Source organism: Embleya sp. NPDC059213, from assembly GCF_042754445.1.
Lineage (GTDB): Bacteria > Actinomycetota > Actinomycetes > Streptomycetales > Streptomycetaceae > Embleya.
The window spans coordinates 125,723-180,372 of record NZ_JBHZAV010000002.1; the positions used below are offsets into that span (position 1 = coordinate 125,723).

General features: G+C 71.6%; 58 protein-coding genes (1 of these 58 cut by a window edge). 35 read left to right on the forward strand and 23 right to left on the reverse strand.

Features of this window, described 5'->3' with window-relative positions; translation table 11 throughout:
* Positions 1-163: 163 nt before the first annotated feature.
* The 3 genes from ACFXMF_RS01385 to ACFXMF_RS01395 all read right to left on the reverse strand — a co-directional run bounded on the left by ACFXMF_RS01385 (position 164) and on the right by ACFXMF_RS01395 (position 2,927).
* Positions 164-1,120, reverse strand: coding sequence for a COX15/CtaA family protein (locus ACFXMF_RS01385; protein ID WP_360305265.1), 957 nt, complete (start codon positions 1,118-1,120; stop codon positions 164-166).
* A 92-nt stretch (positions 1,121-1,212) separates the two neighbouring features.
* Complete coding sequence (locus ACFXMF_RS01390) at positions 1,213-1,929, reverse strand: ABC transporter permease (protein ID WP_379991036.1); 717 nt, start codon at positions 1,927-1,929, stop codon at positions 1,213-1,215.
* Between the two features lie 68 nt (positions 1,930-1,997).
* Positions 1,998-2,927 carry an ABC transporter ATP-binding protein gene (locus ACFXMF_RS01395; RefSeq protein ID WP_360305267.1) on the reverse strand — a complete coding sequence of 310 codons (930 nt, stop codon included), beginning with the start codon at positions 2,925-2,927 and terminating at the stop codon, positions 1,998-2,000.
* Between the two features lie 201 nt (positions 2,928-3,128).
* Between ACFXMF_RS01395 and ACFXMF_RS01400 the strand changes: the two genes are divergently transcribed.
* The 8 genes from ACFXMF_RS01400 to ACFXMF_RS01435 are packed head-to-tail and all read left to right on the forward strand — an operon-like array spanning position 3,129 to position 9,851.
* Positions 3,129-4,004 carry a metalloregulator ArsR/SmtB family transcription factor gene (locus ACFXMF_RS01400; protein ID WP_360305489.1) on the forward strand — a complete coding sequence of 292 codons (876 nt, stop codon included), beginning with the start codon at positions 3,129-3,131 and terminating at the stop codon, positions 4,002-4,004.
* A complete protein-coding gene (gene sufB / locus ACFXMF_RS01405) occupies positions 4,001-5,413 on the forward strand; it encodes a Fe-S cluster assembly protein SufB (protein ID WP_360305269.1) in 1,413 nt (470 codons plus the stop codon). The genes ACFXMF_RS01400 and sufB overlap by 4 nt, the downstream gene beginning before the upstream one ends.
* Before the next feature lie 3 nt (positions 5,414-5,416).
* Positions 5,417-6,649, forward strand: coding sequence for a Fe-S cluster assembly protein SufD (sufD, locus tag ACFXMF_RS01410; RefSeq protein WP_360305271.1), 1,233 nt, complete (start codon positions 5,417-5,419; stop codon positions 6,647-6,649).
* Positions 6,646-6,963, forward strand: a complete 318-nt coding sequence (locus ACFXMF_RS01415; RefSeq protein WP_360305273.1) for a non-heme iron oxygenase ferredoxin subunit — start codon at positions 6,646-6,648, stop codon at positions 6,961-6,963. The genes sufD and ACFXMF_RS01415 overlap by 4 nt, the downstream gene beginning before the upstream one ends.
* Positions 6,964-6,970: 7 nt before the next feature.
* Positions 6,971-7,735: a Fe-S cluster assembly ATPase SufC gene (gene sufC / locus ACFXMF_RS01420; protein ID WP_360305275.1), complete on the forward strand. Its 765-nt coding sequence runs from the start codon at positions 6,971-6,973 to the stop codon at positions 7,733-7,735.
* The gene (locus ACFXMF_RS01425) at positions 7,732-8,991 is read left to right on the forward strand and encodes a cysteine desulfurase (RefSeq protein ID WP_360305277.1); all 1,260 of its coding nucleotides are present in this window, start codon (positions 7,732-7,734) and stop codon (positions 8,989-8,991) included. The genes sufC and ACFXMF_RS01425 overlap by 4 nt, the downstream gene beginning before the upstream one ends.
* Positions 8,992-9,027: 36 nt before the next feature.
* Complete coding sequence (gene sufU / locus ACFXMF_RS01430) at positions 9,028-9,522, forward strand: Fe-S cluster assembly sulfur transfer protein SufU (protein WP_360305279.1); 495 nt, start codon at positions 9,028-9,030, stop codon at positions 9,520-9,522.
* Complete coding sequence (locus tag ACFXMF_RS01435) at positions 9,519-9,851, forward strand: metal-sulfur cluster assembly factor (protein ID WP_020553543.1); 333 nt, start codon at positions 9,519-9,521, stop codon at positions 9,849-9,851. The genes sufU and ACFXMF_RS01435 overlap by 4 nt, the downstream gene beginning before the upstream one ends.
* Before the next feature lie 175 nt (positions 9,852-10,026).
* Here the strand turns inward: ACFXMF_RS01435 and ACFXMF_RS01440 are convergent, their stop codons facing one another.
* The gene (locus tag ACFXMF_RS01440) at positions 10,027-12,861 is read right to left on the reverse strand and encodes a hypothetical protein (RefSeq protein WP_379991035.1); all 2,835 of its coding nucleotides are present in this window, start codon (positions 12,859-12,861) and stop codon (positions 10,027-10,029) included.
* A 435-nt stretch (positions 12,862-13,296) separates the two neighbouring features.
* Here ACFXMF_RS01440 and ACFXMF_RS01445 point away from each other — a divergent pair, with 435 nt between their 5' ends.
* Positions 13,297-13,728 carry an ATP-binding protein gene (locus ACFXMF_RS01445; protein ID WP_360305283.1) on the forward strand — a complete coding sequence of 144 codons (432 nt, stop codon included), beginning with the start codon at positions 13,297-13,299 and terminating at the stop codon, positions 13,726-13,728.
* Positions 13,729-14,098: 370 nt separating this feature from the next.
* Here the strand turns inward: ACFXMF_RS01445 and ACFXMF_RS01450 are convergent, their stop codons facing one another.
* Positions 14,099-15,001: a neutral zinc metallopeptidase gene (locus ACFXMF_RS01450; protein WP_379991033.1), complete on the reverse strand. Its 903-nt coding sequence runs from the start codon at positions 14,999-15,001 to the stop codon at positions 14,099-14,101.
* Positions 15,002-15,254: 253 nt separating this feature from the next.
* On the opposite strand from ACFXMF_RS01450, the gene ACFXMF_RS01455 reads away from it, so the two are divergent.
* The 5 genes from ACFXMF_RS01455 to ACFXMF_RS01475 all read left to right on the forward strand — a co-directional run bounded on the left by ACFXMF_RS01455 (position 15,255) and on the right by ACFXMF_RS01475 (position 21,848).
* A complete protein-coding gene (locus ACFXMF_RS01455; protein ID WP_360305287.1) occupies positions 15,255-16,853 on the forward strand; it encodes an ABC-F family ATP-binding cassette domain-containing protein in 1,599 nt (532 codons plus the stop codon).
* A gap of 410 nt (positions 16,854-17,263) precedes the next feature.
* Positions 17,264-17,497 (forward strand): helix-turn-helix domain-containing protein, encoded by a 234-nt coding sequence (locus ACFXMF_RS01460; protein WP_020553538.1) that lies wholly within the window; start codon positions 17,264-17,266, stop codon positions 17,495-17,497.
* A gap of 226 nt (positions 17,498-17,723) precedes the next feature.
* Positions 17,724-18,473, forward strand: coding sequence for an enoyl-CoA hydratase/isomerase family protein (locus tag ACFXMF_RS01465; RefSeq protein WP_360305491.1), 750 nt, complete (start codon positions 17,724-17,726; stop codon positions 18,471-18,473).
* 165 nt (positions 18,474-18,638) lie between these two features.
* A complete protein-coding gene (locus ACFXMF_RS01470; RefSeq protein WP_379992290.1) occupies positions 18,639-20,540 on the forward strand; it encodes an ABC transporter ATP-binding protein in 1,902 nt (633 codons plus the stop codon).
* Between the two features lie 78 nt (positions 20,541-20,618).
* Entirely contained in the window at positions 20,619-21,848 is a 1,230-nt protein-coding gene (locus ACFXMF_RS01475; RefSeq protein ID WP_379992289.1) for an FAD-dependent monooxygenase, read from the forward strand.
* A gap of 36 nt (positions 21,849-21,884) precedes the next feature.
* On the opposite strand, the gene ACFXMF_RS01480 is transcribed toward ACFXMF_RS01475, so the two are convergent.
* From ACFXMF_RS01480 to ACFXMF_RS01490, 3 genes are read right to left on the reverse strand one after another with little or no spacing between them, the layout of a single operon-like run.
* Positions 21,885-22,229, reverse strand: coding sequence for an Asp23/Gls24 family envelope stress response protein (locus ACFXMF_RS01480; RefSeq protein WP_379992288.1), 345 nt, complete (start codon positions 22,227-22,229; stop codon positions 21,885-21,887).
* A complete protein-coding gene (locus ACFXMF_RS01485; RefSeq protein ID WP_360305295.1) occupies positions 22,226-22,915 on the reverse strand; it encodes an Asp23/Gls24 family envelope stress response protein in 690 nt (229 codons plus the stop codon). Before ACFXMF_RS01485 ends, ACFXMF_RS01480 begins: the two co-directional genes overlap by 4 nt.
* Complete coding sequence (locus tag ACFXMF_RS01490; protein WP_360305297.1) at positions 22,906-23,460, reverse strand: sigma-70 family RNA polymerase sigma factor; 555 nt, start codon at positions 23,458-23,460, stop codon at positions 22,906-22,908. Before ACFXMF_RS01490 ends, ACFXMF_RS01485 begins: the two co-directional genes overlap by 10 nt.
* A gap of 278 nt (positions 23,461-23,738) precedes the next feature.
* Here ACFXMF_RS01490 and ACFXMF_RS01495 point away from each other — a divergent pair, with 278 nt between their 5' ends.
* The 6 genes from ACFXMF_RS01495 (at position 23,739) to ACFXMF_RS01520 (ending at position 26,427) form a co-directional block, all read left to right on the forward strand.
* Positions 23,739-24,230, forward strand: coding sequence for an Asp23/Gls24 family envelope stress response protein (locus ACFXMF_RS01495; protein ID WP_360305299.1), 492 nt, complete (start codon positions 23,739-23,741; stop codon positions 24,228-24,230).
* Positions 24,227-24,505, forward strand: a complete 279-nt coding sequence (locus tag ACFXMF_RS01500) for a hypothetical protein (protein WP_379992287.1) — start codon at positions 24,227-24,229, stop codon at positions 24,503-24,505. Before ACFXMF_RS01495 ends, ACFXMF_RS01500 begins: the two co-directional genes overlap by 4 nt.
* Positions 24,506-24,625: 120 nt before the next feature.
* Positions 24,626-24,808, forward strand: coding sequence for a hypothetical protein (locus ACFXMF_RS01505; RefSeq protein WP_078977717.1), 183 nt, complete (start codon positions 24,626-24,628; stop codon positions 24,806-24,808).
* Positions 24,808-25,164 (forward strand): Asp23/Gls24 family envelope stress response protein, encoded by a 357-nt coding sequence (locus tag ACFXMF_RS01510; protein ID WP_360305303.1) that lies wholly within the window; start codon positions 24,808-24,810, stop codon positions 25,162-25,164. The genes ACFXMF_RS01505 and ACFXMF_RS01510 overlap by 1 nt, the downstream gene beginning before the upstream one ends.
* A complete protein-coding gene (locus ACFXMF_RS01515; RefSeq protein WP_360305305.1) occupies positions 25,161-25,787 on the forward strand; it encodes a DUF6286 domain-containing protein in 627 nt (208 codons plus the stop codon). The genes ACFXMF_RS01510 and ACFXMF_RS01515 overlap by 4 nt, the downstream gene beginning before the upstream one ends.
* 7 nt (positions 25,788-25,794) lie before the next feature.
* Complete coding sequence (locus tag ACFXMF_RS01520; RefSeq protein ID WP_360305307.1) at positions 25,795-26,427, forward strand: hypothetical protein; 633 nt, start codon at positions 25,795-25,797, stop codon at positions 26,425-26,427.
* A gap of 68 nt (positions 26,428-26,495) precedes the next feature.
* On the opposite strand, the gene ACFXMF_RS01525 is transcribed toward ACFXMF_RS01520, so the two are convergent.
* Complete coding sequence (locus tag ACFXMF_RS01525; protein ID WP_360305309.1) at positions 26,496-27,257, reverse strand: SDR family oxidoreductase; 762 nt, start codon at positions 27,255-27,257, stop codon at positions 26,496-26,498.
* Positions 27,258-27,337: 80 nt separating this feature from the next.
* On the opposite strand from ACFXMF_RS01525, the gene ACFXMF_RS01530 reads away from it, so the two are divergent.
* Positions 27,338-28,096 (forward strand): NAD-dependent deacetylase, encoded by a 759-nt coding sequence (locus ACFXMF_RS01530; protein WP_379987969.1) that lies wholly within the window; start codon positions 27,338-27,340, stop codon positions 28,094-28,096.
* 28 nt (positions 28,097-28,124) lie between these two features.
* On the opposite strand, the gene ACFXMF_RS01535 is transcribed toward ACFXMF_RS01530, so the two are convergent.
* Positions 28,125-28,931 carry an SURF1 family protein gene (locus tag ACFXMF_RS01535; RefSeq protein ID WP_360305313.1) on the reverse strand — a complete coding sequence of 269 codons (807 nt, stop codon included), beginning with the start codon at positions 28,929-28,931 and terminating at the stop codon, positions 28,125-28,127.
* Between the two features lie 318 nt (positions 28,932-29,249).
* Between ACFXMF_RS01535 and ACFXMF_RS01540 the strand changes: the two genes are divergently transcribed.
* The 5 genes from ACFXMF_RS01540 to ACFXMF_RS01560 all read left to right on the forward strand — a co-directional run bounded on the left by ACFXMF_RS01540 (position 29,250) and on the right by ACFXMF_RS01560 (position 34,333).
* Entirely contained in the window at positions 29,250-29,933 is a 684-nt protein-coding gene (locus ACFXMF_RS01540; RefSeq protein ID WP_360305315.1) for a hypothetical protein, read from the forward strand.
* Positions 29,930-31,555 (forward strand): protein kinase, encoded by a 1,626-nt coding sequence (locus tag ACFXMF_RS01545; RefSeq protein WP_360305317.1) that lies wholly within the window; start codon positions 29,930-29,932, stop codon positions 31,553-31,555. The genes ACFXMF_RS01540 and ACFXMF_RS01545 overlap by 4 nt, the downstream gene beginning before the upstream one ends.
* 177 nt (positions 31,556-31,732) lie before the next feature.
* Positions 31,733-32,467: a hypothetical protein gene (locus tag ACFXMF_RS01550; RefSeq protein ID WP_360305319.1), complete on the forward strand. Its 735-nt coding sequence runs from the start codon at positions 31,733-31,735 to the stop codon at positions 32,465-32,467.
* Positions 32,468-32,530: 63 nt separating this feature from the next.
* Positions 32,531-33,808 carry an MFS transporter gene (locus ACFXMF_RS01555; RefSeq protein WP_379987970.1) on the forward strand — a complete coding sequence of 426 codons (1,278 nt, stop codon included), beginning with the start codon at positions 32,531-32,533 and terminating at the stop codon, positions 33,806-33,808.
* Between the two features lie 96 nt (positions 33,809-33,904).
* Positions 33,905-34,333: a nuclear transport factor 2 family protein gene (locus ACFXMF_RS01560; RefSeq protein ID WP_360305323.1), complete on the forward strand. Its 429-nt coding sequence runs from the start codon at positions 33,905-33,907 to the stop codon at positions 34,331-34,333.
* On the opposite strand, the gene ACFXMF_RS01565 is transcribed toward ACFXMF_RS01560, so the two are convergent.
* From ACFXMF_RS01565 to ACFXMF_RS01585, 5 genes are all read right to left on the reverse strand, one after another.
* Positions 34,282-35,106, reverse strand: coding sequence for an SAM-dependent methyltransferase (locus tag ACFXMF_RS01565; protein WP_360305325.1), 825 nt, complete (start codon positions 35,104-35,106; stop codon positions 34,282-34,284). The two genes, ACFXMF_RS01560 and ACFXMF_RS01565, sit on opposite strands and share 52 nt — an antisense overlap.
* Before the next feature lie 192 nt (positions 35,107-35,298).
* On the reverse strand, positions 35,299-36,585 hold the full coding sequence (locus ACFXMF_RS01570; protein WP_379987971.1) for an amidohydrolase family protein: 1,287 nt from the start codon (positions 36,583-36,585) through the stop codon (positions 35,299-35,301).
* A gap of 6 nt (positions 36,586-36,591) precedes the next feature.
* Complete coding sequence (locus tag ACFXMF_RS01575; protein WP_360305329.1) at positions 36,592-37,941, reverse strand: amidohydrolase family protein; 1,350 nt, start codon at positions 37,939-37,941, stop codon at positions 36,592-36,594.
* A 6-nt stretch (positions 37,942-37,947) separates the two neighbouring features.
* Positions 37,948-38,838 (reverse strand): SDR family NAD(P)-dependent oxidoreductase, encoded by an 891-nt coding sequence (locus ACFXMF_RS01580; RefSeq protein WP_379987972.1) that lies wholly within the window; start codon positions 38,836-38,838, stop codon positions 37,948-37,950.
* Between the two features lie 97 nt (positions 38,839-38,935).
* Entirely contained in the window at positions 38,936-39,733 is a 798-nt protein-coding gene (locus ACFXMF_RS01585; protein WP_360305331.1) for an acetoacetate decarboxylase family protein, read from the reverse strand.
* 188 nt (positions 39,734-39,921) lie between these two features.
* Between ACFXMF_RS01585 and ACFXMF_RS01590 the strand changes: the two genes are divergently transcribed.
* Positions 39,922-40,527 (forward strand): TetR family transcriptional regulator, encoded by a 606-nt coding sequence (locus ACFXMF_RS01590; protein WP_360305333.1) that lies wholly within the window; start codon positions 39,922-39,924, stop codon positions 40,525-40,527.
* Between the two features lie 46 nt (positions 40,528-40,573).
* On the opposite strand, the gene ACFXMF_RS01595 is transcribed toward ACFXMF_RS01590, so the two are convergent.
* Positions 40,574-41,779: a hypothetical protein gene (locus ACFXMF_RS01595; protein ID WP_379987973.1), complete on the reverse strand. Its 1,206-nt coding sequence runs from the start codon at positions 41,777-41,779 to the stop codon at positions 40,574-40,576.
* Positions 41,780-42,004: 225 nt separating this feature from the next.
* On the opposite strand from ACFXMF_RS01595, the gene ACFXMF_RS01600 reads away from it, so the two are divergent.
* From ACFXMF_RS01600 to ACFXMF_RS01610, 3 genes are all read left to right on the forward strand, one after another.
* On the forward strand, positions 42,005-42,301 hold the full coding sequence (locus tag ACFXMF_RS01600; RefSeq protein ID WP_360305337.1) for a DUF6412 domain-containing protein: 297 nt from the start codon (positions 42,005-42,007) through the stop codon (positions 42,299-42,301).
* A 195-nt stretch (positions 42,302-42,496) separates the two neighbouring features.
* Positions 42,497-43,180 (forward strand): YidC/Oxa1 family membrane protein insertase, encoded by a 684-nt coding sequence (locus tag ACFXMF_RS01605; protein ID WP_379987974.1) that lies wholly within the window; start codon positions 42,497-42,499, stop codon positions 43,178-43,180.
* A gap of 53 nt (positions 43,181-43,233) precedes the next feature.
* The gene (locus ACFXMF_RS01610; protein WP_379987975.1) at positions 43,234-44,214 is read left to right on the forward strand and encodes an exonuclease domain-containing protein; all 981 of its coding nucleotides are present in this window, start codon (positions 43,234-43,236) and stop codon (positions 44,212-44,214) included.
* A gap of 70 nt (positions 44,215-44,284) precedes the next feature.
* On the opposite strand, the gene ACFXMF_RS01615 is transcribed toward ACFXMF_RS01610, so the two are convergent.
* From ACFXMF_RS01615 to ACFXMF_RS01625, 3 genes are all read right to left on the reverse strand, one after another.
* Positions 44,285-45,004, reverse strand: a complete 720-nt coding sequence (locus tag ACFXMF_RS01615; RefSeq protein ID WP_360305343.1) for an ABC transporter ATP-binding protein — start codon at positions 45,002-45,004, stop codon at positions 44,285-44,287.
* Between the two features lie 68 nt (positions 45,005-45,072).
* Positions 45,073-46,149, reverse strand: coding sequence for an ABC transporter permease (locus ACFXMF_RS01620; protein WP_379987976.1), 1,077 nt, complete (start codon positions 46,147-46,149; stop codon positions 45,073-45,075).
* A 232-nt stretch (positions 46,150-46,381) separates the two neighbouring features.
* Complete coding sequence (locus ACFXMF_RS01625) at positions 46,382-46,582, reverse strand: hypothetical protein (RefSeq protein ID WP_379987977.1); 201 nt, start codon at positions 46,580-46,582, stop codon at positions 46,382-46,384.
* Between ACFXMF_RS01625 and ACFXMF_RS01630 the strand changes: the two genes are divergently transcribed.
* From ACFXMF_RS01630 to ACFXMF_RS01640, 3 genes are all read left to right on the forward strand, one after another.
* Complete coding sequence (locus ACFXMF_RS01630; RefSeq protein WP_379987992.1) at positions 46,497-47,687, forward strand: sensor histidine kinase; 1,191 nt, start codon at positions 46,497-46,499, stop codon at positions 47,685-47,687. The genes ACFXMF_RS01625 and ACFXMF_RS01630 overlap by 86 nt on opposite strands.
* Positions 47,687-48,313, forward strand: coding sequence for a response regulator (locus tag ACFXMF_RS01635; RefSeq protein ID WP_379987993.1), 627 nt, complete (start codon positions 47,687-47,689; stop codon positions 48,311-48,313). The genes ACFXMF_RS01630 and ACFXMF_RS01635 overlap by 1 nt, the downstream gene beginning before the upstream one ends.
* 121 nt (positions 48,314-48,434) lie before the next feature.
* Positions 48,435-49,520, forward strand: a complete 1,086-nt coding sequence (locus ACFXMF_RS01640) for an amidohydrolase family protein (protein WP_379987978.1) — start codon at positions 48,435-48,437, stop codon at positions 49,518-49,520.
* Positions 49,521-49,533: 13 nt separating this feature from the next.
* Here the strand turns inward: ACFXMF_RS01640 and ACFXMF_RS01645 are convergent, their stop codons facing one another.
* Genes ACFXMF_RS01645 through ACFXMF_RS01660 form a run of 4 tightly spaced genes read right to left on the reverse strand, consistent with a single transcriptional unit; the run spans position 49,534 to position 53,406 of the window.
* Positions 49,534-50,214, reverse strand: a complete 681-nt coding sequence (locus ACFXMF_RS01645) for an ABC transporter ATP-binding protein (protein ID WP_379987979.1) — start codon at positions 50,212-50,214, stop codon at positions 49,534-49,536.
* Positions 50,214-50,987 (reverse strand): ABC transporter ATP-binding protein, encoded by a 774-nt coding sequence (locus ACFXMF_RS01650; RefSeq protein WP_379987980.1) that lies wholly within the window; start codon positions 50,985-50,987, stop codon positions 50,214-50,216. The genes ACFXMF_RS01645 and ACFXMF_RS01650 overlap by 1 nt, the downstream gene beginning before the upstream one ends.
* Positions 50,984-52,879: an ABC transporter permease gene (locus ACFXMF_RS01655; protein WP_379987981.1), complete on the reverse strand. Its 1,896-nt coding sequence runs from the start codon at positions 52,877-52,879 to the stop codon at positions 50,984-50,986. The genes ACFXMF_RS01650 and ACFXMF_RS01655 overlap by 4 nt, the downstream gene beginning before the upstream one ends.
* Positions 52,880-52,884: 5 nt before the next feature.
* Positions 52,885-53,406: a hypothetical protein gene (locus tag ACFXMF_RS01660; protein ID WP_360305359.1), complete on the reverse strand. Its 522-nt coding sequence runs from the start codon at positions 53,404-53,406 to the stop codon at positions 52,885-52,887.
* Positions 53,407-53,708: 302 nt separating this feature from the next.
* Here ACFXMF_RS01660 and ACFXMF_RS01665 point away from each other — a divergent pair, with 302 nt between their 5' ends.
* Complete coding sequence (locus ACFXMF_RS01665; RefSeq protein ID WP_360305361.1) at positions 53,709-54,344, forward strand: hypothetical protein; 636 nt, start codon at positions 53,709-53,711, stop codon at positions 54,342-54,344.
* A gap of 55 nt (positions 54,345-54,399) precedes the next feature.
* Positions 54,400-54,650: the 5' portion of an ABC transporter substrate-binding protein gene (locus tag ACFXMF_RS01670; RefSeq protein WP_360305363.1), read on the forward strand. It continues 1,114 nt past the right edge of the window; only the first 251 of its 1,365 coding nucleotides appear in the window; the start codon lies at positions 54,400-54,402; its stop codon lies beyond the right edge, outside the window.

Genomic DNA, 54,650 nt, shown 5'->3' on the forward strand with positions numbered 1-54,650 from the left:
TATACCCCCCCGCGCCCGCCCCCCCGGCGCCCCCCCCCCCCGCCCCCGCGGCCCGGCCGCGGGCCCCACGCCCGCCGGCGCGTGAACCCCGCGGCCCGAACCCACCCGTGACGGACTCCGCGTCCCGCCGACGACGGCGCTGCGCCGAGCGGTCGGCGGCGGGTCAGTAGCTGGTGGCGACCGGTTCGCGCAGTTCGGCGTCGAGGTCGTCCGCCCCGGCCTCGGGCGGGGTGTCGCCGCGCATGCGCAGGCCGAAGAGGGCCCGAACGGCGGTGACCACGGTGAGGGCGGCGCCGAACATGTGGGTGAGCACCATCCACTCGGGCAGCCCGTTGAAGTACTGGACGTAGCCGATCAGACCCTGTGGGATCAGCACGGCCAGCAGCCACCACACGCGGCGTTGGCCGGCCTCGGGGGCGTCGGTGACGCGCATGGCCAGGGCCAGTGCGACGGCCGCGCCCAGGAGCAGGAAGGCCAGGTCGGCGTGCAGCCAGGCCATCTGGTCGATGTCCACGTCGAAGCGCTTGGCCTTGAGGTCGCCGGCGTGCGGTCCGGAGCCGGTGACCACGGTGCCGATCACGATCAGCGCGCCGGCCACCGCCAACGTGCCGTAGCCGAACCAGCGGATCTCCGGGCGGACCAGCAGCCGGGCCGGCGCGTCGCCCTCGCCGGCGCGTTCGTACAGCGCGACCGCCGACGCGATCAGCAACATGGACAGGAGCAGGTGACTGGCCACCGCCATCGGGTGCAGGTCGGTGAGCACGGTGATGCCGCCCAGCACGGCCTGGCCGACCACGGTGCCGATCTGGATCCAGGCCAGCGTGGTGATGTCCTTGCGGCGCACGGTCAGCCGGTACGCGGCCACCACGCAGGCCACCGCGATCGCGCCGACCACGTAGGTCAGCATGCGGTTGCCGAACTCGATGTACGCGTGGTGGCTCACCGCCTCGTGCGGCGTCCAGTTGCTGGTGTCGCTGTCGCACCGGGGCCAGGTGTCGCAGCCCAGGCCCGAGTCGGTGAGTCGGACGAGACCGCCCGTGACGACGATGCCGATCTGCGCCACCAGGTTCGCGAGGAACACGCGGCGCGCGACGAGTGGGGAGACGGCCTGCAGACTCATGCGCGACATGCTACGTCGTGAATGAATTCACAAGCGCACCAGGGGTGTCCGTCGACGCCGATCCCGCAGCCCCCCGGCCCCGCTCGCGGGCCCTACTCCCAGCGGAAGAAGCGCGCCGCCGCGCCCAGCCCCAAAACCGCCCAGACCGCCAGAATCGCCAAGTCGCCCAACGGCAACCCCGATCCGTCCCGGAGCACGTCCCGCAGCCCGTCCGACAACGCCGAGATCGGCAGCAGCGCGAGCGTGTGCTCGACCCCGGAGGGGAATTTGTCCAGCGGCACGATCACCCCGCCGCCCAGCAGCAGCAGGACGAACACCAGGTTGGCGGCGGCCAGGGTGGCCTCGGCCCGCAGCGTCCCGGCCATCAGCAGGCCCAGCCCGGAGAACGCCGCCGTGCCCAGGACCAGGAGCAGGACCACCCACACGGGATTCCCGTGCGGCGACCAACCCAGCGCCAGCGCGATCACCACGAGCAGCGCCACCTGGAGGATCTCCACCAACAACACGCAGGCCGTCTTGGCGACCATCAACCCCCAGCGCGGCAGCGGCGTCGAGCCGAGCAGTTTGAGCACGCCGTAGCGCCGCTCGAACCCGGTCGCGATCGCCTGCCCGGTGAACGCGGTCGACAACACCGCCAGCGCGAGCACTCCCGGCGTCAGGAAGTCCGCCCGCTCGCCGTCCCCGGTGTCCACGATGTCCGCCGAGGAGAAGACCACCAGCAGCAGCGTGGGGATGATGATCGTCAGCAACAGTTGTTCGCCGTTGCGCAGCAACATCCGGGTTTCCAGGGCGCTCTGCGCCAGGATCATCCGGCGCAGCGGCGCCGCCCCCGGCGCGGGCACGAACGTACCGCGCGTCTGCTCCTTCGCCACCGCGCTCAACTCCGCAGCTCCCGTCCGGTCAGCTCCATGAACACGTCCTCCAGGCTGCGTCGTTCCACGGTCAGCCGCTCCGGCATCACCCCGTGCTGCGCGCACCACGAGGTGACCGTGGCCAGCAGTTGCGGGTCGATGTCGCCTTCGATCCGGTACGCGCCGCGGGAGACCTCGATCGCCTTGGCGCCCTCCGGGAGCGCGTTCAGCAGCGAGCCCAGGTCCAGGCCGGGCGGCCCGGCGAAGCGCAGCGAATTCTCCGCGCCGTCGTGGCACAGCGCCTCGGGCGAGCCGGACGCGATCACCCGACCCCGATCCACGATCGCCACCTCGTCGGCGAGCTTTTCCGCCTCGTCCATCAGGTGGGTGGTCAGCACCACGCTCACCCCGTCGGTGCGCAGCTCGCGCACCAGGTCCCAGGTGGCGTGCCGGGCGTGCGGGTCGAGGCCGGCGGTCGGCTCGTCCAGGAAGACCAGCTCGGGGCGGCCGACCACGGCGAGCGCGAGCGCGAGGCGCTGCTGCTGTCCGCCGGACAACCGCCGGTAGGTGGTGCGCCCGCACGAGTCCAGGCCCAGTCGCTCGATCAGCATCGGCACGTCCAGGGGGTTCGCGTGCAGCTTCGCGACGTGGCGCAACATCTCCTCGGCGCGGGCTCCCGAGTACACGCCGCCCGCCTGCAACATCACCCCGATCCGGGGCCGCAGCGCGGCGGCGTCGCGCACCGGGTCCAGGTCGAGCACCCGTACCCGTCCCGCGTCGGCCCGCCGGTAGCCCTCGCAGATCTCGATCGTGCTGGTCTTGCCGGCTCCGTTGGGGCCGAGCACCGCGGTCACCAGGCCGCGTTCGACGGTGAGCGAGAGCCCGTCCACGGCGGTCTTGTCGCCGTAGCGCTTGACCAGGCCGGTGATCGCGACTGCCGGCGGCGAGGAGTCCATGACGAGTCAGTCTAGAAAGGTCCGGGTGCCCCTCGTGTGGGGGTCTTCCGGATCGGCACACCTGACGGTGTGTCAGGAAAATCCGCAGGTCGGAGGGGTCGTCCGCGCGAGTGTGTTGTTAGGCACACCTAAGTGACGGACCGCACGTGATCACCGTTTGGTCTGGCGAACGATTAACGCAACAATGGTGTTGTGGAATACATGCGGACGAGCGAAGAGGCACCGAGGCGGACCCCCGCCGCGGCTGTCGGCACGCCCGAGCATGACGGTCACGAGGGCACCCGGCACCGGGTCACCCGTTCGATCGTCGACCACGGCCCGTCCACCGCGGCGGATCTGGCCGAACGATTGGAGCTGACCCCGGCGGGCGTGCGTCGCCATCTGGACGCACTGGTCGCCGAGGGTGTGGTCGAGGCCACCGAACAGCGCGTCCACGGGCGCCGAGGCCGGGGCCGTCCGGCCAAGGTGTTCGCGCTCACCGACGTCGGCCGCTCCGGGTTCCACCAGGAGTACGACGAGCTGGCGGCCGAGGCGCTGAGCTTCGTGGCCGAGCATCTCGGCAACGAGGCGGTGGCGAAATTCGCCCGCGAGCGGCTTGCCGCCCGCGAGGAGAGGTATCGTCCCTCGGTCGAGTCCGCGCCTCCCGGGGAGCGGGCCCGAGCGCTGGCCGAGGCGCTGTCCGCCGACGGGTATGCCGCGAGTGCGCGGCCCGCACCCGGCGGAGAGCAGCTTTGCCAGCACCACTGTCCGGTGGCTCATGTCGCCGAGCGGTTCCCGCAGCTCTGCGAGGCCGAGGCCGAGGTGTTCGCACGCCTTCTCGGCACGCACGTGCAACGGCTGGCGACGATCGCCCACGGCGACGGCGTCTGCACCACGCACGTTCCCGCTGTGCAGGTTGAATCGGCCGGTGCGACCGGTCGCGGGGTCGGCTCGTCCGGCCCGAAGGTCGGCTCGTCCGGCCTGGCCGGCTCGTCCGGCCGCAAACGCAGCGAAGACAAGAATCCGCCGCGCCGGGGCCCTTCCCGTTCGCGGGAATCGACCGACGCCACCCCGGCTTCCGGGAGGACTACTTCATGACCACCGACGCTCGCCCCGAGCTCGAGGGCCTGGGCACCTACGAGTACGGCTGGGCCGACTCGGACACCGCCGGCGCCTCGGCGCGACGAGGCATCTCCGAAGAGGTCGTCGCGGATATCTCGGCGAAGAAGTCCGAGCCCGAGTGGATGTTGAAGCAGCGCATGAAGGGCCTTCGGCTCTTCGGCAAGAAGCCGATGCCGACATGGGGCTCCGACCTCTCCGGGATCGACTTCGACAACATCAAGTACTTCGTGCGCTCGACCGAGAAGCAGGCCGCCTCGTGGGAGGACCTGCCCGAGGACATCAAGAACACCTACGACCGTCTCGGCATCCCGGAGGCGGAGAAGCAGCGCCTGGTCGCGGGCGTCGCCGCGCAGTACGAGTCCGAGGTCGTCTACCACCAGATCCGCGAGGACCTGGAGGAGCAGGGCGTCATCTTCCTGGACACCGACACCGGGCTGCGCGAGCACCCGGAGCTGTTCAAGGAATACTTCGGCTCGGTCATCCCGACCGGCGACAACAAGTTCTCCGCGCTGAACACCGCGGTGTGGTCCGGTGGCTCGTTCATCTACGTCCCGCCGGGCGTGCACGTGGAGATCCCCCTCCAGGCCTACTTCCGGATCAACACCGAGAACATGGGCCAGTTCGAGCGCACGCTGATCATCGCCGACGAGGGCTCGCACGTGCACTACGTCGAGGGCTGCACGGCGCCGATCTACAAGTCGGACTCGCTGCACTCGGCCGTGGTCGAGATCATCGTCAAGAAGAACGCCCGGGTGCGGTACACGACCATCCAGAACTGGTCGAACAACGTGTACAACCTGGTGACCAAGCGCGCGGTGGCCCACGAGGGCGCCACGATGGAGTGGATCGACGGCAACATCGGTTCCAAGGTCACCATGAAGTACCCGGCCGTGTGGCTGCTCGGCGAGCACGCCAAGGGCGAGACTTTGTCGATCGCCTTCGCGGGCGAGGGCCAGCACCAGGACGCCGGTTCGAAGATGGTGCACTGCGCCCCGAACACGTCGTCCAACATCGTGTCCAAGTCGGTCGCGCGTGGCGGTGGCCGCACCTCCTACCGCGGTCTGGTCCAGATCGAGGAGGGTGCGCACGGCTCGACCTCGTCGGTCAAGTGCGACGCGCTGCTCGTGGACACGGTCAGCCGCTCGGACACCTACCCGTACGTCGACGTCCGCGAGGACGACGTGTCGATGGGTCACGAGGCGACCGTCTCCAAGATCTCCGACGACCAGCTTTTCTACCTCATGAGCCGCGGCATGACCGAGGACGAGGCCATGGCGATGATCGTGCGCGGGTTCGTCGAGCCCATCGCGCGCGAACTCCCCATGGAGTACGCCCTCGAGTTGAACCGCCTGATCGAGCTTCAGATGGAAGGGGCTGTGGGCTAGTCCATGGCTGCGAACACCAACACTCCCGGTAGCACCACCGCCGGATCGATCGCCGTGCGCGAGGCCGGGGCCGAGAACGTGCTCGCCGGCCCCGGCACCGGCCGCTCGGTCGCCCAGCCCGCGGACGCCCGTCAGGTCGCCGCCGCGTCCTACGACGTGGCCGACTTCGTGGTGCCCACCGGTCGCGAGGAGGACTGGCGGTTCACCCCGCTGGCCCGCCTGCGCGGCCTGCACGACGGCACCGCCGCCGGCGGAGACCGGGGCGAGGTCACCGTCTCGGTGACCGCGCCCGAGGGCGTCACCGTCGAGACCGTCGACCGCACCGACGCGCGGATCGGCCGGGCCGGCGCGCCCGTCGACCGGGTCGCGGCCCAGGCGTACAGCTCGTTCGAGAAGGCCACGCTCGTCGTGGTCGGCAAGGACACACAGCTCGCCGAGCCGGTCGTGGTCACCCTGCACGGCGCCGGTGGCACCGCGTTCGGGCACGTCACGATCGAGGTCGAGCGGTTCGCCGAGGCGACCGTGGTGCTCGACCACGGCGGCTCCGCGACCTACGCGCAGAACGTCGAGTTCATCGTCGGCGACGGCGCCAGTCTCAAGGTCGTGTCGATCCAGGACTGGGACGCCGACTCCGTGCACGTGGCCTCGCACCTGACCCGGGTGGGTCGGGACGCGTCGTTCACGTCGGTCGTGGTCACCCTCGGCGGCGACCTGGTCCGGCTGTTCCCGCGCGTGGTCTACGACGCCCCGGGCGGCGACGCCGAGCTGTACGGCGTCTACTTCGCCGACGCCGGCCAGCACCTGGAGCACCGGCTGTTCGTCGACCACGACGTGCCGCAGTGCCGCAGCCTGGTCACCTACAAGGGCGCGCTGCAGGGCGCGGACGCGCACACCGTGTGGATCGGCGACGTGCTCATCCGGGCCGCCGCCGAGGGCACCGACACCTACGAGCTCAACCGCAACCTGGTGCTCACCGACGGCGCGCGCGCGGACTCGGTGCCCAACCTGGAGATCGAGACCGGCGAGATCGCCGGCGCCGGGCACGCCAGCGCGACCGGGCGCTTCGACGACGAGCAGCTCTTCTACCTCCAGTCGCGCGGCATCCCGGCGGACGAGGCCCGCCGGCTGGTCGTGCGCGGCTTCTTCGCCGAGGTGATCGCCCGGGTCGGCATCGCCGACCTCCAGGAGCGGTTGATGAAGCAGATCGAGGCGCGCCTCGAAGGCGGCGCCCGATGAGCTACCTCAAGGCGTGTGCCGAGACCGACCTGCACGAGGACACGCCGCTGCGCGTCGTGCTCGACGAGGTCCCGGTCACCCTCGTGCGCACCGAGGGCGACGTCTACGCGATCAACGACGTGTGCTCGCACGCCAACGTGTCGCTCTCCGAGGGAGAGGTCGAGGACTGCGCGATCGAATGCTGGCTGCACGGCTCGCGCTTCGATCTGCGTACCGGCCGTCCCTCGGGCCCCCCGGCCAATCTGCCGGTCCCCGTGTACCCCGTGAAGATCGACGGCGGCGCCGTCTATGTCGAAGTGAACCAGGAGTCCTGAGTCCGTTATGGCAACGCTTGAGATCCGCGACCTGCACGTCAGTGTGGACGCCGAGAACGGTCCGCGCGAGATCCTTCGCGGCGTCGACCTGACCGTGAAGCAGGGCGAGACCCACGCCATCATGGGCCCGAACGGCTCCGGCAAGTCGACCCTGGCGTACTCGGTCGCGGGCCACCCGAAGTACCAGGTGACCGGCGGGAGTGTGCTGCTCGACGGCGAGGACGTGCTGTCCATGACCGTCGACGAGCGGGCCCGCGCCGGCCTGTTCCTCGCCATGCAGTACCCCGTCGAGGTCGCCGGCGTCTCGGTGTCCAACTTCCTGCGCACCGCCGCCACCGCCACCCGTGGCGAGGCTCCCAAGCTGCGGCTGTGGATCAAGGAGGTCAAGGAGGCCATGGAGCGTCTCCAGATGGACCCGGCCTTCGCCGAGCGCAACGTCAACGAGGGCTTCTCCGGCGGCGAGAAGAAGCGCCACGAGATCCTTCAGTTGGAGCTGCTGCGCCCGAAGATCGCGATCCTGGACGAGACCGACTCCGGCCTGGACGTCGACGCGCTGCGCGTGGTGTCCGAGGGCGTGAACCGGGTGCAGGCCACCGGGCAGATCGGCACCCTGCTGATCACCCACTACACCCGCATCCTGAAGTACATCAAGCCCGACCACGTGCACGTCTTCGCGGCCGGCCGGATCGTCGAGTCCGGCGGCGCCGAACTCGCGGACAAGCTGGAAGACGAAGGCTACGAGGCGTACACCGGCAAGGGGGAGACTGCATGACAGTGCACCTGCCGGGGCTGCTCGACACGGACACGATCCGCAAGGATTTCCCGATCCTCGAACGGCTCCTGCACGGCGACAAACCGCTTGTCTATCTGGACAACGCGGCGACGTCGCAGACCCCGCGTCAGGTGATCGACGCCATGACGCACTACTACGCGAACAGCAACGCGAACGTGCACCGGGGCGTGCACGTGCTGGCCGAAGAGGCCACCGCGCTGTACGAGGGTGCCCGGGACAAGGTCGCGGCGTTCATCAACGCGCCCAGCCGGGACGAGGTGATCTTCACCAAGAACTCCTCCGAGGCGATCAACCTCGTGGCCAACATGCTGACCTGGGCGGACGAACCGTTCAAGGTCGGCGTGGGCGCCGACGTGGTGATCACCGAGATGGAGCACCACTCGAACATCGTTCCGTGGCAGTTGCTCGCGCAGCGCACCGGCACGAAGCTCAAGTGGTTCGGGCTCACCGACGAGGGCCGGCTCGACCTGTCGAACATCGAGCAGGTGATCACCGAGGAGACCAAGGTCGTCTCGGTCGTGCACACCTCGAACATCCTCGGCACGGTCAACGACCTGGAGCCGATCGTGCGCCGGGCGCACGACGTCGGCGCCCTGGTCGTGGTCGACGCGTCGCAGGCCGCGCCGCACATGGTGCTCGACGTCCAGGCCCTGGGCGCCGACTTCGTCGCGTTCACCGGCCACAAGATGTGCGGGCCGACCGGCATCGGCGTGTTGTGGGGCCGGCTGGGCCTGCTGGAGGAGCTTCCGCCGTTCCTGGGCGGCGGCGAGATGATCGAGACCGTGACGATGAGCGCGTCCACGTACGCGCCCGCGCCGCACAAGTTCGAGGCCGGCACCCCGCCGATCACGGAGGCGGTCGGACTCGGTGCGGCGATCGACTACCTGTCGGCGATCGGCATGGATCGCATCGCCGCGCACGAGCACGCGATCACGGGTTACGCGATCGACGCGCTCAACGCCGTCGAGGGTCTGAAGATCATCGGTCCGGCGGACAACGTGGCACGCGGTGCGGCGATCTCCTTCACGTTCGGCGACATCCACCCGCACGACGTGGGTCAGGTGCTCGACGAGCAGGGCATCGCGGTCCGGGTGGGTCACCACTGCGCCCGTCCGGTCTGCCTGCGGTTCGGCGTGCCGGCGACCACACGAGCCTCGTTCTACCTCTACTCGACGCCGGCCGAGGTCGACGCGTTGGTGGCCGGGCTGGAACATGTTCGACAGTTTTTCGGTTAGCAACGATTCGGCCGGGCAGGGGCGGGAGGCGAAGAGATGAAGCTCGACGGGATGTACCAGGAGATCATCCTGGATCACTACCGGCACCCCCATAACAAGGGGCTGCGGGACCCGTTCGACACCGAGGTCCACCACGTCAACCCGACCTGTGGGGACGAGGTCACGCTGCGCGTGAAGCTGGACGGCGAGAAGGTTCTCGACGTCAGCTACGAGGGCCAGGGCTGTTCGATCAGTCAGGCCAGCGCGTCCGTGATGACCGATCTGGTGATCGGGCACACCATCGAGGACGCGCTGCACGCGGGGGACGCCTTCCTCGCGCTCATGCAGTCCAAGGGGCAGGGCGAGCCGGACGAGGACGTCCTGGAGGACGCCGTGGCGTTCGTCGGCGTCAGCAAGTACCCGGCGCGGGTGAAGTGCGCGCTCCTGGGATGGATGGCCTTCAAGGACGCCACGGCGCAGGCGCTCGAGACGCGTGTGCCGGTGCCGGAGACGCCCGGGCGGGCGTCGGAGACGACGGAAGGGCAGAAATGACCGAGACGCAGGCGCGACCGGCGGCCACGCCGGAGGACGTCACCGAGGCGATGTACGACGTCGTCGACCCCGAGCTCGGGATCAACGTCGTCGACCTGGGTCTGGTGTACGGCGTGCACGTGGACGACGCGAACATCGCCACCATCGACATGACGCTCACCAGTGCGGCGTGTCCGTTGACGGACGTGATCGAGGACCAGACGCGGAGTGCGACCGAGGGGATCGTCGCGGACATGCGGATCAACTGGGTCTGGATGCCGCCGTGGGGGCCGGACAAGATCACCGACGACGGGCGCGAGCAGCTTCGAGCGCTCGGGTTCAATCTGTAGCTTCCGGGGCCGGCGGGCTCTTTCGGCCTCATGCGCCGGCCGGGCGGCTCGACCTCGTGCGCCCGCCGGGCCGAGTCGGCCCCGTGTGCCGGGTGGGCCGGATCGGTTTTGGGTGTTGGTTGGTGTGGGGCGCCGGGTGGTCGACTTGCGTCGGGCCGCCCGGCGCTTTTTCGCGTCAGGGGCGGGGCTGGGTCACGCCGAGGAGTTCGAGGACGTCGGTGTCGCCGCGTTGTTGGAGGCGGTGCAGGACGGCCTTGAGGTCGATCCCGGGTTCCAGGCCGATGCGGGCGCCGAGGAGTTCGGGGAGGTTGACCTGCTCGGGGACCGGGTCGACGCCGGTGTGGCGTAGGGCGCGGGCCCAGCGGGGGAGGCGTACCGTGGCGTCGCCGCGGACCAGGCGGGCCTCCAGGCGGCCCTGGTGGATGGACGAGATGAAGACCATGTCGCCCTCGTGCGCGGACAGGCCGGCCAGGATCGCGCGCAGCGACACCAGGTAGGGCGTGTCGGCCCAGCGCAGCGCCGCCGGGCCGTGTCCGTGGTGCAGCCGGACCTGACCGCCGGCGGTGACACCCAGGGCCTGGGCGAACGCCACCGGCACCTTGACCGGCTCGCCTTCGAGCATCGCGGTGGACACGTCGACCCGGAACGCCCACGCGCCGGTGTCCTCGCGGAAGCAGCCCGCGGTCCAGGACGGATCGCCGATCGGCGCCGGCTGTTGCTTCTGGGCCGGCCGCTCCAGCGTGTCCGCCGAGCGGGAGAGCACGTGGTCGTTCTCCACCTGGAAGCCCTCCAGCCGGCCGATCCAGGCGGTCTGCAGTGGCTTGCGGATGCCCATCGCGGCCAGGTCGCGCTCCAGCGCCCGCAGCGGCACCGGGCCGTGCGCGCAGGCCGCGTCCAGGGTGCTCTGGGTGCGGTCGGACAACTCGCCGAGCGGCGCGGTGGAAAGCCACCCGTCCACCGACGTGTGCAGGCCGAGCAGGCCGCGCAGCACCTGCCACACCTGGATCTCCAGGCCCGGCACGGTCTCGGTGTGCTTGGGGTGCAGCGTGCGCAGTTCGGACACCGTGGTCAGCACGCCGAGCCGGTCCCGGACGAAGCTCAGGTGCACCCGGACCGGTGCGCCCTCGGAGCGGGCGATCCGCTCGTCCAGGCTGCGCCGCAGGTCCCGCTCCATGATCTTGACCTCGGCCGGCGACGTGCCGAACTCGGCCGCCAACGACTCCAGATCGCGTGGTGCGTCGGTGAACAGCCGATCCCGGGCGAGCACCTTGCGCTGCGGTTCGGCGGTGGTGAACCAGGACCCCAGGATGGCGACCGGGTCGCCGCCGCCGGGTTCGCCGGCGCGCGACGGCGGCCGGTCGACGAGCATCGTGACGTCCTCGGTCGCGGGCAGCGTGCCCGGCACCATCTCGACGGTGGCCTCCAGGTCGGCGGCGGCGGCCTTGGTGCCCCGGTTGGTTCGCGGTACCACCGAGTGGTCCGGCGGCGCGGGCACCGACGGTACCTCCGCCGTGGTCGCGGCTGCCGCGGCCGGCTCTGCGGCGGAGGTCGGGGCCGGTGCGGTGCGCGGCGGGTGGCTCGGTCGGGGCGGGATGCGCAGGCCCTCGGGGGTGCGCGGCACGTCCGACTCGCCCACCGCCGGTACCGCGCCCGCGGTGGGCGGCGGGACCTCGCCGAACGCGTCCTGCCCGGGGTCTTCGGCGGAATCCGACCCGGCGGACGCCGACTTCGACTTCGGCGCCGGCTCCGCCTTCGATGTCGACTTCGGTGCCGGTTCGGCGGGCGTGGCGGTCCGGCCGCGTCCCTTGAGCGTGCGGATCGGGATGTCCGCGACCGTCATCGGCGGCGTCTCGCCGTACGCGTCCACGCCGGGCTGGTCGCCCTCGGTCGCGAGTTCGGCGGACACCGCGCGCGGCGGCGCGTCCTCGGAGGCGTCCTCGGTCCGGAGCACCGGCTTCGGACGGCCGGCGGCCGGGGCCACGTCGGCCCGGGTGGGCGGCGGGATCTCGCCGTACGCGTCCCGACCCTCCGCCGCGTCCGGCGTCGACGCGGACGACCCGCTCGGCTCGGCCGCCGCTTCGTCGCTCCCGGGCCCGGCCACCGGCGGCGCCGGCATCGCGAGCGACGCCCGCAGCCCGGACGGAACCTGGGTGAGCAGCGCGGTCAACGCCGTCCGGACCTCCTCCGAGGCGTCCTCCAGGCCGACCACCGCGGCGGTCTCCAGGGTGACCTGGGCGAGTTGCGCCATCAGCGGTACGTCCGGCGCCTGGTCGGCCAGCCAGCGCACCACGGTGCCCAGTTCGGCGGTCAGCGGCTCGGGCAGCTTGACCGGGCGTAGTTCGTCCTCGTCCAGGTCGCCCCAGTCGTCCGGGGTGTCCCAGTCGCCGTCGATCGGCGCGGGCGGGATCAGGACGGGCGCCGGTGCGGGGGTGGGCTCCGGCTCGGGCTCCGGCTCGGTCGGGGTCGGTTCCGGTCGCGGTTCGAGCGTCGAGGCCGAGGCGAGTGCCGGTACCGGCTCGCTCGCGGCGGTCTCGGGTGGGTCGAACATCGCGTCCACGTCCACCGATTCGTCGTCCTCGGGCAGCAGCCCGAGCACCTCCTCGAACAGCCGGGCCACCAACGGGCGCACCGTCGAGGTACCGATCTGGGTCCAGTCGCCGACCTCGCGCACGGTGGTGGTGAGCAGGTCCGCCCAGTCCGGTGTACGCACCATCACGTTCGTCCGGGCGCCGTCGGGCCACTGGGACAGGCGGAAGCCGTTGCGGGCCAGCCACGCCCCCGGCAACAGGTCGCCCAGGCGCAGGTGTCGAAGCTCGGTGTAGGCCAGATCGGCCAGGCGCCCCGGCAACTCGTCCCGACCGAAGGTGTTCGCGGCCCGGACCACGGGCACGCTCATCCACCACGCTGCGGGCAGGTCCTCGTGTTCGAGGTAGTCCGCGACGAGTTCGGGCGCGACGAAGCGCAGGGCCGGTACGAAATCGGCCAGAGTGGCCTGGAGCCGGGGCTGCATGCAGGTCCTCCGTGACGCGGTCGGTACCCCCGACGTTAGCGGCCGGGTGGCGAGCGGGCACCGGGGTGTCCCGGGCCGTTGCCATCTGCTTGCGGGACGAAGCGGCGGATCGGTTGGTTCCCCGAGCCCCGTCTCGGGCCGTGCGATCCGGGTCACGCGGCGGTCCCGGCGCGCTGCCCGGAGCGGCTTTCGTCGGAGATCGCTACCCCGCCGAGCAGGGCGGGAACCGTGTCCAGGGCGCCCGACGGCGCCTTCGCCGGGGACGCGCGCCGATCGAGCGCCGGTCACGCGTCCATCGCCGGCCCGCGCCACGTTTCACGAGGGGGAAAGAAGTCGATCTCACCAACAGTGGAGACAAGGACGGCTAGCTTGGACAAAGGTCGCCGATGCCACCGGCCGCCTCGTTCGGGCCATCAGGGGAGAGCAGGGGGAGACGTGGGGGAAACCGCATCAACGCCGCGATCCGGGGAGGCTTCGGCCGGTCCGCTGCTCCTGTCGTTGCGGTTGACGGCGACCGTGGAGGCGATCCCACGAGCCCGGCACGCGCTGCGTCGGGTGCTCGACGAGCGAGCTCCCGATGCGCCCGGGGACACCCTCGAACTGCTCCTGTCGGAGCTGGTCACCAATGCGGTCAAACACTCGACGCGAGGTCGTACGGTCGCGGTGGCGGTGCTGCGGAGGGAGAACTCGATTCGGATCGCGGTCGTGGACCACGACGCGGCGCTTCCGGAGCCGGGGGGTGCGGTGGACCTGCTGGATGAGCATGGGCGTGGGTTGTTGTTGGTGGAGGCGATGGCGGAGGAGTGGGGGAGTTACCCGGTGCCGGATGGGAAGGTGGTCTGGTGCGATGTGAAGACCGTGGCTTGAACTCGGGCGCGGAGCGCGGGAGTTCTGGGTTGCGGTGATTGGCCTCATGCGCCGGCCGGGCTGGGTGGCCTCATGCGCCGGTGGGGCTGATTTGGCCTCATGCGCCGGCCGGGCTGGGTGGCCTCAAGCGCCGGCCGGGCTGATTCGCCTCATGCGCCGGCGGGGCTGATTTGGCCTCATGCGCCGGCCGGGCTGGGTGGCCTCAAGCGCCGGCCGGGCTGGTTCGCCTCATGCGCCGGCGGGGCTGGTTCGCCTCGTGTGCCGGCGGGGCTGGTTCGCCTCATGCGCCGGCGGGGCTGGTTCGCCTCGTGTGCCGGCTGGGTTGGTTTGCTTTGGGGCGGCGGGATGGGGACTTGTGGGTTGGGTGGGGTTAGAGGGGGGTGGTGAAGGTGTTGCATTTGGTGGGGTCGGCTGTGGTGTAGCCCTGGTGGAACCATTTTTGGCGTTGGGCTGCGGAGCCGTGGGTCCAGGTTTCGGGGGTTACCCGGCCCTGGAATTGTTGTTGGATGCGGTCGTCGCCGACGGCGGCTGCGGCGTCGAGGCCGTCGGCGATGTCCTGGTCGGTGAGGCTGGTGATCAGGGGGCGGCCGTTGCTCTGTGGAGTCGTGGTGGCGTGGCGGGCCCAGACGCCCGCGTAGCAGTCGGCCTGGAGTTCGAGGCGGACCGAGCCGCTCTGCGGGCCCTGGCGGTCGTTGCCGACCTTGGCCATTTGGCCGGTCAGGTCCTGGATGTGGTGGCCGTACTCGTGGGCGAGTACGTATGCCTCGGCGAAGGGGCCGCCCCTGGCGCCGAACCTGCTGCGCAGGTCGTCGAAGAAGCCCAGGTCGATGTAGACCCTGCGATCGCCCGGGCAGTAGAAGGGGCCCACCGCCGAGGTCGCCCCGCCGCACGCGGTCGAGGTGCTGCCGGTGAAGAATCGGGTGGGCGCGGGTCGGTAGGCGGCGCCTTGGCGCCGGTATTCGTCGGTCCAGTACGTCTGCACGCTGTTGACCACCCCGACGATCCGACAGTCGTCGCGTGCGTTGGCGTCCGTGCCCTTGCGGCACGAGTCCTCGAGCGCGCGGTTGTCCGCCGGTGCGGAGCCGCCGCCGCCGTCGTCGCTCAGGCCGAGCCGGTCCGGGCTCAGGCCGAAGATCAGGCCGAGCACCACCACGATCAGCCCCGCCGCGCCGCCGCCCACCGCGACGCCGGGTCGGCGCGGCCCGCCGCCGCGCGCACCGCGGCGGTCCTCGATCTGCGATGTGTCGAGATCCGCGTCGTCGTCGAACTGCATCGGGGCACCGCCTGCGGAGAAGAGGAGGGGGGATCAGTGGTGACGGATATCCCTTTTTCAGGTATTTATCGCCCGCGTCGCTCCACTGCCCGCAAGACGCCCGGGAATCCGGTGTGGGCGCTCCCGTAGACTCGGGTGCATGGTCGGTTTCTCTGGATATCCCCGCGAGCGGCCTTAGCGCGGTGTGGCTTCCCCTGCGAGCCCCGCACGACCGTCCGTCTTCGTCAGTCCCCGACCGGGAGTCCAGTCCTTCATGATCAACGCAACCAACGTCGAACTGCGGGCCGGCGCCCGCATCCTGCTCGAACCGGCCTCCTTCCGGGTCGCGGCCGGCGACCGGATCGGCCTGGTCGGCCGCAACGGTGCCGGCAAGACCACCCTGACCAAGACGCTCGCCGGGGAGACCCAGCCGGCGTCCGGCACCATCACCAGCAGCGGCGAGGTCGGCTACCTCCCGCAGGACCCGCGCACCGGCGACCTGGACGTGCTCGCCCGGGATCGGATCCTGTCCGCGCGCGGCCTGGACGTGGCGCTGACCGGGATGCGCGAGGCCGAGGGCCTGATGGCCAGCGCCAGCGGCGAGACCGCCGCGAAGGCGATGCGCAAGTACTCGCGGCTGGAGACCGAGTTCCTGACCAAGGGCGGCTACGCGGCCGAGGCCGAGGCGGCCACCATCGCGGCCAGCCTGGGGTTGCCGGACCGGATCCTGGGCCAGGAACTGCACACCCTCTCCGGTGGCCAGCGGCGCCGGGTCGAGCTGGCCCGGATCCTGTTCTCGGACGCCGACACGTTGCTCCTGGACGAGCCCACCAACCACCTCGACGCCGACTCGATCGGCTGGCTGCGCGAGTTCCTCAAGACCTACAAGGGCGGCTTCATCGTGATCAGTCACGATGTCGGCCTGATGGAGGCGTGCGTCAACAAGGTGTTCTACCTGGACGCCAACCGCACCACCATCGACATCTACAACGTCGGCTGGAACGCCTACAAGCTCCAGCGCGAGACCGACGAGCGCCGGCGCAAGCGCGAGCGGGCCAACGCGGAGAAGAAGGCCGACCAGCTCTTCACCCAGGCCGACAAGATGCGAGCCAAGGCGACCAAGACGGTGGCCGCGCAGAACATGGCCCGGCGCGCCGAGAAGCTGCTCTCCGGGCTGGAGAGCGAGCGCAGGTCGGACAAGGTCGCCAAGCTGCGCTTCCCCAAGCCGGCACCCTGCGGGAAGACCCCGCTGATGGCGACCGGCCTGTCCAAGTCGTACGGCTCGCTGGAGATCTTCACCGACGTCGACCTGGCCATCGACAAGGGTTCGCGGGTGGTCATCCTGGGCCTCAACGGCGCAGGCAAGACCACGCTGCTCCGGCTGCTGGGCGGTGTCGAGAATCCGGACACCGGCAAGATCGAACCCGGCCACGGGCTCCAACTCGGTTACTACGCACAGGAACACGAGACGCTCGACCCGGAGCGCACGGTCCTGGAGAACATGCGCTCGTCCTCGCCCGACCTCGACCTGGTCGAGGTGCGCAAGGTGCTGGGTTCGTTCCTGTTCTCCGGCGACGACGTGGACAAGCCGGCCGGGGTGCTCTCCGGCGGCGAGAAGACCCGGCTGGCCCTCGCGACGCTCGTGGTCTCCAAGGCCAACGTGTTGCTCCTGGACGAGCCCACCAACAACCTCGACCCGGCCAGCCGCGCCGAGGTGCTGGACGCGCTGCGCACCTACGAGGGCGCCGTCGTCCTGGTCACCCACGACGAGGGTGCGGTCGAGGCGCTCCAGCCGGAGCGGATCATCCTGCTTCCGGACGGCGTCGAGGACCTGTGGAACGAGGATTACGCGGACCTGGTCGCGCTCGCCTGATCCACCCGGGCGCCCGCGCCCGGACCCCCGGAACCACCGACACCCCGTCGGGTTGCCGTCATCGGCACCCCGACGGGGTGATCGCTTTCGTCCCCTCGACAGGTTTTCGCCACGAAACCCTCACAAAGGGAAGCCGTCGTTCCGGTCCTGGGGTGACGTCGCTCACCGGCCTCGACGGCGACGCAGAGCAAGGTCGCGAATCTCATGGGTGACCAGCGTCTTTGTCGGCGGACACAGGATTCGGTCAAGCATTCGGCACGGGAAGGCGCGATTCCGCTCGGGTGATCTTTGTGTGCAAGAGGCCACGCGCCGCGATGATCAAGCCTTCGGGCCTGGTGGAATCACTGGCCATGCCATGCCCCAGGGGTGATCATGGGATTCCAGAGCGCACTTCCTATGAGGAGGCACGTGTGGCCGAGACTCTGAAGAAGGGCAGCCGGGTGACCGGTGCCGCGCGCGAGCAGCTCGCGGCAGACCTCAAGAAGAAGTACGACTCCGGTGCCAGCATCCGCGCGCTTGCGGAGGAGACGGGCCGTTCCTACGGCTTCGTGCACCGGATGCTCAGCGAGTCCGGGGTGACCCTCCGAGGCAGGGGTGGGGCAACGCGGGGCAAGGCCAAGACCGCCGCGTCGTCCTCGGCCTGAGGTCGAGTTCCGGAGGATCGGATTCACCGTACCGTCCGTCGAACGACCATGTGACCGACCGGTAACGTCGGGCGCGTGGTCGTTCGACGGAAGCGACCCGAACACGGGAGGGACCGTGGACGTGGTGGCGAATCAGCTCGACAGTACGAACAGCAACGGCGGCACGGACAACAACGGCGGCGGGGTCGGCGATGCCGATCACGCGGCACGGCAGGGCCTTTCGGTCGTGATCGAAGGTTCGCTCGCGGTGGTGACCCTCACCAACCCCGATCGGCGCAACGCGCAGACTCCCGCGCTCTGGCGCGCGCTCGCCGCAGTCGGTCGCGACCTGCCCGGTGACGTCCGGGCCGTGTTGTTGCGCGCGGAGGGTACGTCCTTCTCCGCGGGCCTGGATCGGCGGATGTTCCCCGGTGGAGGGGGCATCGCGGGGGAATCGGATCTCGTCACCTTGGCCGGGGCGAGCGACGACGAACTCGACGCGACCATCGCCTCGTTCCAGGAGGCGTTCACGTGGTGGCGGCGCCCCGATCTGATCACCGTGGCCGCTGTGCAGGGGCATGCGGTGGGCGCGGGCTTCCAGTTGGCGCTGGCCTGCGATCTGCGGGTGTGTGCCGACGACGCGCGGTTCTCGATGCGTGAGACCGCGCTCGGTCTGGTCCCGGACCTGGCCGGGACCAAGCCGTTGGTCGACCTCGTCGGCTATGCCCGCGCCCTGGAGATCTGTGTCACCGGGCGCTGGGTCGGTGCCGCGGAGGCGGTGTCGACGGGAATGGCCACCCTCGCCGTGCCCGGCGAGGAACTCGACGGCGCCGCACGCGACCTGGTGGCCGCGCTGCTGGCCGCGCCGCGCGACGCGGTGATCGAGACGAAGGCCCTGCTCGCGGGCGCTTCGACGCGTACCTACGACGAGCAGCGTGCCGCCGAACGCGCGGCCCAGGCCCGCCGGCTGCGCGACCTCGCCGGGACCGGCGAATAGCGAGACCCGCGTCACACGTCGAGCCGCCGTCCGCGCTCGAAAGCCGGATCGCACTCGGGACTAAGCAGGCCCATGCCGGCGTTCCTGTACACGAAGTGCTGAGGTTGACTCAGGATTTTGTTGTGATCATTCGATACGTACGGGATGTACGGGGAACGAGGCGGGATGAGTGGCGGCGGCCCGATGGGCATGAATCTGCGGTCCTACACGCGGGACGCGTCGGTGGTCGAGCGCAGGCTCGCGCCCGGCACGGTTCGGCGGGTGGGCGAGTTCGCGCGACCTTTCGCGCGGCAGATCACCGCGTATCTGGTCCTGGTCGTGATCGGCGCGGTGTTGACCATCGTGCCGCCGCTGCTCGCGCAGCGGATCGTGGACGACGGGGTGCTCAAGGGCGACGGTCACCTGGTGACCGTGCTCGCGATGGTGGTGGCGGGCATCGCGCTGCTCGCCGCCGCGTTCGGCCTGGCCGAGCGGTGGTATTCGGCGCGGATCGGCGAGGGGTCGATCTACGAGCTGCGCAGTCGGGTGTTCGCGCATGTACAGCGGCAGCCGATCGCGTTCTTCACCAGGACCCAGACCGGCGCGCTGATCTCGCGGCTGAACAACGACGTGTTGTCCGCGCAGCGCGCGTTCACCTCGACGCTGGCCGGTGTGGTGTCCAACCTGGTGAGCCTGGTGCTGGTGGCGGGCACGATGTTCTACCTGGCCTGGCAGATCACCCTGATCTCGCTGGTCCTGCTCCCGCTGTTCCTGCTGCCGGCCAAGTGGATCGGGCGTCGGTTGCAGACCATGACGCGCGAGCAGATGCAGTTGAACGCCGAGATGTCGACCGTGATGACCGAGCGGTTCAACGTCTCCGGCGCGATGCTGGCCAAGATCTTCGGTCGGCCCGACGAGGAGGACGCGCTGTTCTCCGGGCGGGCCGCCCGGGTGCGCGACATCGGCATCCGGATCGCGTTGGTGAACCGGGTGTTCGCCACCGCGCTGACCCTGGTCGCCTCGCTGGCGACCGCGCTGGTGTACCTGATCGGCGGGCATCTGGCGGTGGACGGGCGGCTGACGGTGGGCACGTTGGTCGCGCTGACGGTGTTGCTGGGGCGGCTGTACGGGCCGCTGACCGCGCTGGCGAACGTGCGGGTGGACGTGATGACCGCGTTGGTCAGCTTCGAGCGGGTCTTCGAGGTGTTCGACCTGCCCGCGATGATCGCCGACAAGCCGGACGCCCGGCCGCTGCCGGCGGATGCGGCCACGGTCGAGTTCGACGGCGTCGGGTTCGCCTACCCCGGCGCGGACCAGGTCTCGTTGGCCTCGCTGGAGAGCGTCGCGGTACTCGATCGGCGACGCTCCGAACCGGTGTTGCACGACGTGTCCTTCCGGGCCGAGCCCGGCCAGGTGGTGGCCCTGGTGGGGCCCTCGGGCGCGGGCAAGACCACGATCACCTCGCTGGTCGGCCGGCTCTACGACGCGACCGAGGGGTCGGTGCGGATCGGTGGCCACGACGTGCGCGACGTCACGCTGGACTCGCTGCGCGACGCGGTCGGCGTGGTCACCCAGGACTCGCACATGTTCCACGACACGATCCGCGGCAACCTGCTCTACGCCAGGCCGGACGCGAGCGAGGAGCAACTGTGGGCGGCGCTGCGCGGGGCGAACATCGGTGAGCTGGTGGCCGAGTTGCCGGACCGGCTGGACACCGTGGTCGGCGAACGCGGACACCGGTTGTCCGGCGGCGAGAAGCAGCGGCTGGCGATCGCCCGACTGTTGCTCAAGTCACCGCGGGTGGTGGTGCTCGACGAGGCGACCGCGCACCTGGACTCCGAGTCCGAGGCGGCGGTGCAGCAGGCGCTGGCCACCGCGCTCGAGGGCCGCACCGCGCTGGTGATCGCGCACCGCTTGTCCACCGTGCGCGACGCCGACCTGATCCTGGTGGTCGACGGCGGCGGCATCGTGGAACGCGGCACGCACGCCGAGTTGCTCGTCCGGAACGGACTGTACGCGGACCTGTACCACCGTCAGTTCCGGGACCGGGAGGTGGCGCCGGACGAATCCGAGGCGCTGGCCATCTGAGCGCGCGTCGGCCGACCGCAGCCCCGACCGGCGGGTAGTGTGTTGATATTCCAGGTGGTTGGCAAGAGGGGCTTCTACGTGCGTGTTCTCGTCGCCGGTGGCGGCATAGGTGGACTGGCTGTGGCACTGAGCCTGTACGACGCGGGCATCACCGAAGTGACGGTGATCGACGCGGCACTGAGAATCCGGCCCCTCGGGCTGGGGATCAGCCTCCTGCCCCACGCGGTGCGCGAACTCGCCGAACTCGACCTCTACCACCCGATCGCCAACCTGGGTGTGCCGCTGTCCGGCGTGGCCTATCCCGACCGGGCGGCCGAGCGCGTGGTGCTCGCGCCGCGCGGCCAGCGGGCCGGCTTCCTGTGGCCGCATCTGTCGGTGCACCGCGGCGAGTTGCAGGTCGCCCTGCTGCGCGCGGTCTACCAGCGACTGGGGCGCTCGGCGGTGCGCACGGGCTCGCGGCTGACCGGGTTCGACCAGGACGACGACGGCGTGACCGCGTACTTTGTCGACGGCGCGGAGCGGCCCTGGCAGGAGCGGGCCGACGTGCTGATCGGGGCGGACGGGATCAACTCGGCGACCCGCGCGACGCTGTTGCCGCAGGAAGGCTCCCCGGTCGCGCAGCCGCGCATCCTGATGCGTGGCACCACCCGCTGTGCGCCGTTCGCCGACGGGCACACGATGATCATGACCGCCCACGGCGAGGCGCGCTTCATGGCGCACCCGATCAAGCCGATCGACCCCCGGGACGGGACCACGCTCACCAACTGGCTCGCGGAGCTGCCCGATCGGCAATCGGCCGGCGAGCTCGGCGACACCGGCTGGAACGGGCCCGCGGACCTGCGCCGGCTCACCCGGGTCTTCCGCGGCTGGAGCATCGCCGGCGCGGACGTCGGCGCGATGGTCAGGACGCCGACCGAAGCCTCGGGCTATCCCTTGGTGACCCGACCGCCGCTGGACCAGTGGTCGTTCGGCCGGGTCACCCTGCTCGGCGACGCGGCCCACCCGATGTACCCCTACGTGCTCGGCGGCGCGTCCGAGTCGATCGTCGACGCGCGGGTGCTGGCCCGCTCGTTGGTCTCGTACCGGGATCCGGTCGAAGCCCTGGAGGTGTACGAGCGGGCCCGGTTGCCCCTGAACAAGTGGCTGCAACTGATCGGCCACGGACGGGTGCCCAGGGCCGCCGACGCGACCGGCCCGCTGACCGCCACCGAGGAGATCGGCGGCATCATCGGGGCCTACGGCCACCTGCCCGGACACGATCCGGCCGGCCTGAACGAGCGGCCCTCGTACAGCCTCGCGCACGCCTGAGCCCGACCCCGGCGCGGGCGCCGGCGAGCGGGCCGCTCACACCCCGGCGTCGGTGACCAGGATGTGCACGACCACCCGCTGCTGCCCGGTCTGCCGGCGCACCTCGGCGGTGACCGCCGCGCGCACCTCGCGGGCCACGTCCAGCACCCGATGGTCCGCCGCCGCGCGAAACTGCACGTCCACGTGCAGGATTCCGTCGAGCACGCGCGTGGTCACCCCGGGGACCCGGCCCTGGATCAGGCCGCCCGAGACCTGGGCGACCGCGTCCAGCAGGCCCGGTTGCAGGTCCACCACGCCCGGCACGGTCAGCGCCGCGCTGCCGGCGGTGGTCCGGGCCAGGATGGACATCTCGCGCGAGATGCGCGTCGCGGGCTGCCTCATCGGTTCGCCTCCCGGTCCCCGGCGGCCGACTCCAGGCCCACCACGTCCACGTCCACCTTCGCCACTTCCAACCCCAGTCGTTCGCTCGCGGCCCGGCGCACCCGCTCGCGCAGCCGATCGGCCAGCGCGTGGATCGGTTCGCCGTAGGGCACGCCGACCGACAACCGCACGGTGACCGGTCCCGGCACCGCCGCGCCCGCCCGGTTCTCGTACGGCCGGATCCGGCAACTGCGGGCCTGCACACCGGGTTCGGCGTCCACCGCCGCGCGCAGCGTACGCGCCGCCGCGCTCTCGGTCAGCGTCAACTGCTCGTCCGGCTCGCCCAGCGGCAGCAGCCGGCCGGTGTGCAACTCGGCCCGGACCAGGCGCATCACCCGCACGCCCAGGTCGTCCGGTACCGGGACCGGCAACTCGGCCCATTCGCGGGTGACCTGGTCGAGCACCGAGTGGTCGCGCAGCAGCGCCTGGCATTCGGGACACGAGCGCTCGTGCTCGTCCGACCCGCCCGCGGCGGCGTGTTCGAGCACCGCCTCGGGATCTCGCCCGCACGGCAGCAGGTTCGGATCCGGCTCGGCGTCCGCCGACCCGGCCGGTGTCCGGTCGTGCCGGGTCGTCGCGAGCAGTTCCGCCGCGGACGGCAGCCGCAGTGCCTCGGGCACGTCGCCCGCCTCGTTCGTCACGTCCACGGCCGCATCGCCTCCGCCAGGGTCTGTCGTGCTCGGAAGATCCTGCCTCGGACCGCGTTCGCCCCGATGCCCACGGCCGCCGCGATCTCGTCGTAGCTCTGCCCGTGCAACTCGCGCAGAACCCAACAGGCGCGCTGCTCCTCGGTGAGCGTGGTCATCGCCTCCTGAAGCGCCTTGAGCGCCGCCGACCCCTCCGCCCGTCGCTCCGGATTGTCCGCCATCTGCTCTATCGCCCGATCCGGCACCTGGTCCAGGCCGACCGTGGGCCGTCTGGTCCGGGCGATGTTCAACGCGCGGTTGGTGACGATGCGATACATCCAGGTCAGGAACGACGATTCGGCACGGAACCCGGGCAGGCGACGCCAAGCGCTGATGAACGCCTCCTGGACCGCGTCCTCCGCGTCCGTGGGGCGTCCCAGGATGCGCAACGCGAGCGTGTACAGGGAACGACCGTGCCGACGCATCAGCACCTCGAATGCCTCGGCGTCGCCCTCTTGAGCCCGCACCACCAGGGTGCCCTCGTCGAGCTCGGCCTCGTCGGCCATCGGCTTCCCTCCTCGTCCCAACCCGGCGACGGTACTGCGCGCGAGGGCACAACACGAGAACCGCCACCCCACGGCGAGGCGCGGGTCCGGATGCGGCCCGGGAACCGCCCGGCGGGATAGCGTCGGATTCCGCGAAACATCCTCCGAACGACGCGTGACGTTCGCCCGGTGTGTGTGTCGTACAGGTGTGGTGAACCCGGCAAGGGGCACCGATGACAGGCGGGACCGAGTGGGGTTCCGGTCGCATGGTTCGGGCAGTCGAGGAAGGAAGTGCGCCGATGGCGGACACAACGACCCAGAGCAAGACCGGCACGCAGGCGCTCCAGAAGGACGAGGAGCGTTCGCCGGCGGGCGGGGCTCGTTCCACGGAGGTCGTCAGGCTGGCCACCGAGAAGGGCCGCACGTCCATCGCGGACGGCGTGGTCGCCAAGATCGCGGGCATCGCCGCCCGGGAGATCCCGGGCGTGTACGCGCTCGGTGGGGGCGCCGCCCGAGCGTTCGGCGCGGTGCGTCAGCGCATCCCGGGTGGCAAGCCCAACGTCGCGCAGGGTGTCAGCGTCGAGGTGGGCGAGCGGCAGTGTGCCGTGGATCTCAACATCGTGGTGGATTACGGCGTGCCCATCGCCGAATTGGCGCAAGCGGTCCGAGAGAATGTGATCGACTCCGTCGAGCGGATGACCGCGCTCGAAGTGGTCGAGGTCAACATCGCGGTGGACGACATCCACATCGAGTACGACGGAGACGACTCCAAGGAGCGCCAGCTTCAGTGATGGTCGGGCCCGGCGACGACGCGCGGCGACAACTGCTGCGCGAGTACCGGGAATTCATCCGCGCGAGTCATCCCGACCGGGGGGGTGACCCGGAGGAATTCGTCGCCGGGCTGGAGCGGTTCAGAGCGCTGATCGACGCGGCCGGGCCACCGGCGCCGGTTCGCTCGGGGGCCGCGGCGGAGACCACGGTCTACCGCCGCGGCCGGTTGCCGGGGCGGCTCTGGCGGCAGTTGGCGGAGCGGCATCGACGGCGCAACAACCCGCGCGTCGAGTAGCGGGCGGGGTGCGAGGCGGCTCGGCGGAATCCGTACGGCCCTTCGGCACCCGACCCGACGGGCGTCGACGACAACCGTCGACAACAACCAATGGTCGGTTCAGTGAGGAGTCGTTCGCCAATGACTACACCCATGGTCGGCCTGCTGGTCGGCATGGCCCTCGGCCTGGCCGCCGCGCTCGGCGGGTTCGGGGCCTTTCTCCTGGTCGCCGCGCTCGGGGTGGTCGGTTTCCTGGTCGGCCGCTTCCTGGACGGCGACCTGGACCTCGGCGAGTTGTTCAGCTCGCGCAACCGGCGGCGCTGATGCGCGCGGTACCGGCGGAGGGCCTGGCGCCGGCCGCGCATCGCGGAGTGTTGCAGATCGGCGGGCGCGTGGTGGAGAAGATCGCCGCCCGTGCCGCGCGCGCGGCCACCACCGAGGCCGCGCCGGACACCGTGCTGCGCGCCCCGCGGGCGGGCGCCACCATGCACCACGACCACGCGACGGTCAACCTCGACGTGGACGTGCCCTATCCCGGGCCGGTGGTCGAGATCGCTCGGACCATTCGGCAACGGGTGCGCGCCGACGTGGAATACCTGACCGGCATGCCGGTGGTCCGGGTGGACGTGACGGTCGGCCGGTTGACCCGTGGGGGGCACGGCAAGAGGAGAGTGGAGTGAGCCTGGAGGCTGCGCCGGAGGCGCCCTCGGGTGCCTCGCCGGCCGAGACGTCGGCGGGTACGACCGACGACTGGGGTGACGGCGCGAAGGTACGCCGAGCCTGGTCGCCGCGCGGCTTTCCGGCCGGGCTGGTCGCGCTGCTCGTGGGCGGGGTCGCGGGCACCGCGCTGTACATCGGGGTGACGGCCCGGATCGACCGGGCCCCGCGCTGGTCCCGCGACCTGCTGGAGCGCGCCCAGACGCACGTGTGGCGGGACGACGCGACCATCATCGCCGGGCTGATCGCCGCGGTGCTGGGGCTGTGGCTGATCCTGCTCGCGCTCACCCCGGGCCGGCGCAGTCTGCTGCGGCTGCGCTCGCCGGGCGACGCGATGACCGTCTACATGACCAGGCGCACCGCCGCCTCGTTCCTGCGGCACACCGCGCTGGCCTCCTCGGGCGTGTTGGACGCGCGGGTGCGGATGGGTCGACGCAAGGCGGTGCTGCGGGTGGACTACCACTTCCGCGATCCGGACGATCTGCACGACGAGTTGATCGAACGGCTGGAGGAACGCGCCAACGCGCTCACGCTGGCCCGGGTGCCGCGGGTGGATCTGCGCCTGCAGCCGGTGAGCGGGAGGTGAGGCGGGCATGCGTACGGTGACCAACCGGATCCTGCTCTTCCTGGTCGGGCTGGGCCTGATCGGCGGCGGGCTCGGGCTCGCCGCGCGCGGCCGGGGCTGGTATCCCGATCTGGTGCACACGGCGGACAAGCCGTTCATCACCACCAGTCAGGCCGAGCGGCTGACCGACCACGGCTGGTGGTGGTGGGTCGCCTTCGGTGCGCCGGGACTGCTCCTGCTGCTCGCGTTGTGGTGGCTGATCGCCCAGTTCGGCCGGCGGCCGGTGCGGTCGCTCCGGGTGCGCGACACCACGGCCGGGGCCGGCGACGGCCCGTCGGGGCTGGGCACCGGCTTCGGCATGGTGGGCGACGAGGCGGACACCCTGACGGTGACCGGGAACGCGCTCGCCGACGCGATCGAGGACGACCTGTCCTACGTGGACGGCATCGAACACATCTCGGCGCACCTGGTCCGCCGTCGGCACGGCCCGACGCTGCGGGTCCTGGTCCGGGCCGAACCGGGCGCGGAACCACGCGCGTTGCTGAGCGCGGTGCGCGATCGGGTGTTGCCCAACGCGCGCGAGGCGGTGGGCCTGTCCACGCTGCCCACGGTGCTGACCCTGCGGACCAGCCGGGGCCTGCCCAAGCGGCATCTGGACTAGGACGTGCTCGTGGGCCCGGGACGGGTGTCCCGGGCCCTTTCGGGTTCAGCTTCCGGGCCCACGTCGGGTCACAGCGAGCGGGTCAGGCCGCCGTCGACCGGGATCATCACGCCGCTCAGGTAGGACGCGGCCGGGGACAGGGTGAACGCGGCCACCCGGCCGAATTCCTCCGGAGTGCCGTAGCGGGCCAGCGGGATGGACTGGGCGTGCCGGGTCCGGCTCGCCTCCGCGTCGCCGCTCAGGCCGTCCAACTCGCGCACCCGGTCGGTGTCGATCCGGCCGGGCAGCAGCCCGAACACCCGGATGCCGCGCGGGCCCAGCTCGTCGGCCAGCGTCTTGGCCACCATCGCCAGGCCCGGGCGCAGGCCGTTGGAGACGCCGAGCCCGGGGATCGGTTGGCGCACCGACGAGGACAACACGAAGCCGATCGAACCGCCGTTGCCCAGCGCCGAGGCGGTGGCCCGGGCGAGCCGGACCGCGCCCAGGAACACCGACTCGAACGCGTCCCGCCACTGGTCGTCCTCGATCGCGGTGATCGCCCCGGCGGGCGGGCCGCCGACGCTCACCAACGCCCCGTCGAGCCGCTCGAATCGGGCCAGCGCCGCGGCGACCAGCCGTTCGGCGGTACCGCTCTCGCCGTTGTCGGCGGCGATCCCCAGCGCCTGTTCGGGGCCGCCCAGTTCGGCGACGGCCTCCGCCGCGCGTTTTTCGTCCCGTCCGGTGACCACCACCCGGGCGCCGTCGTCCACCAGCGCGCGGGCGGTGGCGAGGCCGAGGCCGCGGGTGCCGCCGGTGACCAGATATACGCGATCGCGCAGTCCTAGATCCATGCCCCCATCCTGCCCGCTGTCGGCCCCCACGCGGGGTAATTGACCGGTCATCAGGTCGGCCGGTCGTTACCCTCGGGGGCATGACCGAGCAGATCGATGTGGTGCGGGAGTGGATCCGGGCGGCCGACGACGGGGTGACCGTGCTCACCGGCGCGGGCATCTCCACCGACTCCGGCATTCCCGACTATCGGGGCCCGCAGGGCGTGTGGACCAAGGACCCGGACGCGGAGAAGCTGGTCACCTACGGCTACTACATGGGCGACGAGGACATCCGCCGCCGTTCGTGGTTGTTGCGCCGGGACAACCCCGCGCGCCTGGCCGGGCCCAACGCGGGTCACGCCGCGCTGGTGGCGCTGGAACGGGCCGGTCGGCTCAACGCGTTGATCACCCAGAACGTGGACGGCCTGCATCTGCGGGCGGGCACCGGCCCGGAGAAGATCATCGAGCTGCACGGCACCATGTTCTACGTGGTGTGTACCGACTGCGACGCGCGCACGACCCTGGACACGGCCCTGGAGCGGGTGGCGATGGGCGAGGACGACCCGCGCTGCGTGCGGTGCGGCGGGATCCAGAAGACCGCGACGATCATGTTCGGCCAGGGGCTGGACCACGGGGTGCTGGAGCGGGCCGCGATCGCCGCGCAGATCGGCGACGTGTTCCTCGCCATCGGCACCACGCTCCAGGTCGAGCCCGCCGCGTCGCTGTGTCGGGTGGCCCGGGAGGCGGGCGCCAAGCTGGTGATCGTCAACGCGGGGGAGACGCCCTACGACCGGGTCGCCGACGCGGTGATCCGCGAGCCGATCGGCGACGTGCTCCCGGAGTTGGTCGAGGGGTTGTGACCGCGCTCGCGGCCCGGGGCGCCGCCGGTCAGACCTTGGCCGGTTGTTCCTCGGGCGAGGCGGCCGAGGTGTCCTCGTCCAGCGCGGCCAGTTCGCTCTCCAGCTCCTTGGCCTCGCTGCGCACCAGCTTGACCAGCATCGCCACCAGGGCGAACGCGAAGATCCACCACTGGACCGCGTAGGCCAGGTGCGGGCCCAGGTCCTCGTCGTCCGGTTCCGGGATCAGCGCCGGCGCTTTCGCGGCCATCGGGGTCTGCTCGGTGAGTTCGACATAGCCGCCGAGGATCGGGTGCGGCAGCTTCGCGGCCAGTTCGAAGCCGGAGATCCGCATCACCAGGCCGTCGGGCAGCGCCAGATCGCGGATGCCGGAGTCCTTGCGGGTCTCGTCCGGACGCAGCCGACCGGTCACCGTGACCTGACCGGTCGGCGCCGGCGGCACCTCGGGTCGGTCGGTGGCGGTGGCCGGGTTCTTCACCCAGCCGCGATCGACCAGGAGCGCCCGACCGTCGGCGGTGATCAGCGGGGTGACCACATAGAAACCGGGGACGCCGTCCTGCGAGCGGTTGCGGGCGAGCATCTCGTGCTCGGTGTCGTACCTGCCGGTCGCCGTGACCCGGCGCCACTGCAGATCGCCGGGCAACTTGCGGCCCACCGCGAGGAGCTCCTGTGCGGGCACCGGCTTGCGCTCGATGTTGGCGCTGATCAGGTCGTTGTGCGCGACCTTGTGCTCGTGCCGGTGGAACTGCCAGAAGCCGAGCTCGACCATGATCGGGACCAGCACGAGGACGAGCAGCGCCATCGCGATCCAGCGCGGGGTCAGCAGGAAGCGGTACACCCGAGCACGGTACCCCTCGGTGTGCCCGGTGCGTCCCGCCGGGTGCGTGCGGGCGGCCTCGGGCGCGGCGCGACGCGGTGTGCCGCGGGTCGCCGGGCGAGGCCGGCGCGCCCGGCCGGCGACCCGACGTCGGTGCCGGTGTCCCGCTTTCCAGGTCGGCAGCCGGCCGGTCGGTCCCGCCGATAGGCTTCCGGCACGCCGTCTCCCGGTTCATTGCCCGCGACTCCCGGTAGACCGGGTGCGGACGCGGCATTCGATTCACCCCGTGCGGGGAGTCGGCCGGCCTCGGGAGTCCCACAGCCTCGGGAGTCACACAACATGGAAGGTCCGTCGCGCGATCCGGTGCCCGGTCGACGCGGTACCGCCGGTCACTGGTTCGGGCTGATCGGGCTCGCCGCGCTCGCGTTCGTCTCGATCGGCTTGTTGTCCTGGATCCTCCCGCTCGTGGCCGGAGTTCGCACCCGCAGGCGCTGGGACTGGGTGGTCCTGACGGGCGTCGCGGTGAGTGTGGTCCTCGCCTTCGTGTGCCTGGCCGTGGGCAGCGAGACGGACGACGAGAAGGCCGCGCGCGAGGCGCTGGGCGGGCCCGAACCGCAGACGATCCTGGACGACGTCGGGACGATCATGCTGCTCGTGCTGATGGTCGCGGTGCCGATCTGGTGGTGCGTCAGGTCGGCCCGCTGGGCCAAGGCGATGGGCGGGCACCAGCCGCACCCGCAGGCCGGTTACGCGCCGTGGCAGCAGGGGCCCGTCGGGCCGCACCCGCGTCCGCACCCGCAGTCGATGCCCTACCGTCCGGCGCCGCCGCCGCAGGCCCCGCCCGGGTACCTCCGGCCCGCCCCGCCCGTCGGGCCCGCCGACTCGCGCGGGCCGGTCGCTCCGCCGCCCGCCGCCGGGCCGCCGCCCCTCGACGATCCCGCCGCGCGGGCCCGGGCCCGGTTGCAGGGCCTCAGCGAACGGCTGCGCGAGCAGGACGGCGGCAATCCCGGAGGACCTCGATGAGCATTCCCGGACGTGTGATCGCGGGCCGCTACGAACTGTCCGCGGCGATCGGTCGCGGCGGCATGGGGCAGGTCTGGAAGGCGTACGACCAGACCCTCCAGCGCCGGGTCGCGGTCAAGCTGCTGCGCACCGACCTGGTGGACACCGCCGGCGACCGCGGCGCGATGGAACGACGCTTCCTGCGCGAATGCCGGGTCACCGCGGGCATCGACCACCCGGGCCTGGTCACCGTGTTCGACGGCGGCGCCGACGAGGGCGAGCTGTATCTGGTGATGCAGCTCCTGGACGGCTGCGACCTGGCCGATCTGATCGCCGAGAACCAACCGGTGCCGTGGGAGTGGGCGGTCGCGGTGGCCGCGCAGATCTGTTCGGTGCTGGCCGCGGTGCACGCGGTGCCGGTGGTGCACCGCGACCTCAAGCCGCGCAACGTGATGGTCCGCCGGGACGGCACGGTCAAGGTGCTCGACCTGGGTGTGGCCGCGGTGCTCGACCCGGAGTCGACCAAGCTGACCACGACCGGGGCGATGCCGGGCTCACCCGCGTACATGGCGCCCGAGCAGATGAACGGCATCGTCGAGCCGCGCACCGACCTGTACGCGCTCGGCTGCCTGCTCTACGAAATGCTGGCCGGACAGGCGCCGTTCGCCGGGCCGACGATGGCCTCGGTGATGCTCGGACACCTCAACGGCACCCCGGAGCCGCTCGGCGCCCGGCGCCCGGACATCCCCGCCGGGCTGGACCGGCTCGTGCTGCACCTGCTGGGCAAGCAGCCCGATCAGCGGCCCGCGAACGCGCAGGAGGTCTACCGACTGCTCGCGCCGCTGTTGCCGGTGGGCAGCGGCGACGCGCTGGCGCCGACCGCGCCGATGGACCCGACCCGCCCGCTGCGCTTCCCGGCCGCGCCGCAGCCGCTGCCGGGGCTGCCGGGGCCGGTACGCGCGGCGGTGCCCGACCGGCCGGCGGCGCCCTGGGCGATGAGCGCCGGCCCCGCCGCGTACCCGCCGCGCCCGGATCCGGACTGGGCCGCGGTGCCCTCCGCCGCGCCGCCCACGCCGGACGTGCGCAGCGCGCTGGACGAGGCCAATCGGCTGCTCGGCGAGGGCGCGTTGACCCAGGCCGTGGACGTGCTCGGCGCGGCCCTGCCGGTCGCCATCGCCCGGCACGGGGAACACGACCCGCTCGTCCTGGGGTTGCGTCAGGCACTCGCCGACACGTTGCTGGCGGACCGTCGGTTCCGGCGCGCGCTCCCGGAGTTGCAGTACCTCGCCGGGGTGTTCGCGGCTTCCGGCGGGCCGACCGACGCGGAGGCGATGGAGTACGGCCGACAGGTCGCGGCGTGCCTGGAGGAATTGGGCGAACTGCCCGCCGCGCTGGGGGAGTACCGGCGACTGCTGGACCTGCATCGACGAGTCCCGGACGCCGACGTGTACCAGGGGTTCGACCTGCGCGAGCGGATCGGGTTGTTGCTCGCCGCGCTGGGCGACCCGTACCAGTCCGAGAGCGTGCTGGTGCCGCTGCTGGCCGAGCAGGAGCACCGCCTGGGCCCGCAACACCCGCGGGTGTCCACGCTGCGCCAACACCTGGCCCGGATCCACGGGGTGACCGGCTTCCGCCGACGGTGACGCCCGGGCGGCCTGCGGGTGTCGGGCCGGGTGCCGGGCGGTGACGGGTACGGGTGATCGATGCCGACGTGGGCGAAGGCGCACATTTTCTGCCACTTGTCGTGCCTGTGCTCTTCCGCCCGGGGGTCGCCATGGGCGACCGTGGAGACATCGACGCGCACGAAGGGGGACGTGGCGATGGAACTGCCCGAGCTGTCCCTGCCCTGGTTCGTACTCGGTGTCGCCGGCGCGGTGTTGTCCCTGTCGCTGCCCTGGTTCCAGACCCGGACCCACCGCCGGGCCCGCGCGCTCGACTTCGACGAGTCGCGCTACGCCGGCACGCCCGACACCGTCTTCCGGGTCCCGATCACCCCGCTCAAGGTCTACGCGGAGCCGGTCGCGGTGCGCGCGGTCGGCCTGCCGCTCGGTGTCGCCGGCGCGGTGCTGTTCCTGGTGTTCGGCCTGTGGCCGTCCATGCTGACCTGGTCGGTGTGCGGCGCGGTGACCATCGTGCTCACGCCGGTGCGGCGGGCGTTGGGCCTGCGGGTGACCCACCGGATCGCCCGGGACGTGTCCTTTCGCAACGGGCCGCTGCGCGATCGGGACGGCACGGTGATCGCCGAGCAGACCTGGCCGCAGGTGGTGCGTACCTGGTACCGGCACGAGTATCGGGACCGGCCGCCGGGCGAGGACGACCTCTCGGTCGCGGTGCTCGGCAAGTTCTGGTGGCTGGCCGGTCATCTGCTGTGCTGGCCGGTGACGTTGCCGGGCACCCAGATCGTGCAGACCGCGATGTGCCAGAACCCGGCCTGGGCGCTGGGGCATGTGGGCGACGACGCGGGCGCGCCGTGGCTCGCGGATCTGGGCGAGGCCCGCACCCCCGGGCAGCGCGACCCGCACGGAAAGGCTCGGCAGACCGCCCCGGACGGGTGACGCCCGCACGGGTGACCACACCCCCCACCCGATCGTTGGGCCGGTGTGACGCGAAATGTCTCCATGATCCGGATCGCGGCGGCGTCCTTCGCCGGCACCTCGATCGAGTTCTACGATTTCTTCGTCTACGGCACGGCCGCGGCCCTGGTGCTCGGGCCGCTGTTCTTTCCCGGCTTCTCACCGATCGCGGGCACCCTCGCGGCATTCGCCACCTACGCGGTGGGCTTCGTCTCGCGGCCGTTGGGCTCGGTGTTGTTCGGTCGGTTGGGCGATCGGCGCGGGCGGCGTCCGGTCCTGGTCGGCTCGTTGTTGCTGACCGGCGCCGCGACCGTGCTGGTCGGGTTGTTGCCCACCTACGACCGGATCGGCCTGGCCGCGCCGATCCTGCTCGTGCTGCTGCGTTTTTGCCAGGGGCTGGGGGTCGGCGGCGAATGGGGCGGCGCGGTGTTGCTGGCGGCCGAGCACGCGCCGCCGGGACGCCGGGCGTTGTGGGGCAGCTTCCCGCAGGCGGGTCCCGCGATCGGGTTCCTGCTCGCCAACGGCATCATGCTGACCCTGTCGGGGGCGCTGACCGAGGCCCAGTTCCAGGCGTGGGGTTGGCGGGTGCCGTTCCTGTTCGCCGGCGTGCTCGCGGGCCTGGGGCTGCTGCTGCGCGCCTCGATCGAGGAGACCCCGGCGTTCGTCGAACTGGCCGCCGCGAACGAGTTGTCGGCGAGCCCCTTCACCGAGGTGGTGCGCGGGCACTGGCGGCTGATCCTGCTCGTCGCCGGGGCGCTGACCTGCGGCTACGTGGGCTTCTACCTGACCACGACGTGGTCGCTGCACTACGCCACCGACAGGCTGGCGGTCGGGCGCACCACGATGCTCGCGTGCATCATGGTCGCGGTGGTGGGCAAGGCCGCGGCCACGCCGTTGTTCGCGTTGCTGGGTGATCGGTACGGGCGCAAGCCGCTGTGCGTGGCGGGTTGTGCGGCGATGGGGTTGTGGGCGTTCCCGATGCTGGGGCTGCTGGCCACCGGTGAGCCGATGTGGATGACGCTGGCCTGCCTGGGCACGCTGATCGCCTTCATCACGATGTTCTCGGTGGTCGGCACGTACCTGTCGGAGTTGTTCGAACCGCGCGTGCGGTGCACCGGCGCGTCCACCGCGTACAACCTGGGCGGCGTCCTCGGGGGCGCGCTGACCCCGATCGTGGCCACCGAACTGGCCCGGGGCGACGGCACCCCGTGGAGCGTCGCGGCCTATCTCGCGGCGGCTTCGGTGCTCAGCGTGGCGTGCTTCTCGGCGCTGCCGGAGACCCGCGCGGTGCCGGCCTGGGAGGGACGACCGGCGACCGCCTGATGCGGAGGCGGCGGCGGCTTCCCGGTGCGCCGGCGATCCGCGCTGTCGGTGGTGATCGATCTTCCTTCGTCGGCCGTTGTGGGTCAGGCTGCGGCCATGGAATCCAGTGATGTCGAACAGGCCCGCGCACGGCACGTGCGGATCGCCGAGCGGCTGCTCGCGGCGGTGAGCGCGGGCGACCGGGGCGCCCAGGTGGCCTGCTACCACCCGGACGTGGTGCTCGAATTCCCCTACGCCGACCCGCCCGTGCGGATCGAGGGCCGGGACACGGTGGACGCCTATCTGAAGGTCGCGCTCGGCATCTTCGAGCTGCGCCTGACGGTGACCCGGGTCCACGACTGCGTGGACCCGGACACCGTGATCGTCGAGTTCACCGGCGAGGGGCGGGCCAGGCCCACCGACCGCGCCTACGCGAACACCTACATCGTGGTGCTGGCCTTCCGGGAGGGTCTGGTGGTCGGCCAGCGCGAGTTCTACAACCCGGTGCCGGCCGCCCGGGCCTTGACCGCGACGCCCGCCAACTGAGGCAGCTTCACCTCGGGGTCGCCGAGCCGGCCCTCGGGGCCCCACACGTCCACCGGGACCAGGCGGGCGGGCAACAGTTCCAGGCCGCCGAAGATGGCCAGGATGCCGTCGTGCGAACGGGCGTGCATCTTCTGCACGTTGGACGAGTACTCGCTGAGCGCACGATCCATTCCGGCCGGGCGCTCCTCGCTGCGGTGCGCGTGCGAGAGGGCCAGGTGGCTGCCGGGCACCGTCGCGTCCATGTACCGGCGCACCACGCCCGCCGGGTCCGCCTCGTCGGGGAGGAAGTGCAGCACCGACACGACCAGCACCCCGACCGGCTGGGAGAAGTCGATCAGCCTGCGCACCTCGGGCGAATCGATCACCTTGGCCGGGTCGGTCAGGTCGGCGCCCACGACCGTCGCGTTCGGGTTGTTCGCGAGCAGGGCCTGGCTGTGCGCGACCGCGACCGGGTCGTTGTCCACGTAGACCACCCGCGCGTCCGGATCGGCCTTGTGCGCGATCTCGTGCACGTTGCCCACCGTCGGGATGCCCGAGCCCAGGTCCAGGAACTGCCGGATGCCCAGATCCAGCAGGTGGTGCACGGCGCGGGTGAGGAACACCCGGTTCCCGCGCAGCACGTCGCGCAGCTCGGGCATCGCCTGGGTGACCAGTTCGGCGGCCTCGCGGTCGACCGCGAAGTTGTGCGCGCCGCCGAGTGCGTAGTCGTAGACGCGGGCCACGCTGGCGCGCGTGATGTCGATGTGCTCTGGAGCCCAGTCCGGTCGAGTCATGGCTCGGACTCTAAAGCGTGCGGACTCGATGCACCGGAAAAATCGCCCGCTCGACGGTTGGAAGCCCTGTGCAAGGCGTCACACCCGCACGGTTGGCCCGCCCGCCCGGACATCGCGGCGGTCCCGGCGTCGACCGGATCGAAACGATGGGTTCCGATCTCGGACGCCGGGATCGCCGCCGGGTGGCCGCGGTTACGGCTTGACGCTCAGCGCGCCCACGAACGCGGGGCACTTGTCCGCGCCGACCGGGATGTCCTCGGCCGCCAGCGGTGCCCACACCTGGTCGACCCGGGGGCCCACCCGCGCCGCGATCGGGGCCAGCGCCGCCAGGTCGAAGCCGTACAACTTCGCCGCGTTGCCGCCGACCATGGCCGCGACCTCGACCGGGTCGATGCCGTTGTAGGTCAGTTGCAGCGCCTCGCGGCTGAACGGATGGCTGGCCTCCTTGTGCGGGTAGTCGCTGCCCCACATGATCCGGTCCACGCCCACCTGGTAGCGCAGCTTGGCCTCGGCCGGGCGCTGGAAGCTGGCCCCGACGTGGCACTGCCGGGCCCAGTACTCGCTGGGCTTGAGGTCCATCCGGCCCACCAGCGCGCTGCCCCACTCGTATTCCTGCGAGCCGACCGCGGTGCTCATCCGGTGCCAGTAGTAGTCCAGCCGCCGGGTCTCCTCCGGGATCCAGGCGGTGCCCTGCTCGGTGAAGACGAACTGCAGCTCCGGGTGGCGATCCATCGCGCCGGAGACCACCAGGTGGGTGAACGCGCGGTGCGCCCACCAGGACACCTCGGTCAGGAACACCACCTTGTCCACGTCGGTGTCCCCGGCCGGCGGCGCGGCCGAGCCGGTGTGGTGGTTCACCGGCATGCCCAACTCCTCGCACACCCGCCACAACGGCTCGTAGTGCGCGTAGTCGAACATCGGCACCAGGCCGGAACCGGGCGGGGTACCGGGCAGCAGTACGCCGCCGGTGAGCCCGGCCTCCTTGGCCCAGCGGATCTCCTCCACCGCGGCCGGGATGTCGTGCAGCATGATCTGCACGATGCCCGCCCGGCGTCCGGGCGTCGCCGCGCAGAAGTCGACCATCCAGCGGTTGTGCGCCTTCAGCCCCTCCCAACGCAGCGCCAGATCGCCCGCGTTCGCGGCCGGCGGCTGGTCGGTGAGCGAGGGCTTGGGGAAGAACGGCGGCACGGTGTTGGGAAAGACGACCTCCGCCACCACCCCGTCCGCCTCCAGGTCGCGCATGCGTCGGTCGGAGTCCCAGTTGCGCGGACCCAGATCGCCCTTGAGGTCCTCGTAGGGAATCTCGTAGCCGCTCACCCAGGTGTCGAACTCGGCGTGCAGGCGCGCGGGCAGGTAGTCGCGGTAGCCGTGGATCTCGCCGCCGCCGTGGCAGTCGGCCGAGATCACCGTGTACCGCTCGGGGTGGTCACCGGTCGGGGGGCCGCTCGGGACGGGGAGCGGGGTGGTGCTGTCAGTCATGGGGGATCAGACCTCCAGGGCTTCCGCGTTGGGGTTGATCGCGGCGCCCGTGTCGTGTCCGGTGAGCCAGTGCCGGCCGATCTCGGCGGCGGCGGCCCACTTGGTCGTCAGGTCCTTCGCCGACCCGTCCTCGTTCACCTGACCGAGTGTCGCGGGGGTGACCCCGACCCGCTCGGCATGCGGCCTGAGGGCGGCCAGGTCGAAGCCGTACACATCCGCGACCGCCTCGCCGAGCATCACCCGCGTCTCGGCGATCGGGACGTCGGAGAAGGTCTTGCGCAGGATGTTGAGCGTCTCGGGCCAGGTGCCCTCGGGGTGCGGGAAATCGTTACCCCAGCAGATGTTGCCGACACCGATTTCGTAGCGCATGCCGATCTCGCGCCGCTTGGTGTTGGACGCGCCGATGAAGCAGTTGCGGTCGAAGTACTCGCTCGGGAGCAGCTTGATCTCCTCGAAGCCGGCCAACTTGGCCGCCCCACGCGAGCCCAACAGCAACCGGTCGGTGAACCACAGCAGATTGCCCACCCACCAGCAACCCGCCTCGGTCACCCCGAACCGCAGCCGCGGGAAGCGCTCGAACACGCCGGACCACAGCAGGAACCACAACGGCCGGGACGGCCACCAGGTGACCTCGGTGACGTAGATGCCCAGGTGGTTCCCGTACGCCTCGCGGTCGGCCGGACCCGAGTGGGTGACCACCGGGAGCTCCAGGTCCTCGCACAGCGCCCACACCGGGTCGTATCTGCGGTCGTGGTACGGCGTCTGGTTCATCCACATCGCCGGGATCATCACCGCGCCCAGGCCGTCCGCCTTGATCCGGCGGATCTCCGCGAGCACGTCCTCGATCGCGGCGGTGATCGGGATCAGCGCGACCCCGCGCCGCCGTTCCGGGCTGGTCTTGCACAACTCGGCCAGCCAGCGGTTGTGCGCCTGCGCGCCGGCCAGGCCCAGCTCCGGATCCATGTCGCCGGACAGGCCCAGACCCGCGCCGAACGGCACGCAGGTACGCGACTCGACCGCGTCGGCGTCCGGGAAGATCACCTCGCCGACCACGCCGTCCTTGTCCAACTCCAGGTCGCGCCGGTCCACTTCCCAACCGCTGCGCAGCACCTCCTCGTTGGTCTCGAACCAGTTCGCCGCGAAGTCCTCGTTGCGCACGCCCAGGTCGGTGATCGCCTTGAGCTGGGCCTCGCGCTCGGACATGAACCGGTCGAACGCGGGGTGGTGTTTCGTGGCGAGGTAGTCGCGATACAGCTCGGTCGGCAGCCCGGCGTGGGTGTCGGAGGAGATGATCGTGTAAGGGGTGGTGAGTTCGCTCGGGTCGGCTTGGCTGCTCTGCTCGGTGTTTTCGGTCATCGTCACTCACTTGTCCAGGACGAAGGTTTCGAGGTACGAGGGGTTGCTGCGGGCGAGCATGCTCTGCGACCGCGCGGTGATCTGTCCGTCGCTGTGCTCGCTGGCCGGCATGATCCAGAACCGGTTCTCCCGGATGCCCTGGAGCACGTCGGCCGCGACCGACTCGACCGGGGTGAACTCGATCTCCTGCCCCGAGTCGCGCATCGCCTTCTCCCACGCGTCGAGCGTGTTGTACGGCGTCTTGCGCGGCACCGACTTGGCGAACCGCTCGGGCCGGTTGCGGTAGGACTCCCACAGGCCGGTGCGCAACATCTTGGGGCCGGGGAACAGCACGGACGCGCCGAGTTGCGCGCGCACCTGGCCGAGTTGGGCGTACAGCGCCTCGGTCATGGTCACCACCGCGGCCTTGGTGGTCGCGTACACCGACGCGTTCGGCAGCGGCGCGATGCCGCCGTCGCCGGAGGAGGTGTTCACGATGTGGCCGGGGGTGTTCTGCGCGAGCATGCGCGGGACGAACGCCTGGATGCCGTTGAAGACGCCGAACACGTTGACGGCGAAGCACCAGTCCCAGTCCTTGGGGTCGTGCTCCCACATCTTGCCCTCGGAGCCCGAGCCGATCCCGGCGTTGTTGCACAGCACGTGCACCGCGCCGAAGTGCTCGAACGCGGCGTCGGCGAGCCCGAACACCGATTCGCGCACCGACACGTCCACGATGTGCCCGATCGCGTCACCGCCCGCTTCGGTGATCCGCGCGACGGCCTTGTCCAGCGCGCCCTGCTCGATGTCGCCGAGCACGACCTTCATGCCCTCGGCGCTGAACCGCTCGGCCATCGCGAGTCCGATGCCGCTCGCGGCGCCGGTGACGACGGCGACTCTGCCGTCGAATTCCTGCAGCATGTGTCACGATCCCTTGTTGTCGTTGCCGCCTTGCGCTGCTCTGCCGTGGCTTGGCCCGGCCTGTTCTGCCCGGGCCCGTATTGCCTTGCCGGGGTGGCTACTTCGCGGCAGGCGGCGGGTCGTCGGTGATCTGCTGCACGTCGTCGTAGCGCTGGTGGATGTACGGCAGCACCAGGTCGGCCTTGACGTGCTCGGCGACGAAGCCCTGCTGGTCCGAGGTGCGCTCGCTGAGCGTGATCGAGATCAGCTTGCGCACCGGCAGGTCGGCGACCGGGTCGAAGTCCGAATCGCGCAGGATCACCTCGCCGTCCAGGCGGTGGGCGGTGCGGGTGCGCTCGTTGCGGGTGACGTGCACCAGCATCGGGTCGGCGTCGAAGCCGTCGCCGTCCACGGCGGGCAGGAACTTGTAATAGAAGCTCAGCGTCTGTCGCGGCTCGGGAGTGGCCAGTTCCTCGACCACCGTGCCGCGCACCTCGACGTAGGTGACGCCCATCCGGTTCACCGTGGCCACGACCCGGTCGCCGTCCCGCTCGACCTTGACGTCGGCCAGCTTCTTCGGCTCGCCGAACACCTCGCGACCGCCGATCACCGCTCGCTCGGTGGTCATCGGCATGGTGAGCGTGTAGTCGCCCTCGATGTCGCCGTGCTTGCAGCGGACCGCGACCGCGCCCGCGCCGAGCGGGTAGCCGTTGATGTCGCAGCCGGAGATGTTCACCCGCACCAGGGGCCGGTCCGCGGGGACCAGCGGCGGCGGCAGGATCGCCGCGATCACCTCGGGGTCGGTCTCCCAGATCGCCATCACACCGGTGGACCAGATCTCCGGGAGGCTGGACCGTTCCCGGGAGGACTTCTTCAGCGTCTCCGCCGGCCGGGCGCCGTATCGAATGCGTGCCACGTACCTCACCTCTTCCGCTCGTGCGAGGGCTGCGCGCGCACCGGCGGGCTCGCCGGTTCCGCGGTTCCGTGCGCAGTGGTGTTGGTTGCTCTGTAACACTGTTACACCGGTGGGTCGGCGAGGTAAAGACCTTCGGCGCGGTTGCCCGTGTATCGGGCGGGCCGGTCCGGACGCGAGAATGGGACGTGATGGACAGGATCACGCGAGACACCGTGCTCGACACCGCCATGCGTCTGGTCATGGAATCCGGTATCGAGAACCTCAGCATGCGCAAGCTGGCCGCCGAGTTGGGCGTCGCCGTCACCTCGATCTACTGGCACGTGGGCAACCGCGACGTGCTGGTGGATCAATTGGTGGACCGGGTGATCGCGGACATGGGCGCCATCTCGGTGGACGGGAGCACGCCGGTCGAGCGGGTGGTGTCGATCGCTCGATCGTGTCGGCGGATGATCCTGGACCGCCCGCACCTGGTCGGTCTGGTCCGCGAGCGCGGTCTGGAATCGGTGATGATGTTGCCCGCCCGCAAGGCGCTCGTGCACGAGATGACGGCGGCCGGGCTGCACGGCGCACGGGCGGGCGAGGCGGTACAGGCGGTGCAGTACCAGATCGCCGGCTTCGTGATGCTGGAGCGGGCCCTGGAGAACAGCGCGGCCGAACCGCCGGCGGTGGATCACTGGCGGGGCGAGTTGGCGATCGAGGACCCGGAACTGGCGGCGAGCCTGAGCAACGTCACCGATGGTGATCGGCTGTTCGTGTTGTCGGTACGGGCGCTGGTGGAGTCGCTGTTGGGGTGAGGGCGCCCGGTGGCAAAGTCGCCCTCGGGTGGCGTGCGGTGGTCGGTCAGGGCACGCGCGGCGGGGGGCCGGCCAGGATTCGACGCCAGGCGGTGGGGGACAGGGCCTCGCGGGTCTCCCGGGCGTCGATCCGGGCCAGGGTGCGGCCGGGAGCGGTCAGCAGGGCGGTGGTCAGCAGGAGTGCGCCGCCGATTCGGCGCGGTTCGCGACGCAGGCTCAGGGCCTCCTCGACCGCGTCCCGGTACGGACCGCGGCGCAGCACGACGCGGACCAGTTCGCGGCCGGCCCGACGCCGGCCCGCGCGGGCGGCGCTGGTCAGTGCGCCGGGCGCCTGCCGGGTGCGTACGTCCGGACGACCCCACGGCATCGACGCCGGCGCCTCGCCTCGGGAGACCGCGATCAGCGCCGCGACCAGGTCGGTGCCACTGGCGGCGGCGTTGCCCGGCTCGGTCAGATAGGGACGTACGTCGAGCCAGGCGGGGCCGTGCGCGGTCCGCACCGCGTCCAGCGACAGGCCGCCGTGCCAGCCGAGGTGGCCGCCGAGCATCGCGATCTGCTCGCGTACCTCGGGCAGCACCACGCTGCGTCGGACCGCGCTCCCGTGCAGGTGTTCGTACGCGTGCACCGCGACCAGCCGGCCGTGCTCGAAGACCGCCTGGGCGGACAGGACCGGGCCGTCGGCGGGCTCCTGCACCAGCACGCCGGCGCCGTCCAGGAAGGCGCCGTCCTGCTCCAACGTGTCGGCCAGTCGCAGGAGTTGCTCGCGTCGCTCGACCCGGTACGCGGCCGGCAGCGTCTTCACGTGGAGCGGCGGGTCGGCGACCTGGCGCAACTCCTCGGCGGTGTGCACCACCACCGTCCCGGCCGGCTGCGGCATCGCGATCTCGGTGAGCGTGTTCGCCGCCGACGCCCGATCCGCGACCCGGCGCAGCGCGGCGAACGGCGGTACGGCCAGGGCCACCCCGTGCGCGGTGATGCGCTCCGGCTCGCGGGCGAGTACCGCCACGTGTGCGTTCGTGGGCAGCAGCACCTCGTGCGGCTCGGCGCGCAGCACCGCCTCGGTTCGGGCCAGCCACGCCCAGGGGTCCGCGCCGAAGGGCGGTACCTCGTGCACCACCGACACCGACCGCGGGCGGCCGAGAACCGGCCGACCGGGCGGTGCGAGCACCGCCACGTCCTGCCCTGATCGCCCGATCGCCATCGCGATCTGACGTGACGTCACTCCGAAGCCGTCCCCTAGCAGCACGCGCACGGGGGTCATCCTGGCACGAACGTGTGTCCGGGCTCACCATGGATCGTTTGCCGGAGTGGATGGGGCGTGAATCGGCCGTCGGGGTCGGCGGGCGTGGATCGGTGGACGGGGGCGGTGAGCGTGAATTTGACCGCCGGCGTGGAGGGCGTGGATCGGTCGACGGGATCGGTCGCCGGATTTCGGTCGCCGCACGGGTTCGGTGTGGGGTGGATTAGGATTCCGCTCATGCACTCGAACTCCGCCACCGCGTCGACGTCGCTGTTCGCGACGTTGCTCGCGCTGGTCGGGTTCGGGATGTTCGTGGACGGGGCCCTGCCCGGGCTGGTCGCCGTCGCGGTGACCGTGGTGCTCGCGCTGGCCGGTTGCACCGCTTCGTGGGCGCCGTTCGCCGAGCGGGCGCGGGTGCGTGGCGCGGTGTTGCGCGAACAGGCCGATCGGCTGGCCTTTCTGCCCTCCCGTGATCCCGACGGGCCGGGCCGAGCGCGGCCGCGAGCACCGGGAACGGGCCCGGCGGCCTGCTGAGCCCGATTTGCGGTCCGACGATTCGGCCCTTCGTTCGGAAGGTTCGATCCTCGGTCCGAGGATTCGGTGCCCGGTCCGACGGTTCGGCCCTCGTTCCGAGGAATCGGCCTTGGTTTCGACGGTTCGGTATCCGTACCGGAACTTGCGCACGCCGCCTGACGCAGCCCTGATTCCCGCGTCACGGAAGGCCCTTCCATGTTCGGCATCCCTGTTCTCGGCGTCGCGCACGACGTCCTGCTCACCCTCGCGGACGCGCTCGCGCCGCTGCTCGGCACCGGTTCGGTGGCCGGTGCCGTGGTCGTGTTCACCGCATGCGTGCGGCTCGCCCTCGTTCCGCTGGGCTACGCGCAGGCCCGGGCCGAGGTGGCCCGTGCCCGGCTCGCCCCCGAGGTCCGTCGGCTGCGTGCCAAGCACGCCAAGGACCCGCAGCGGCTCGGGAGCGAACTGGTGGCGTTGCACCGGCAGTCCGGCACCTCGATGTTCGCCGGCATCCTGCCGGCGCTGGCCGGCCTGCCGTTCCTGTTCCTGACCTACCGTCTGTTCAGCGGCGACCACGACCTGTTGGAGCACACGTTGGCCGGCGCGCCGCTCGGCCTGCACCCGATGACCGGGCTCGGCGGAGCGCACACCCCGGTGCTCGTCGGCCTGTTGGCCCTGATCGCGGGGGTGGCGTACCTGCAGCACCGCGCTGCGTCGGCCGTCCCGGACGCGCCCGCATTCGTGCGCTGGATGCCGTTCGGCACGGTGCTCACCGCGGCCGTCGTGCCGCTCGCGGCCGGCCTGTATCTGCTCACCAGCACCGCGTGGACCACCGCCGAACGCCCGTTGTTGCGCCGGTTGGCCACCCGGCGCGCGGATCGCGTCGTACCCGGGCACTAGCGTTTCGCGCAGTGACGAGGTGAATCTGATCCGCGATCGGAAATGAGCACTCCATGGCTACGAACAAGTTCGGCGCGACCTGTGCCACCTGCACGACCTACGTCAAGGCCGGCGACGGCCTGTTGGTGCGCAACGACGGTAAATGGGTGACGTATTGCGCGGCCTGCGGCGAGCCCAAGCCCGCCGCGCCGCCCCGCGGCAATCACGACGGCTGGCATCGCGGGCCGATGGCCGCGTTCGACGTGGAGACGTCCGGTGTGGACCCGCACACGGACTTCATCGTCACCGCCGCGCTGGTCGACGCGGCCGGCACCCGCCGGTCCTGGCTGCTCGACCCGGGCGAGCGGGAGATTCCGGCCGAGGCGACCGCGATCCACGGGATCGCCACCGAGCAGGCCCGGGCGGAGGGGCGTGCGCCCGCCCTGTGTCTGGCGGAGATCGGTACGGCGATGGCCGAGTACCTCGCGGCGGGTACCCCGGTCGCGATCTACAACGCGCCGTTCGACCTGACCATCCTGCAGACGGAGTTGCACCGCCACAATCTGCCGCAACTCCCGTACACCGCACCGATCATCGACCCACTGGTGATCGACAAGCAACTGGACCGCTACCGCAAGGGCAAGCGCACGCTGGCCGCCACCAGCGCGTTCTACGAGGTGGTGCTCACCGACGCGCACACCGCGGACGGGGACGCGCTCGCGTGTTTGTTGCTCGCGCAGGATCTGGGCGCGCGCTTCCCGGAGTTGGCCGCCGATTCGCTGTCCGCGCTGCACGAGAAGCAGAGCCGCTGGTACGCGGAGCAGGCGGCTTCGCTCCAGCAGTACTTCGATCGCCGGAATCCGGAGGGCGGCGCGGTGGTCGACCCGAACTGGCCGGTGATTCCCGGCGGTCCGGACGGACCGGGCTCGCCGAGCCTGCCGGGGACGTCGACGGGGTCGAGTGCGTGGCGGCCGGATACGGAGCGGGCCGGGCAGCGGGTGGGGGAACAGGGGCGATCCGGGTCGAGTGTGTGGCGGCCGGAGGCGGGGGTCTAGGCGGGCGGAGCGGTTTCGGTTGCCGGGTGGTGGGCCGAGGTGCCTGCGTGGGTGGGCCGAGGTGTCCGGGTCAGTGGGTCATGGCGTCCGGGTGGGTGGCGAGGGCGTTCAGTCGGCCGTCGATCAGCTCCGACGCGTGGTCCACGTACGGCAGATGACTGTGGTCGTGGGTGACCAGGACGGTGGCCGTGCCGTCCGCCCGGGTCAGCTCGGCGAGCAACGCCACGATCGCGGCGCCGCGTTCGTGGTCGAGGGCGCTGGTGGGTTCGTCGACCAGGAGCACGCTCGGCTCGTTCATCAGGGCCCGGGCGATGTTCACGCGTTGCCGTTGGCCGCCGGACAGCCGGTGCGGACGGTGTTCGGCGTGCTTCGCGAGGTCCACCCGGTCGAGCAGGTCCAGGGCTCGGTCGCGGGCTCGACGGGCGCTGCGTCCGGCCAGGTGCGCCATCACCTGGAGTTGCTCGACGCAGGTCAACGACGCGAGCAGGTTGGGCTGTTGGAAGACGATCCCGATCGTGGTCCGGCGCAACCGGGCGCGTTCGGCGGCGGACAGCGTCGCGGCGTCGGCACCGGCGATCAGCACTCGGCCCTCGTCCGGCCGGGTCAGTGTCGCGGCGACGGCGAGCAGACTGGACTTGCCGGACCCGGACGGCCCGACCACGGCGGTCAGCGTGCCCGGTGGCACGCGCAGCGATACCCGGTCCAGGGCGGTCAGCCGGGATTCGCCGTCGGGGTAGGTGAGGGTGACGTCGGCGAGTTCCAGACCGGGGGAGGGGTGGGTCGGGTGCATCGGATGCCTCTCGGGGTGCCTCTCGGAGCGTTTCGCGGAGTGCTTCACGGGTTCGCCGGTGCCGGTGTTCATCGGGTGTTGTTCAGCGCGGTGTGCGGGTCGATGGCGGTGACCCGGCGGATGGCGAGGGCGGCACCGACCATGCCGAGCAGGATCAGTACGGCCGCCGGGAACAGCGTGGTGGACGCGTCCACGACGAACGGCACGCCCGCCGGCGCGACCGCGCCGAACAGCGCGGCGGCGCCGGTACCCAGGGCGGTTCCCACCAGCAGCACCACGAACGCCTGGCCGAGCGCGTCCCGGAGCAGATAGCCGGTGGGTGCGCCGAGCGCCTTGAGTACCGCGACGTCGCCGGCCCGCTGGATCGTCCACACCGTGAAGAACGCGCCGACCACGAGCGCCGAGATCGCGAACAGGAAGCCGCGCATCAGTTGCAGCGACCCGTTCTCGGCGGTGAACGACCCGATCGCGCTCCTGGCGTCGTCGATCGAGGTGGTCTTGGTACCGATCGCCCGGTCGGCCGCCGAGGTGTGCGCGCCGGCCAGATCGAGCGCGATCACCGTCGCGTGCGGCCCGCCGCGTTGCGGGCCCGGGCGCAGCGGCTGCCAGTCGGCCAGGGTGGTCCAGGCCACCGGCGCGTGGCTGTACGAGGACCCGGACACCACGGCGGCGACGGTCAGCGACGTGTCGGCGCCGACGGTGAGCCGGGCGCCGACCCCGACGTCGAGGGCGTCGGCCAGCGGCCGGGACAGGACGACGGTGCCCGGTGCCAACGCCTTCGGCGCGAGCGGCCCGTCGGGCTCGACGCCGAACGCGGCGGCGGCAGTGGTGCGCTCGCCGACGCCGAGCCGGGTCATCGCGATGCCCAGCGGCGCCGCCGAGCGCACCCCGGGCTGCTCGGCCCAGCGCCGCCACTGGCTTTCGTCCACGGCCGAGTCCGCGAACGAGATGCCCTCCCCGGACGCGGGCGCGGCGAACGCGAGCCGATCGGCCGGCAGCGCGTCTACGGCCGACGTGTTGGCCCGGCCGAGCCCGACGGTCAACCCGGACACCAGGCCGACCAGCGCGGTGATCAGCACGACGGTGACGATCATCAGGGCGAATCGCCCTCGGGCGAAGACGAGGTCTCGCAGCGCTACGAACACGGGGGGTCGGGGTCTCCTTGTGTGACGGATGATTCGGGGGGGCGGGTCGTCCGGCAGTCCGGCAGTCCGGCAGTGCGGTGTGCGGGACGACTCGACGCTTGTGCTTGTTCCGGTTCTTGTCCTGGTTCTTGTTTCTGTTCTCGACTCTTGTCCACGACGGCCGCCGCGTCATCGATCGGGCTGTTCGTCCCCGGGTCAACCTTTCGATCGATGCCACCTACATCCACCCCGTCTACCCTTGACCCGATATGTACCTCACCATCGCCCCGACCCAGGTCCCCCGCACACTCCGTGCCTGCATGCACGGGCTCGTGGTGCTGCTGCTCGCCCTCGCGGCGCTGCGCGCGCTGGTCGGCACCGACGTGTCGAGCGCGCGGGCCGCTTTGATCGTGGTCGGTGTGGTGGTCACGGCCGGGGTGTACGCGGCCGGCAATCTGCTGCCTTCGGTGGGGCCCTCGCGGCGTGCGTCGATGGTGTGGTTGGGGTGTCTGACGCTGGCGTGGGGTGGGTTCTACGCGCTGACGGCGGAGGGGATCTGGTTTGCCTTCCCGCTGTTCTTCCTGGTTCCGCATTTGTTGCCGGTGCGGCTCGCGGTGCCGGCGGTGGCCGGGCTGACGGTGCTGGCGATCGTGGGGTACGGGATGCATCGCGGCGAGTTCGCGGTGGGCATGGTGCTCGGTCCGGTGCTGGGTGCGGCGGTGGCGGTGGCGACCGTGCTGGGCTATCAGGCGCTCCAGCGGGAGAGCGAGGAGCGCCGCCGGTTGGTGGAGGACGTGGTTGCGGCACGTGCCTCGCTGGCTGCGGCCGAGCGGCATGCCGGGGTGCTTGCGGAGCGTGAGCGGTTGGCCCGGGAGATCCACGACACGCTCGCGCAGGGCTTCAGCAGCATCCAGTTGTTGCTGCGCGCGGCGGAGCGGGCGCTGCCGGCGGATCCGCTCGCGGCGGATCGGCACGTGCGGCTGGCCCGGATCACCGCGACGGACAATCTGGCCGAGGCGCGCCGGTTCGTGCGGGCGTTGGCGCCGCCGGAGTTGGACGGGTCCTCGTTGCCGGCGGCGTTGGAGCGACTGTGTGCTCGGACGGCGGCCGAGGCCGAGTTGGACGTGCGCTTCCACAACACGGGCGACGCGGTGGGACTGCCGACCGCCGTCGAGGTGGCGTTGCTGCGGATTGCCCAGTCGGCGCTGGGGAACACCGTGCGGCACGCGGGGGCGTCCCGGGTGGAGGTGACGCTGAGTCACATGGACGCGTCGGTGACGTTGGACGTGGTGGATGACGGGCGGGGGTTCGATCCGGCGGGGCGGCTCGGCGGGCCCGGGCGCGGTGGTGAGGGTGGGTCGGGTGGTACCGGGTTCGGGTTGGCGGCCATGCGGACTCGGGCGGCGGAGTTGGGTGGAGTGCTGACCGTGGAGTCCGGAGTGGGGCAGGGGGCGGCGATCGCGGTGACATTTTCGGTGCCGGTGGTGGCCGCGGTGCCGGTGGTGCCCGTGGTGCCGGTGGCGGCGGGTTCGGGTTCGGAGGGTGGGACGGCGCGGTGATTCGGTTGTTGTTGGCCGATGACCATCCGATCGTGCGGGCCGGGCTGCGGGCGGTGTTGGCGGCGGAGCCGGACTTCGTGGTGGTGGGCGAGGCGGACAGTGCCGAGCGGGCGATCGAGTTGGCTCGTTCGCTGGCGCCGGACGTGGTGCTGATGGATCTGCGGTTTCGGGAAGGCGGGATGCACGGGAACGCGGCCACGGCGGCGATCACGGCGTTGCCGGATGCGCCGCATGTGCTGGTGCTGACGACGTATGACACCGATGCGGACATCTTGGCGGCGGTGGAGTCGGGGGCGTTGGGCTATCTGTTGAAGGACGCCCCGCCTGAGGAACTGGCCGCCGCGGTGCGTACCGCGGCGGCGGGCGAATCGGCGCTCGCACCGCGGATCGCGGGCCGCCTGCTGAGCCGACTGCGCGATCCGCTGCCGAGCCTGACGAGCCGCGAGGTCGAGGTGCTGAGTCTGGTCGCGGACGGGTTGTCGAACCTGGCGATCAGCCGGGCGTTGTTTTTGAGCCAGGCCACGGTGAAGTCGCATCTGGTGCACATCTACGCGAAGTTGGGCGTTGATTCGCGCACGGCGGCGGTTGCGACGGCGGTGCAGCGGGGGGTGCTGAGTCGGGGATGAGGCGGGTGGGCCCGGGTCGCGGGCGGAGTGGGAACCGCAGCGTCCGGGCCCGGGGGCGACGGGTGGGTGTGCCGCCCGGAGGCGTGCGGGTTCGTGGCGGGGGCGGGCGTAGGGTCTCGGCATGACCGTGTTGCACGTGAAGGGCCGGGTGCTGGTTGGTCCGGACGAGGTTCGGGACGAGATGTGGGTCGTGGGTGGGCGGGTCACCTTCGATCGGCCCGGGTCGGTCGAGGTCGATGCGACGTTGGAGGGCTGGGTGCTTCCCGGTCTGGTCGACGCGCATTGCCACGTCGGGATCGACGAGCATGGGGCCGTCGACGCCGCGACGTCCGAGCGTCAGGCGCGGACCGACCGGGACGCGGGTGCGCTGTTGTTGCGGGACGCGGGTTCGGCGGCCGACACGCGCTGGATCGACGGCCGGGAGGACCTCCCTCGGCTGATCCGCGCGGGGCGCCATCTGGCCCGACCCCGGCGCTACATCCGCAACTACGCGCACGAGATCGAGCCCGGCGACCTGACCGCGTTCGTGATCCAGGAGGCCCGGCGCGGCGACGGCTGGGTCAAGTTGGTCGGCGACTGGATCGACCGGGACACCGGCGACCTGTCCCCGCTGTGGCCCCTGGACGCGCTCAAGGAGGCGATCGCCGCGGCGCACGCCGAGGGCGCCCGGGTCACCGCCCACTGCTTCGCCGAGAACTCGCTGCCGGACCTGATCGAGGCGGGCATCGACTGCATCGAGCACGCCACCGGCCTGACCGAGGACCTGATCCCGCTGTTCGCCGAGCGCGGCGTGGCGATCGTGCCGACGCTGGTCAACATCGCCACCTTCCCCGGCATCGCCGACCAGGCGAGCGGCAAGTTCCCGACCTACGCCGCCCACATGCGCGCGCTGCACGCGAACCGCTACGCCACGGTCCGGGCGGCCTACGACGCCGGCATCCCGATCTTCGTCGGCACCGACGCGGGCGGCTCGCTGCCGCACGGCCTGGTCGCCGACGAGGTGGCCGAACTGGTCGCGGCCGGCATCCCCGCCCTCGACGCCCTCTCCGCCGCCTGCTGGTCCGCCCGCACCTGGCTCGGCCGCGAGGCCCTCACCGAGGGCGCCTCCGCCGACCTGGTCGTCTACGCGGCGGACCCGCGCACCGACGTCGGCGTCCTGGCCGCCCCCCACGCGGTCGTCCTCCGCGGCAGGGTGATGCCCCGCTGACCCTGTTGGGGGGCTATGTGCGCTGGGACGTCGTGGGGTGGGATCGGTATTCGGTGGGGTCGCCGCGGAAGGTTACGGTGCCTCGGCTGAGGGTGTAGACGACCTCGGCGCGGGTCAGGGCTTCGCCGGTGTGTTGTTCGACCAGGATTACCGTGCGGTCGGCGGCGGCGAGGGTGGTGACGACCCGGTAGAGGTGGGCGGCGACCCGGGGGGCCAGGCCCTGGCTGAGTTCGTCCAGGAGGAGGAGCCGGGTCGGGGTGAGCAGGGCGCGGGCGACCGCGAGCATCTGTTGTTCGCCGCCGGAGAGGGTGCCGGCCCGCTGGGTCAGCCGGTCGGCCAGGACCGGGAACGCGGTCAGCGCGGGGCCGATGTCGCCGCCGTCGGCGAACAGCTTCAGGTTGTCGGCCACCGACAGACCGGCGAATACGCCGCCGCGTTCGGGGATCAGCGTCAGGCCCGCGCGGGCCCGGCGGTCGGCGGGCCATTCCGTGATGTCCACCCCGTTCCAGAGCACCCGGCCGGTGCTCGGGCGGATCAGGCCGGCCAGCGTGTTCAAGAGCGTGCTGCGGCCCGAGCCGTTGCGGCCGACCAGGGCGGTCACCGCGCCCGCCGGGAACTCCAGGTCGACGCCGTGCAGCGCCTCGATCGGGCCGTAACGCACCCGAAGTCCGGTGACCGACAGGGCGATCGGCATCAGAGGTACACCTCCCGGGCGCGCGCGTCGGCGCGGATCTCGGCCGGCGTGCCGGACGCCACGATCCGGCCCGCGGCCATCACGTGCACCGTGTCGGCGACGCCGAAGACCAGGTCCATGTCGTGTTCGACCAGCAGGACGGCCAGACCGTCGGCGGCCAGCGCGCGCAGTTCGTGGCGCAGCCGGTCGGCCTGCGCGTCGTCCAGTCCGCTGGCCGGCTCGTCCAGGAGCAGTACCGAGGGGGACGCCGCGAGGGCGCGGGCCAGTTCGACCATGCGCAGGATCCCGGCCGGGAGCTCGCCCGCCGGCGTGTGTGCGTGCTCGGTCAACGCGAGCCGGCGCAGCGCCGCCTCGACCGCGACCCTGGTCCGCCCCCGGGCCGGGTCGGGCAGGCCCAGCAGTCGGGCCGGCGCCGAGGCCCCGGACCGGTTCTCCGCCGCCACCCGCAGGTTGTCCACCACCGTCAGGCTGGGGAACACCGACACCACCTGGAACGTACGGGCCAACCCGAGCCGGGCCCGCCGATGCGCCGGCAGCCGGGTGACGTCCCGTCCGCCCAGGTGGACCCGCCCGGCGTCGACCCGACCACCCGCGAGGCAGTCGAACAGGGTGCTCTTGCCGGCCCCGTTCGGCCCGATCACCGCCGTCACCAGGCCCGCCGGCACGACCAGATCCACCCCGTCCACGGCCCGCAAGCCGCCGAATCGCCGGACGATCCCGGCGGCCCGCAGCGCATCCTCGCCGGGAGCCGCCCGCGACCCGGGCCCGCTCACGGCCGCACCCGCGCACGCAGCGTGCGACCGAGCGGCGTGAGGCGGACCGGAATCGGCTCCATCGGTGCGGCCGGGCGACCCGCGACCAGGCGCAACACCGTGGCCGGGACGCCCCCGGGCATCCGGGACAGGAGCACGGCCAGGGCGCCGACCACGATCGTGGACATGCCGGCCGTGGTCGCCGCGTCCAGAGCCACCACCAGGCCGGCGGCCAACACCGCCCCTGCCGCGCTGTCCACGCCGAACACGACCACCGCCGCGAACCAGACCAGGCCCAGGACCGGATCGAAGGCCGCCGCGTCGAAGGCCCGGCCGCCCATCCCCAGCAGCGCGCCGCCCAGCGCGGCCACCCCCGCGCCGACCGCGAAGACGAACACCTTGGCGGACGCGACGTCCACCCCGGCCGCCGCCGCGCCCCCCTCGTGGTCACGGACCGCGACCAGCATCCGGCCGAGTCGGCTCACATGCAGCCGCCGGATCACCAGCAGGACCAAGCCGAGGCAGGCCAACTCCAGGGCGTAGAAAGCCCGTTCACCCTCGAAGGGCCAGGGGTGATCGAGCACCGCGTCGGTGCCGAAGCGGGGTTGGGCGAAGACGAACCGGCTGACCACCGCGGCCACCGCGAACGTGGTCAGCGCCAGCGTCAACCCGCGCCGGCGAATCGCCGGCCACCCGGTCAACAGGCCGACCGGCACCACCAGCAGCGCGGCCAGGAACAGCGCGAGCAGGCCCGGGACCTGCCGACCCATGAGCTGCCCGGCGAACAGCGCGCCCAGCCCCGCGAACCCGGCCTGGCCGAGCGAGATCTGCCCCGCGTACCCGGTGAGCATCACCAGCGACACGAACACGATCGCCAGCGCCGGTACCTGCTGGGCGATCCGCAGATGCTCCGCGCCCAGGGCCAGGGGGGCCGCGGCGACCGCGACGAACGGCACCCACCAACCCGCCGGCGCACTCTCGCCGCGCCCGGTCCCCAGCCGGGTCGCCGCGCGTGTGCCGTCCGGGCCGCCCACCTCGACCATCCGCGGCAACACCAGCAGCGCGACCAGCATCACCACCACGAACAAGTTCGCCTGGAGCGCCTGGATCAGCCCCCACGAGTCGAGTTCGAGCCGGGACAGTTCGCTCTGCCCCACCCCGATCGCCAACGCCGCCAGGATCGCCACCGGCAGACTGGCCAGCCGGGCGACCACCGCGACGCCGATCGTCTCCAGCACGAGCAGGGTCAGTCCGTACGGATCCAGCCGCAGGTGTGGTGCCAGCAGCACCCCGGTCAACCCGGCCAGCATCGACCCGAAGGCCCAACCCGCCGCGGCCACCCGGTCGGCCGGCACCCCCGCCAGCTCGGCCAGCGCCCGCCGGTCCACCACCGCGCGCAGTCGCACGCCGAACCGGGTGTACCGGGTCACCCCGGCCACCAGCACGGCGACCGCGATCACCACGCCCAACTCGACCAGCGTGCCGGTCGGCACCGACGTGTCGCCGGGCAGCCCGACCGATCCGGTCGGCACGATCGACGGCGGATCCAGCCGCGCCTGGGTGCCCCAGGTCAGCGTCGCGATGCCGACCAGGAGCACGAACACGCCCAGCGAGGCGACCAGCATCCGGGCCGGGCCCGCCCCTTCGCGGTGCAGCCCGCGAAAGACGAAGCGCTCCAGGACCAGGCCGAGCGCGGGCGCCACCACGCCCACGTCGAGCAGTACGGCCGCCCACAGCGGCCAGCCCCACACCCGCACCTGCTGCCAGACCAGGTAGGCGACGATCATCGCCAGCGCGCCGAAGGACAGGTTGAAGACGCCGGTCGCCCGGTACGAGGTGATCATCCCGACCGCCGCGAGCGCCGCGATCGCGCCCACGCCCAGTCCGGCCAGGGCCAGTTCCAGAGTGAGCACGAGGCTCAGCCGCCGGTCGCCGGCGCGATCGGCCCGCCGGGACCGGAGTCGTCGACCCCGCCGGACGGTGCCGAGACCGGTCCCGGGTCGCACAACCGGCACGGCCGCAGGTCCTTGAGCCGGATGGTCGCCTCGTCCACGGGGAACACGCCGTTCTTGCCCAGCACGAGCGAGCACTCGGGCCGGTGGTAGCGCGCTCCGCCCGGCACCGTGACCCACGCCGCCGCGGCCGGCTCCGGCTGTCCCGCCTCGGCGGCCGGCACCGGCTCGACCAGCAGTTCGTACAACCGGCCCACCATCTCGCGCAGTTCCGCGTCCACCGCACCGGACTCGCCCGACGCACCGCGCCGGGTGCCCACCACGAGCACCGCACCCGCGACGATCAGCGCCGCGCCCGGAATGGTGGCCGAGGCCAGATACGGCAACTGGCGGGCCTCGTACCGCTCACCCGACACGCCGTACCAACCCAGCGCGCACAGCAGCGCGCCGCACAACCCGACCAGCCAGCCGCCATGCGTGCGCAACAACCGCCGCAAACCCTCCAGGGTCGCCGCCGCGCCGGTCGTACGCTGTCGTTCGATAGGGGAGTTCGCCCTTCCCGTGGAACCTGCCGAGTCCGTCGAACCTGCCATAGGGTCCACCCGTCGAGTCCGCCCGATCGCGTATCCGTGCCTCAGCGTAGTTCTCCGGGATCTGGTCATACGGCTCGGAACACGATTGGATACCGAGTCGCACGTGGCAACATGACTTGCCGGTAACCCAGGTACTACCTGGCTACATCAACAGCAACAGGACGCCGGGCGACCGGCGGAACGGGTGGTGAATGCACGTGAGCGTGGACATGATCAACGAGCGGGCGACAACGGGTTCCGGCGTCGGTCGTCGCAAGGGGACGCGTCGGGCATGGCTGGCCCTGCCGGTGGCGGCGGTGCTGGTGATGTCCGGTTGCAGCAGCGACGACGACAAGAAGGACGACAAGGCGAAGGGATCACCGTCGGCGTCCGCGCCGGCCGCCCCCGCGGCGACGACGCCCGCGCCCGCCGCGAGCACGCCGGCCGCGCCCGGCGGCGCCTCCAGCGCACCGCCGGCCGCCGGCGGCACCACGCTGACCGGCGAGGAGAAGAAGGTCGCCGACAACTGGGACAAGCTGTTCGACAACGCCACGCCGCTCGCGGACCGCAAGGCGGTCCTGGAGAACGCGGACAAGGTGGGTTCGCTCGTCGACACCCTCGCCAACGACCCGCTGGCCAAGCAGGTCACCTCCAAGACCACCGCGGTCAAGATCAGCGGTGACAAGGCCGCCGTGTCGTTCGACATCCTGCTCGCCGGCAACCCGGCGCTGCCCGGCCAGAACGGCCAGGCCGTCAAGCAGGACGGCACCTGGAAGGTCAGCCTGACCACCGTCTGCACCCTGGTCACCGCGCTCAAGCCGGGCACCGTGGTCGAGGGTTGCCCCAAGGCCTGACCCGCACCCCCGAACGGGCCTACAGCCGCCACCACCGGGCCACCGAGGAGCACGCATGCGACGTCGTTTCCACCGACGGGGCGTGCCGTGCGCCTCGGTGGCCCTGCTGCTGTGCGTACTGGCCGGGTGCGGTTCACGGTTGCCGGAACGCGACTTCCACGACCGCGAACCGGCCCCGGTGGGCACCGGCGCGTCGGCGCCGAACGCCAACACCGCGTCCGACGTGGGCGTGAGCCCCACCCGGATCACCGTCGGGATGATCGACACCGTCCAGGGCATCCTGGGCAACGAGACCTTCTCCGGGCC

What these genes read in the sequence shown, in the direction of transcription:
- ACFXMF_RS01385 (WP_360305265.1), bottom strand. Translation starts at nt 1,120, where the DNA reads ATGAGTCTGCAGGCCGTCTCCCCACTCGTCGCGCGCCGCGTGTTCCTC.
- ACFXMF_RS01390 (WP_379991036.1), bottom strand. Translation starts at nt 1,929, where the DNA reads ATGATCCTGGCGCAGAGCGCCCTGGAAACCCGGATGTTGCTGCGCAAC.
- ACFXMF_RS01395 (WP_360305267.1), bottom strand. Translation starts at nt 2,927, where the DNA reads ATGGACTCCTCGCCGCCGGCAGTCGCGATCACCGGCCTGGTCAAGCGC.
- ACFXMF_RS01400 (WP_360305489.1), top strand. Translation starts at nt 3,129, where the DNA reads ATGCGGACGAGCGAAGAGGCACCGAGGCGGACCCCCGCCGCGGCTGTC.
- sufB (WP_360305269.1), top strand. Translation starts at nt 4,001, where the DNA reads ATGACCACCGACGCTCGCCCCGAGCTCGAGGGCCTGGGCACCTACGAG.
- sufD (WP_360305271.1), top strand. Translation starts at nt 5,417, where the DNA reads ATGGCTGCGAACACCAACACTCCCGGTAGCACCACCGCCGGATCGATC.
- ACFXMF_RS01415 (WP_360305273.1), top strand. Translation starts at nt 6,646, where the DNA reads ATGAGCTACCTCAAGGCGTGTGCCGAGACCGACCTGCACGAGGACACG.
- sufC (WP_360305275.1), top strand. Translation starts at nt 6,971, where the DNA reads ATGGCAACGCTTGAGATCCGCGACCTGCACGTCAGTGTGGACGCCGAG.
- ACFXMF_RS01425 (WP_360305277.1), top strand. Translation starts at nt 7,732, where the DNA reads ATGACAGTGCACCTGCCGGGGCTGCTCGACACGGACACGATCCGCAAG.
- sufU (WP_360305279.1), top strand. Translation starts at nt 9,028, where the DNA reads ATGAAGCTCGACGGGATGTACCAGGAGATCATCCTGGATCACTACCGG.
- ACFXMF_RS01435 (WP_020553543.1), top strand. Translation starts at nt 9,519, where the DNA reads ATGACCGAGACGCAGGCGCGACCGGCGGCCACGCCGGAGGACGTCACC.
- ACFXMF_RS01440 (WP_379991035.1), bottom strand. Translation starts at nt 12,861, where the DNA reads ATGCAGCCCCGGCTCCAGGCCACTCTGGCCGATTTCGTACCGGCCCTG.
- ACFXMF_RS01450 (WP_379991033.1), bottom strand. Translation starts at nt 15,001, where the DNA reads ATGCAGTTCGACGACGACGCGGATCTCGACACATCGCAGATCGAGGAC.
- ACFXMF_RS01455 (WP_360305287.1), top strand. Translation starts at nt 15,255, where the DNA reads ATGATCAACGCAACCAACGTCGAACTGCGGGCCGGCGCCCGCATCCTG.
- ACFXMF_RS01470 (WP_379992290.1), top strand. Translation starts at nt 18,639, where the DNA reads ATGAGTGGCGGCGGCCCGATGGGCATGAATCTGCGGTCCTACACGCGG.
- ACFXMF_RS01480 (WP_379992288.1), bottom strand. Translation starts at nt 22,229, where the DNA reads ATGAGGCAGCCCGCGACGCGCATCTCGCGCGAGATGTCCATCCTGGCC.
- ACFXMF_RS01490 (WP_360305297.1), bottom strand. Translation starts at nt 23,460, where the DNA reads ATGGCCGACGAGGCCGAGCTCGACGAGGGCACCCTGGTGGTGCGGGCT.
- ACFXMF_RS01495 (WP_360305299.1), top strand. Translation starts at nt 23,739, where the DNA reads ATGGCGGACACAACGACCCAGAGCAAGACCGGCACGCAGGCGCTCCAG.
- ACFXMF_RS01505 (WP_078977717.1), top strand. Translation starts at nt 24,626, where the DNA reads ATGACTACACCCATGGTCGGCCTGCTGGTCGGCATGGCCCTCGGCCTG.
- ACFXMF_RS01510 (WP_360305303.1), top strand. Translation starts at nt 24,808, where the DNA reads ATGCGCGCGGTACCGGCGGAGGGCCTGGCGCCGGCCGCGCATCGCGGA.
- ACFXMF_RS01520 (WP_360305307.1), top strand. Translation starts at nt 25,795, where the DNA reads ATGCGTACGGTGACCAACCGGATCCTGCTCTTCCTGGTCGGGCTGGGC.
- ACFXMF_RS01525 (WP_360305309.1), bottom strand. Translation starts at nt 27,257, where the DNA reads ATGGATCTAGGACTGCGCGATCGCGTATATCTGGTCACCGGCGGCACC.
- ACFXMF_RS01530 (WP_379987969.1), top strand. Translation starts at nt 27,338, where the DNA reads ATGACCGAGCAGATCGATGTGGTGCGGGAGTGGATCCGGGCGGCCGAC.
- ACFXMF_RS01540 (WP_360305315.1), top strand. Translation starts at nt 29,250, where the DNA reads ATGGAAGGTCCGTCGCGCGATCCGGTGCCCGGTCGACGCGGTACCGCC.
- ACFXMF_RS01545 (WP_360305317.1), top strand. Translation starts at nt 29,930, where the DNA reads ATGAGCATTCCCGGACGTGTGATCGCGGGCCGCTACGAACTGTCCGCG.
- ACFXMF_RS01550 (WP_360305319.1), top strand. Translation starts at nt 31,733, where the DNA reads ATGGAACTGCCCGAGCTGTCCCTGCCCTGGTTCGTACTCGGTGTCGCC.
- ACFXMF_RS01555 (WP_379987970.1), top strand. Translation starts at nt 32,531, where the DNA reads ATGATCCGGATCGCGGCGGCGTCCTTCGCCGGCACCTCGATCGAGTTC.
- ACFXMF_RS01560 (WP_360305323.1), top strand. Translation starts at nt 33,905, where the DNA reads ATGGAATCCAGTGATGTCGAACAGGCCCGCGCACGGCACGTGCGGATC.
- ACFXMF_RS01565 (WP_360305325.1), bottom strand. Translation starts at nt 35,106, where the DNA reads ATGACTCGACCGGACTGGGCTCCAGAGCACATCGACATCACGCGCGCC.
- ACFXMF_RS01570 (WP_379987971.1), bottom strand. Translation starts at nt 36,585, where the DNA reads ATGACTGACAGCACCACCCCGCTCCCCGTCCCGAGCGGCCCCCCGACC.
- ACFXMF_RS01575 (WP_360305329.1), bottom strand. Translation starts at nt 37,941, where the DNA reads ATGACCGAAAACACCGAGCAGAGCAGCCAAGCCGACCCGAGCGAACTC.
- ACFXMF_RS01580 (WP_379987972.1), bottom strand. Translation starts at nt 38,838, where the DNA reads ATGCTGCAGGAATTCGACGGCAGAGTCGCCGTCGTCACCGGCGCCGCG.
- ACFXMF_RS01590 (WP_360305333.1), top strand. Translation starts at nt 39,922, where the DNA reads ATGGACAGGATCACGCGAGACACCGTGCTCGACACCGCCATGCGTCTG.
- ACFXMF_RS01600 (WP_360305337.1), top strand. Translation starts at nt 42,005, where the DNA reads ATGCACTCGAACTCCGCCACCGCGTCGACGTCGCTGTTCGCGACGTTG.
- ACFXMF_RS01605 (WP_379987974.1), top strand. Translation starts at nt 42,497, where the DNA reads ATGTTCGGCATCCCTGTTCTCGGCGTCGCGCACGACGTCCTGCTCACC.
- ACFXMF_RS01610 (WP_379987975.1), top strand. Translation starts at nt 43,234, where the DNA reads ATGGCTACGAACAAGTTCGGCGCGACCTGTGCCACCTGCACGACCTAC.
- ACFXMF_RS01615 (WP_360305343.1), bottom strand. Translation starts at nt 45,004, where the DNA reads ATGCACCCGACCCACCCCTCCCCCGGTCTGGAACTCGCCGACGTCACC.
- ACFXMF_RS01640 (WP_379987978.1), top strand. Translation starts at nt 48,435, where the DNA reads ATGACCGTGTTGCACGTGAAGGGCCGGGTGCTGGTTGGTCCGGACGAG.
- ACFXMF_RS01645 (WP_379987979.1), bottom strand. Translation starts at nt 50,214, where the DNA reads ATGCCGATCGCCCTGTCGGTCACCGGACTTCGGGTGCGTTACGGCCCG.